At 56.2% G+C, this 57353-nt stretch carries 46 protein-coding genes, 1 other RNA gene and 4 pseudogenes; 23 read left to right on the top strand and 28 right to left on the bottom strand.

Translation table 11 applies throughout. The annotated features are described in order from the left end of the window. Window positions 1-195: 195 nt before the first annotated feature. The 6 genes from ACIQVE_RS16725 to ACIQVE_RS16700 all read left to right on the top strand — a co-directional run bounded on the left by ACIQVE_RS16725 (window position 196) and on the right by ACIQVE_RS16700 (window position 6808). Window positions 196-1107: a LysR substrate-binding domain-containing protein gene (locus tag ACIQVE_RS16725; RefSeq protein ID WP_402810272.1), complete on the top strand. Its 912-nt coding sequence runs from the start codon at window positions 196-198 to the stop codon at window positions 1105-1107. 103 nt (window positions 1108-1210) lie between these two features. After that, window positions 1211-2104 (top strand): NAD-dependent epimerase/dehydratase family protein, encoded by an 894-nt coding sequence (locus ACIQVE_RS16720; protein WP_402810271.1) that lies wholly within the window; start codon window positions 1211-1213, stop codon window positions 2102-2104. A 532-nt stretch (window positions 2105-2636) separates the two neighbouring features. Beyond that, a complete protein-coding gene (locus tag ACIQVE_RS16715) occupies window positions 2637-3986 on the top strand; it encodes a GntP family permease (RefSeq protein WP_402810269.1) in 1350 nt (449 codons plus the stop codon). 15 nt (window positions 3987-4001) lie between these two features. Continuing rightward, complete coding sequence (locus ACIQVE_RS16710) at window positions 4002-4862, top strand: MurR/RpiR family transcriptional regulator (RefSeq protein ID WP_402810267.1); 861 nt, start codon at window positions 4002-4004, stop codon at window positions 4860-4862. A gap of 1 nt (window position 4863) precedes the next feature. After that, a complete protein-coding gene (locus tag ACIQVE_RS16705; protein ID WP_402810265.1) occupies window positions 4864-6321 on the top strand; it encodes an amidohydrolase family protein in 1458 nt (485 codons plus the stop codon). A 118-nt stretch (window positions 6322-6439) separates the two neighbouring features. Then, entirely contained in the window at window positions 6440-6808 is a 369-nt protein-coding gene (locus ACIQVE_RS16700) for a glyoxalase superfamily protein (RefSeq protein WP_095191407.1), read from the top strand. A 196-nt stretch (window positions 6809-7004) separates the two neighbouring features. On the opposite strand, the gene ACIQVE_RS16695 is transcribed toward ACIQVE_RS16700, so the two are convergent. After that, window positions 7005-8021 carry an AraC family transcriptional regulator gene (locus ACIQVE_RS16695; protein ID WP_402810262.1) on the bottom strand — a complete coding sequence of 339 codons (1017 nt, stop codon included), beginning with the start codon at window positions 8019-8021 and terminating at the stop codon, window positions 7005-7007. A gap of 210 nt (window positions 8022-8231) precedes the next feature. Here ACIQVE_RS16695 and ACIQVE_RS16690 point away from each other — a divergent pair, with 210 nt between their 5' ends. The 5 genes from ACIQVE_RS16690 to ACIQVE_RS16670 all read left to right on the top strand — a co-directional run bounded on the left by ACIQVE_RS16690 (window position 8232) and on the right by ACIQVE_RS16670 (window position 14087). Next, window positions 8232-9827, top strand: coding sequence for an FAD-binding oxidoreductase (locus tag ACIQVE_RS16690; protein WP_402810260.1), 1596 nt, complete (start codon window positions 8232-8234; stop codon window positions 9825-9827). Window positions 9828-9832: 5 nt separating this feature from the next. Continuing rightward, entirely contained in the window at window positions 9833-11425 is a 1593-nt protein-coding gene (locus ACIQVE_RS16685) for a glycerol-3-phosphate dehydrogenase/oxidase (RefSeq protein ID WP_402810259.1), read from the top strand. 20 nt (window positions 11426-11445) lie between these two features. Continuing rightward, entirely contained in the window at window positions 11446-13014 is a 1569-nt protein-coding gene (locus ACIQVE_RS16680) for an FGGY-family carbohydrate kinase (RefSeq protein ID WP_402810257.1), read from the top strand. A gap of 199 nt (window positions 13015-13213) precedes the next feature. Beyond that, window positions 13214-13561: a type II toxin-antitoxin system HigB family toxin gene (locus ACIQVE_RS16675; protein ID WP_402810255.1), complete on the top strand. Its 348-nt coding sequence runs from the start codon at window positions 13214-13216 to the stop codon at window positions 13559-13561. 52 nt (window positions 13562-13613) lie between these two features. Further along, window positions 13614-14087 carry a type II toxin-antitoxin system HigA family antitoxin gene (locus tag ACIQVE_RS16670; protein ID WP_402810253.1) on the top strand — a complete coding sequence of 158 codons (474 nt, stop codon included), beginning with the start codon at window positions 13614-13616 and terminating at the stop codon, window positions 14085-14087. Between the two features lie 145 nt (window positions 14088-14232). On the opposite strand, the pseudogene ACIQVE_RS16665 reads toward ACIQVE_RS16670, so the two are convergent. The 3 pseudogenes from ACIQVE_RS16665 to ACIQVE_RS16655 all read right to left on the bottom strand — a co-directional run. Next, window positions 14233-14829: pseudogene (locus ACIQVE_RS16665) on the bottom strand (methyl-accepting chemotaxis protein); the annotation flags it as partial. Window positions 14830-15090: 261 nt separating this feature from the next. After that, window positions 15091-15237 (bottom strand): annotated as a pseudogene (locus ACIQVE_RS16660) (HAMP domain-containing protein); the annotation flags it as partial. A 117-nt stretch (window positions 15238-15354) separates the two neighbouring features. Beyond that, window positions 15355-16119: pseudogene (locus tag ACIQVE_RS16655) on the bottom strand (methyl-accepting chemotaxis protein); the annotation flags it as partial. A gap of 286 nt (window positions 16120-16405) precedes the next feature. Here ACIQVE_RS16655 and ACIQVE_RS16650 point away from each other — a divergent pair. After that, window positions 16406-17077 (top strand): histidine phosphatase family protein, encoded by a 672-nt coding sequence (locus ACIQVE_RS16650; RefSeq protein ID WP_402810252.1) that lies wholly within the window; start codon window positions 16406-16408, stop codon window positions 17075-17077. Continuing rightward, window positions 17074-17895 carry a phosphatase PAP2 family protein gene (locus ACIQVE_RS16645; protein ID WP_402810250.1) on the top strand — a complete coding sequence of 274 codons (822 nt, stop codon included), beginning with the start codon at window positions 17074-17076 and terminating at the stop codon, window positions 17893-17895. Before ACIQVE_RS16650 ends, ACIQVE_RS16645 begins: the two co-directional genes overlap by 4 nt. Here the strand turns inward: ACIQVE_RS16645 and ACIQVE_RS16640 are convergent. From ACIQVE_RS16640 to ACIQVE_RS16630, 3 genes are all read right to left on the bottom strand, one after another. Then, entirely contained in the window at window positions 17874-19721 is a 1848-nt protein-coding gene (locus ACIQVE_RS16640; RefSeq protein ID WP_402810297.1) for a CocE/NonD family hydrolase, read from the bottom strand. The genes ACIQVE_RS16645 and ACIQVE_RS16640 overlap by 22 nt on opposite strands. A gap of 88 nt (window positions 19722-19809) precedes the next feature. After that, window positions 19810-21252: a YfcC family protein gene (locus ACIQVE_RS16635; RefSeq protein ID WP_402810248.1), complete on the bottom strand. Its 1443-nt coding sequence runs from the start codon at window positions 21250-21252 to the stop codon at window positions 19810-19812. A gap of 107 nt (window positions 21253-21359) precedes the next feature. Further along, the gene (locus ACIQVE_RS16630; protein ID WP_402810247.1) at window positions 21360-22283 is read right to left on the bottom strand and encodes a LysR family transcriptional regulator; all 924 of its coding nucleotides are present in this window, start codon (window positions 22281-22283) and stop codon (window positions 21360-21362) included. A gap of 229 nt (window positions 22284-22512) precedes the next feature. Here ACIQVE_RS16630 and ACIQVE_RS16625 point away from each other — a divergent pair, with 229 nt between their 5' ends. Beyond that, complete coding sequence (locus ACIQVE_RS16625) at window positions 22513-23736, top strand: OprD family porin (RefSeq protein ID WP_402810246.1); 1224 nt, start codon at window positions 22513-22515, stop codon at window positions 23734-23736. 1 nt (window position 23737) lies between these two features. On the opposite strand, the gene ACIQVE_RS16620 is transcribed toward ACIQVE_RS16625, so the two are convergent. The 6 genes from ACIQVE_RS16620 to ACIQVE_RS16595 form a co-directional block, all read right to left on the bottom strand. Then, window positions 23738-25177, bottom strand: coding sequence for an ArnT family glycosyltransferase (locus ACIQVE_RS16620; protein WP_402810245.1), 1440 nt, complete (start codon window positions 25175-25177; stop codon window positions 23738-23740). 70 nt (window positions 25178-25247) lie between these two features. Then, complete coding sequence (gene rimJ, locus ACIQVE_RS16615) at window positions 25248-25835, bottom strand: ribosomal protein S5-alanine N-acetyltransferase (RefSeq protein ID WP_402810244.1); 588 nt, start codon at window positions 25833-25835, stop codon at window positions 25248-25250. Window positions 25836-26118: 283 nt separating this feature from the next. Beyond that, window positions 26119-26490, bottom strand: a complete 372-nt coding sequence (locus ACIQVE_RS16610; RefSeq protein WP_402810242.1) for a DUF6124 family protein — start codon at window positions 26488-26490, stop codon at window positions 26119-26121. A 233-nt stretch (window positions 26491-26723) separates the two neighbouring features. After that, entirely contained in the window at window positions 26724-28130 is a 1407-nt protein-coding gene (locus ACIQVE_RS16605) for a DUF2252 domain-containing protein (RefSeq protein ID WP_402810240.1), read from the bottom strand. Window positions 28131-28236: 106 nt separating this feature from the next. Continuing rightward, a complete protein-coding gene (locus ACIQVE_RS16600) occupies window positions 28237-29163 on the bottom strand; it encodes a PliI family lysozyme inhibitor of I-type lysozyme (RefSeq protein ID WP_402810238.1) in 927 nt (308 codons plus the stop codon). A gap of 305 nt (window positions 29164-29468) precedes the next feature. Next, window positions 29469-30377 (bottom strand): hypothetical protein, encoded by a 909-nt coding sequence (locus ACIQVE_RS16595; protein WP_402810237.1) that lies wholly within the window; start codon window positions 30375-30377, stop codon window positions 29469-29471. A 163-nt stretch (window positions 30378-30540) separates the two neighbouring features. Here ACIQVE_RS16595 and ACIQVE_RS16590 point away from each other — a divergent pair, with 163 nt between their 5' ends. The 3 genes from ACIQVE_RS16590 to ACIQVE_RS16580 all read left to right on the top strand — a co-directional run bounded on the left by ACIQVE_RS16590 (window position 30541) and on the right by ACIQVE_RS16580 (window position 33566). Further along, window positions 30541-31902: a hypothetical protein gene (locus ACIQVE_RS16590; protein ID WP_402810235.1), complete on the top strand. Its 1362-nt coding sequence runs from the start codon at window positions 30541-30543 to the stop codon at window positions 31900-31902. Window positions 31903-31969: 67 nt separating this feature from the next. Next, on the top strand, window positions 31970-32164 hold the full coding sequence (locus ACIQVE_RS16585) for a helix-turn-helix transcriptional regulator (protein WP_402810233.1): 195 nt from the start codon (window positions 31970-31972) through the stop codon (window positions 32162-32164). A gap of 391 nt (window positions 32165-32555) precedes the next feature. Continuing rightward, the gene (locus ACIQVE_RS16580) at window positions 32556-33566 is read left to right on the top strand and encodes an inovirus-type Gp2 protein (RefSeq protein ID WP_402810232.1); all 1011 of its coding nucleotides are present in this window, start codon (window positions 32556-32558) and stop codon (window positions 33564-33566) included. A 5-nt stretch (window positions 33567-33571) separates the two neighbouring features. Here the strand turns inward: ACIQVE_RS16580 and ACIQVE_RS16575 are convergent. Next, window positions 33572-33661: pseudogene (locus ACIQVE_RS16575) on the bottom strand (WYL domain-containing protein); the annotation flags it as partial. 143 nt (window positions 33662-33804) lie between these two features. On the opposite strand from ACIQVE_RS16575, the gene ACIQVE_RS16570 reads away from it, so the two are divergent. Both ACIQVE_RS16570 and ACIQVE_RS16565 read left to right on the top strand, forming a co-directional pair. Then, the gene (locus tag ACIQVE_RS16570) at window positions 33805-38712 is read left to right on the top strand and encodes a DEAD/DEAH box helicase (protein WP_402810231.1); all 4908 of its coding nucleotides are present in this window, start codon (window positions 33805-33807) and stop codon (window positions 38710-38712) included. A gap of 129 nt (window positions 38713-38841) precedes the next feature. Continuing rightward, window positions 38842-39537: a hypothetical protein gene (locus ACIQVE_RS16565; RefSeq protein ID WP_402810230.1), complete on the top strand. Its 696-nt coding sequence runs from the start codon at window positions 38842-38844 to the stop codon at window positions 39535-39537. A gap of 77 nt (window positions 39538-39614) precedes the next feature. On the opposite strand, the gene ACIQVE_RS16560 is transcribed toward ACIQVE_RS16565, so the two are convergent. Both ACIQVE_RS16560 and ACIQVE_RS16555 read right to left on the bottom strand, forming a co-directional pair. Next, window positions 39615-40310 (bottom strand): hypothetical protein, encoded by a 696-nt coding sequence (locus ACIQVE_RS16560; protein WP_402810228.1) that lies wholly within the window; start codon window positions 40308-40310, stop codon window positions 39615-39617. A 174-nt stretch (window positions 40311-40484) separates the two neighbouring features. After that, window positions 40485-40844: a hypothetical protein gene (locus tag ACIQVE_RS16555; protein ID WP_402810226.1), complete on the bottom strand. Its 360-nt coding sequence runs from the start codon at window positions 40842-40844 to the stop codon at window positions 40485-40487. A 127-nt stretch (window positions 40845-40971) separates the two neighbouring features. Between ACIQVE_RS16555 and ACIQVE_RS16550 the strand changes: the two genes are divergently transcribed. Further along, complete coding sequence (locus ACIQVE_RS16550; protein ID WP_402810224.1) at window positions 40972-41217, top strand: helix-turn-helix domain-containing protein; 246 nt, start codon at window positions 40972-40974, stop codon at window positions 41215-41217. A 42-nt stretch (window positions 41218-41259) separates the two neighbouring features. Here ACIQVE_RS16550 and ACIQVE_RS16545 read toward each other — a convergent pair whose 3' ends face one another. The 5 genes from ACIQVE_RS16545 to ACIQVE_RS16525 all read right to left on the bottom strand — a co-directional run bounded on the left by ACIQVE_RS16545 (window position 41260) and on the right by ACIQVE_RS16525 (window position 44902). Beyond that, window positions 41260-41442, bottom strand: coding sequence for a hypothetical protein (locus tag ACIQVE_RS16545; protein ID WP_402810223.1), 183 nt, complete (start codon window positions 41440-41442; stop codon window positions 41260-41262). Window positions 41443-41503: 61 nt separating this feature from the next. Beyond that, a complete protein-coding gene (locus tag ACIQVE_RS16540; protein WP_402810221.1) occupies window positions 41504-42415 on the bottom strand; it encodes a hydrolase or metal-binding protein in 912 nt (303 codons plus the stop codon). 72 nt (window positions 42416-42487) lie between these two features. After that, window positions 42488-43492 carry a YqaJ viral recombinase family protein gene (locus ACIQVE_RS16535; RefSeq protein ID WP_402810219.1) on the bottom strand — a complete coding sequence of 335 codons (1005 nt, stop codon included), beginning with the start codon at window positions 43490-43492 and terminating at the stop codon, window positions 42488-42490. Window positions 43493-43569: 77 nt separating this feature from the next. Further along, window positions 43570-44538: a DUF932 domain-containing protein gene (locus tag ACIQVE_RS16530; protein ID WP_402810218.1), complete on the bottom strand. Its 969-nt coding sequence runs from the start codon at window positions 44536-44538 to the stop codon at window positions 43570-43572. A gap of 91 nt (window positions 44539-44629) precedes the next feature. Continuing rightward, a complete protein-coding gene (locus ACIQVE_RS16525) occupies window positions 44630-44902 on the bottom strand; it encodes a hypothetical protein (RefSeq protein WP_316894488.1) in 273 nt (90 codons plus the stop codon). Between the two features lie 461 nt (window positions 44903-45363). On the opposite strand from ACIQVE_RS16525, the gene ACIQVE_RS16520 reads away from it, so the two are divergent. The 3 genes from ACIQVE_RS16520 (at window position 45364) to ACIQVE_RS16510 (ending at window position 50049) form a co-directional block, all read left to right on the top strand. Beyond that, window positions 45364-47436 carry an ATP-dependent nuclease gene (locus ACIQVE_RS16520; protein WP_402810217.1) on the top strand — a complete coding sequence of 691 codons (2073 nt, stop codon included), beginning with the start codon at window positions 45364-45366 and terminating at the stop codon, window positions 47434-47436. Then, window positions 47429-49165 carry a UvrD-helicase domain-containing protein gene (locus ACIQVE_RS16515; RefSeq protein WP_402810215.1) on the top strand — a complete coding sequence of 579 codons (1737 nt, stop codon included), beginning with the start codon at window positions 47429-47431 and terminating at the stop codon, window positions 49163-49165. Before ACIQVE_RS16520 ends, ACIQVE_RS16515 begins: the two co-directional genes overlap by 8 nt. A 146-nt stretch (window positions 49166-49311) precedes the next feature. Next, entirely contained in the window at window positions 49312-50049 is a 738-nt protein-coding gene (locus ACIQVE_RS16510; RefSeq protein ID WP_402810213.1) for an HNH endonuclease, read from the top strand. A 125-nt stretch (window positions 50050-50174) separates the two neighbouring features. Here the strand turns inward: ACIQVE_RS16510 and ACIQVE_RS16505 are convergent, their stop codons facing one another. The 7 genes from ACIQVE_RS16505 to ACIQVE_RS16475 form a co-directional block, all read right to left on the bottom strand. Beyond that, complete coding sequence (locus tag ACIQVE_RS16505; protein ID WP_402810211.1) at window positions 50175-51431, bottom strand: integrase domain-containing protein; 1257 nt, start codon at window positions 51429-51431, stop codon at window positions 50175-50177. 185 nt (window positions 51432-51616) lie between these two features. Continuing rightward, window positions 51617-52009, bottom strand: a transfer-messenger RNA (tmRNA) gene (gene ssrA / locus ACIQVE_RS16500). A 96-nt stretch (window positions 52010-52105) separates the two neighbouring features. Then, a complete protein-coding gene (locus tag ACIQVE_RS16495; protein ID WP_402810210.1) occupies window positions 52106-52387 on the bottom strand; it encodes a hypothetical protein in 282 nt (93 codons plus the stop codon). 206 nt (window positions 52388-52593) lie between these two features. Then, complete coding sequence (locus ACIQVE_RS16490) at window positions 52594-52875, bottom strand: hypothetical protein (protein ID WP_402810208.1); 282 nt, start codon at window positions 52873-52875, stop codon at window positions 52594-52596. A 130-nt stretch (window positions 52876-53005) separates the two neighbouring features. Continuing rightward, window positions 53006-55816: an FAD-binding and (Fe-S)-binding domain-containing protein gene (locus ACIQVE_RS16485; protein ID WP_402810207.1), complete on the bottom strand. Its 2811-nt coding sequence runs from the start codon at window positions 55814-55816 to the stop codon at window positions 53006-53008. Next, window positions 55813-56484 (bottom strand): lactate utilization protein C, encoded by a 672-nt coding sequence (locus tag ACIQVE_RS16480; RefSeq protein WP_402810206.1) that lies wholly within the window; start codon window positions 56482-56484, stop codon window positions 55813-55815. Before ACIQVE_RS16480 ends, ACIQVE_RS16485 begins: the two co-directional genes overlap by 4 nt. Continuing rightward, window positions 56484-57353 (bottom strand): LUD domain-containing protein (locus ACIQVE_RS16475; protein WP_402810204.1); only part of this gene is annotated, 870 nt, incomplete at its 5' end. The genes ACIQVE_RS16475 and ACIQVE_RS16480, both read right to left, overlap by 1 nt.

Genomic DNA, 57353 nt, shown 5'->3' with positions numbered 1-57353 from the left:
GGTAAAGGGATTTACCTCTGGTGGTGGGATTTATCTGTGGCGAGGGGATTTATCTCCGTTGGGGCGCGGAGCGCCCCCCGCTCTTGCTTCAAAAAAGAAGGGGACTGCTACGCAGTCCAACGGGGATAAATCCCCTCGCCACAATTAGATCCCTTCACCACAATACAGTGGTGATGACTATCGTAAGGAACCCCCTTGAAAGCCAGATCCGATGAGTTGCAGATTTTCGTCTGCGTGATCGAATGCGGTACGATTTCCGCCGCTGCCGAGCAGGTCGGGCAGACGCCTTCGGCGGTCAGCCGCACCCTGTCGCGGCTGGAAGCCAAGCTCGATACCACGCTGATCAACCGCACCACGCGGCGCATGGATCTGACTGAGGAGGGCAAGTACTTCTTCGAACAAGCCAAGCTGATTCTCGATCAGATGGAGCAACTCGAAGAACGTCTGTCCTCACGCCAGCAAACCCCGTCCGGACGCCTGCGCATCAACGCCGCGTCGCCGTTCATGCTGCACGCGGTCGTTCCCTACATCGACGAATTCCGCCGGCTATATCCGGACATTCAGCTCGAACTCAACAGCAATGACCTGATCATTGACCTGCTGGAACAAAGCACCGACGTCGCCATCCGCATCGGCACCCTCGCCGATTCCACTTTGCACGCGCGCTCGCTCGGTTGCAGTCCGCTGCTGATCGTCGCCAGCCCCGCGTACCTGGAAAAACACGGTACGCCGCTGCAAGTGGCCGACCTGAGCGAACACACCCTGCTTGGCTTCACGCAGAACGAAGGCCTCAATCAGTGGCCGTTGCGTTACGTGCAAGGTGACCGCTGGCCCATCACCCCGGCCATCAGCGCCTCCAGCGGCGAAACCGTGCGCCATCTGGCGCTGGAAGGGCAGGGCATTGCCTGCCTGTCGCACTTCATGACCATCGACGACATCCGCGCCGGGCGTTTGAGCGTGGTACTGGCCGAGTTCAACAGCGGCTATCGCCAGCCGATCAACGCCGTTTACTACCGTAACTCGCAACTGGCGTTGCGCATTCAATGCTTCCTCGACTTCATCCAGAGCAAACTCGCGGCCTACGCCATCGCCGATTTCAAAGGCTGATTCGTGACCTCTGCGCAACAGTGATTTGGCTGAGGGCGGGTGTTTCCCTCGAACTCATCGGTCGATACTCGTCCCATCACTTATTCACGCAGGGAGTTTCTCCATGAACGTATTCGTCACCGGCGCTGCCGGTTTTATCGGTGGCTCCATCGCTACCGGCCTGGTCCAGGCTGGCCATAACGTCACGGGTTTGGTGCGCAGCGCCGAACAGGCTGATGAACTGAAAGCACTGGGCATCACCCCGGTGATCGGCACTCTCGACGACGCGTCATTGCTCGCCGAACAGGCCCGCGCCGCCGACGCGGTAATCAACGCCGCCAGCAGCGACCATCGCGCAGCGGTCGAAGCCTTGCTCGACGCTTTGCGTGGTTCGAACAAAGTGTTCCTGCACACCAGCGGTTCGAGCATCGTCGGCGATGCATCCGGCGGCAAGTCCAGCGACGTCATCTACTACGAAGACAACCTCCCCGAGCCGACCGTCGACAAAGCCGCACGCGTGGCCATCGACAACCTGATTCTCGCCGCAGCGAAGGACGGCGTGACCTCGGCCGTCATCTGCAACACCTTGATCTACGGCCACAGCCTGGGCGTCAAACGTGACAGCGTGCAATTGCCGCGTCTGCTCAAACAGGCGCGTAAAAGCGGCGTGGTTCGCCATGTCGGTAGCGGCCAGAACATCTGGTCCAACGTGCACATCGAAGACGTCGTCGCCCTGTACCTGCTGGCGCTGACTAAAAACGTACCGGGCACGTTCTACTTTGTTGAAAGCGGTGAAGCCTCCTTCATCGACATGACCACCGCCATGGCCGAAGCCCTGAACCTGGGCCAGCCACAAGACTGGCCACTGCCAGATGCCGAAGCCGAGTGGGGCTACGAAATGGCCAACTACGGCCTCGGCTCCAACAGCCGGGTGCGAGGCAAACACGCCCGCGAACTGCTGGGCTGGACGCCGAAACGCACGTCAGTGGTTGAATGGATTCGTAACGAAATGGTGTGATTCTTTCAACACCACAATACCTGTGGGAGCCAGCCTGCTGGCGATAGCGGCTGATCATCCAACATCAATGTTGAACGTGACGCCGCCATCGCTGGCAAGCCAGCTCTCGCAAGTTGTCCGCTATCTGTCTGAAGAAATTTGATCAAACTGTGGGAGCGAGCTTGCTCGCGAAAGCGGTGGATCAGTCGACAGAGATGTTGAATGTGACACCGCCATCGCCTGCAGGCTGGCTCCTACAGAAACTCGATCAACTTGTGGGAGCTGGCTTGCCAGCGATAGCGGTCGACCAGTCAGCATCTATGTTGAATGTGTAACCGTCATCGCTGGCAAGCCAGCTCACAGGATTTCGTATTGGCTGCGGAATCATGAAAATCTCGCCCCGCAATTTTCATTAATCACGACAAGACATATCCATCCGCGACACGCCTTACCTTTCCACGAAAATTACTTTCATGCGGTTTGAAATCTCGATCTCGAAATGATTTATGAGTTTCACAACCCATACGAACGTGACCCTTTCGAGGAGTACCGCATGACGCCTTCTTTCGGCTATTGGCTGCTGGTATATGCCGCCGTGGCTATCATCGCTCTGATCGTGTTGATCGCCCGTTACCGGCTCAATCCGTTCATTGTCATCACCCTGATTTCCATTGGTCTGGCACTGGTGGCCGGCATGCCGCCGTCGGGGGTGGTGGGCGCGTATGAGGCTGGGGTCGGCAAGACGCTGGGGCACATCGCGCTGGTGGTGGCGCTGGGGACGATGCTTGGCAAGATGATGGCCGAGTCCGGTGGTGCGGACCAGATGGCGCGCACGTTGATCGATAAGTTCGGCGAGAAGAACGCGCACTGGGCAATGGTCTGCATCGCGTTTCTGGTCGGGTTGCCGCTGTTCTTCGAAGTCGGCTTCGTGTTGCTGGTACCGATTGCGTTTACCGTGGCGCGAAGGGTGGGCGTGTCGATTCTGATGGTCGGTTTGCCGATGGTCGCCGGCCTCTCCGTAGTGCATGCGTTGGTGCCGCCGCACCCGGCGGCGATGCTGGCGGTGCAGGTGTATCAGGCGTCGGTCGGGCAGACCTTGCTGTATGCGATTGCTATCGGCATTCCGACGGCGATTATTGCAGGTCCGCTGTACGCCAAATTCATCGTGCCGCGCATTCACTTGCCGGCGGATAACCCGCTGGAAAAACAATTCCTCGACCGCGAACCGCGCGACAAGCTGCCGAGCTTCGGCATCACCATGGCGACCATTCTGTTGCCGGTGGTGCTGATGCTGATCGGCGGTTGGGCCAATCTTATTTCTACGCCGGGCAGCGGTTTCAATCAGTTCCTGCTGTTCATCGGCAACTCGGTGATTGCGCTGCTGTTGGCGACGTTGTTGAGTTTCTGGACGTTGGGTATCGCTCAGGGTTTCAGCCGTGAATCGATCCTCAAATTCACCAATGAATGCCTGGCGCCGACCGCCAGCATCACCTTGCTGGTCGGCGCTGGTGGTGGCTTGAACCGGATTCTGGTCGACGCTGGCGTTACCGATCAGATCGTCGGTCTCGCTCACGAATTTCATCTGTCGCCGCTGCTCATGGGCTGGTTGTTTGCAGCGCTGATGCGTATCGCCACCGGTTCGGCGACTGTGGCGATGACCACCGCGTCCGGCGTCGTCGCCCCCGTGGCCATCGGTCTGGGATATCCACACCCCGAACTGTTGGTGCTGGCGACCGGCGCCGGGTCGGTTATCTTTTCCCACGTCAACGACGGCGGCTTCTGGTTGATCAAGGAATACTTCAACATGACGGTCGCGCAGACGTTCAAGACCTGGACCGTGCTTGAGACGTTGATCTCGCTGGTCGCTTTCGGTCTGACCGTCGGCCTTTCTTACCTGCTGTAACCGGAGCCCGCCGCCATGGACATCCTCTACCAGATCCGCGCCCGCCAGGATTCCTTCAGCGCCGGCGAAGGTCGCATCGCAAGGCTGATGCTCGACGACGTAGGCTTTGCCGCCTCCGCCAGTCTCGAAGAGCTGGCGCAACGGGCCGAGGTCAGCACCGCCACACTGTCGCGATTTGCCCGCACTGTTGGCTGCCGCGACCTGCGTGATCTGCGCCTGCAACTGGCCCAAGCCAGTGGCGTCGGCAGTCGTTTTCTCGACCCGGCCGGCACGCCCGAGCAATCGGCGTTCTACGGGCAGATTGTTGGCGATATCGAAACTACCCTGCGTCAGCATCTGGCCGGTTTCGATGAATCGCGTTTCGCTGATGCGGTGAAATTGCTCAGCCAGGCGCGGATGATTCACGCCTTCGGCATGGGCGGGTGCTCGACGTTGTGCAGCGACGAATTGCAGGTGCGGTTGGTGCGCTTGGGCTATCCGATTGCGGTGTGCCATGACGCGGTGATGATGCGCGTCACCGCCGCCAGCCTGAACGCCGAACAGGTCGTCATCGCCTGCTCGCTGACTGGCATCACCCCGGAACTGCTGGAGACCGTCGAACTGGCGCGCAACTACGGCGCGCGCATCCTCGCCATCACCCGCGCCGATTCGCCGCTGGCGGAACTGGCCGACATCGTCCTGCCGCTGCAAGGCGCAGAAACCTCGTTCATCTACAAACCGACGGCGGCGCGCTACGGCATGTTGCTGGCCATCGACGTGCTCGCGACCGAGCTGGCGCTGGCCAATCCTGAAGACAACCAAGAGCGGCTACGGCGGATCAAACTCGCTCTCGACGAATACCGTGGCGGCGACGATCACCTGCCGCTAGGAGACTGACATGCTCTACGACACCCTGATTCGCAATGCTCTGGTTATCGATGGCAGCAACACGCCGGGCTACCGCGCCGACGTGGCAATCCTCAATGGCCGCATCGAGCGTATCGGCGACTTGCGTGATGCGACAGCGAGCGAAGAAATCGACGCTGCCGGCCGCGTGCTGGCGCCGGGTTTTATCGACGTGCACACCCACGACGACACCGTCGTCATCCGTCAGCCAGAGATGCTGCCCAAGCTCAGCCAAGGCGTGACCACGGTGATTGTCGGCAACTGCGGAATCAGCGTGTCGCCGGTCAGTTTGAAAGGCAATCCGCCGGACCCGATGAACCTACTCGGCACCGCGGCGGCGTTTGTTTATCCACGTTTCAGCGATTACCGCGCGGCGGTCGAAGCGGCCGACACCACGTTGAACGTTGCAGCGTTGGTCGGCCACACGGCGCTGCGCAGCAATCATCTCGACGACCTGTTTCGCACCGCAACCCCTGCCGAAATCGCCGCGATGCGTGAGCAGTTGCGCGAAAGTCTTGAGGCTGGCGCACTTGGATTATCCACAGGTCTGGCTTACGCCAGCGCCTATAACGCCTCCACCGATGAAGTCATGCAACTGACCGAAGAGCTGACGGCGTTCGGCGCGGTTTACACCACTCATTTACGCAGCGAATTTGCTCCAGTGCTGGAGGCGATGGATGAGGCGTTTCAGATCGGTCGCCACGCCAAATCGCCAGTGATCATTTCCCACCTCAAATGTGCCGGTGTCGGTAACTGGGGGCGCAGTCCGCAGTTGCTCGCGTCCTTGGAGGAGGCGGCGAAAACCCATCCGGTCGGTTGCGATTGCTATCCGTATGCGGCGAGTTCTTCGACGCTGGATTTGAAACAAGTCACCGACGCCCACCGCATCACCATCACCTGGTCGACGCCGCACCCGCAATTCAGCGGCCGCGACCTCATCGATATCGCCGCCGAATGGAACGTGCCGCTGCTCGAGGCTGCCAAGCGCCTGCAACCGGCGGGCGCGGTGTATTACGGCATGGACGAGGCGGATGTACGAAGAATCCTCGCGCATCCGCTGTCGATGGTGGGCTCTGACGGACTGCCGGAAGACCCGTTCCCGCATCCACGCCTGTGGGGCGCTTTCCCACGGGTGCTTGGACATTTCAGTCGTGATGTCGGGCTATTTCCGTTGCACACAGCGGTGCACAAGATGACCGGTCTGTCGGCGGCGCGCTTTGGCTTGAAGGAAAGAGGCGAGATTCGCGAAGGAAACTGGGCGGATCTGGTGTTGTTCGATCCGGCGACTGTGCGAGATGTGGCGGATTTCAATGACCCGCAACGGGCGGCGCAGGGTATTGATGGGGTGTGGATCAATGGTGTTTTGAGTTACAGCGATGGTCAGGCGAATGGTCGAAGGGAAGGGCGGTTTCTGGCGCGTCAGGGCGATTTGCGCGACGGCTTTCTTTAATGTTTCGCGCAGTGGGTCACAGTGATGGCACATTGCGACTAAAGAAAACCATCAACAAGCCGAAGTGCTGACATCCAGCCCGGCTACACTCTTGGGCCAACCAGTCAGGGAGCACCCCATGAGCTTCGGCAAAACCACCCCGATCCTGCGGATTTTCGATGAAGCCAAAGCCGTAGAATTCTACGTCGACTTCCTCGGTTTCAAGATCGACTGGCAGCATCGTTTCGAAGCGAACTTCCCGTTGTATCTGCAGGTGTCGCGTGGCGAATGTGTGCTGCATCTGTCCGAACACCACGGTGATGCGACGCCGGGTTCGGCGTTGCGCATCGAGACCGATGAGCTGGAAGCTTTTCAGCAGCAACTGGTGGCCAAGGATTACAAGTTCTCGCATCCACAGATTCAGGCGATGCCATGGGGCAGCCAGGACATGACCATTGCCGATCCGTTTGGTAATCGGTTGGTGTTTACCAACGCGATTAGTGTTTGAGCTGAAGAGCCCCTCACCCTAGCCCTCTCCCGGAGGGAGAGGGGACTGACCGAGGTGTCTTGCGTTGTACATCGACCTGAAAGATTTGCAGCGATTATGGATTCACAGCGGTATTTGCAGGTCGGCCTAACTCGTCAGCATCTCTTGGTCGGCCCCCTCTCCCTCTGGGAGAGGGTTGGGGTGAGGGGAAAGCGAATCACCCCCGATGCGTCTGCCGAAACTCCCCCGGCGGCATCCCGCGCCGGCTCTTGAACGTGCGGTGAAACGACCTCGGTTCGGTAAACCCCAGATACTGCGCGATGTCCTGAATCGGCAACGTGCTGTTGAGCAAATAATGCTCAGCCAACTCCTGACGCAGGTCATCCAGGATCTGCTGATACGACGTCCCCGCCTGATGCAATTGCCGCTGCAACGTTCGCACCGACACGGCGAGATGTTCAGCCACCTGCTCCTTACGCGGCAGCCCCTCCTTTAGCAACTGACGCAAAATACTCTTCACCTGCTGCGCAAGCGACGCATCCTCCAACGTCGCCATCAACCCCATCGCATGCTCTTCCAGCGTGCGCAGCAATTGCGCATCGGCCTGGCGCAACGGCAACTGCAAATACGCCAGCGGCACAATCAACGCCGAATACGGCTGATCGAACAGCACCGGGCAATCGAAAAACTGCTCGTATTGCGCCAGTGTCACCTTGTCTGGGCACGAATGCTCCAACCAGACCGCTGCCGGCGACATCTGCGTATCCGCAATCCAGCGCGCATATTGCAGCCACGAACCCAGCACGTTTTCCACCAGATGCCGACGAATTCGCGGGCGCTGATAGCGGCAGGTCCAGATCAGGTGTACTTGCCCGTCCAGCATCTCGGCGCGACTCACGCCCATGTCGCCCACCAGTTTTTCGAACGGCATGATCCGGCTCATGGCATCGCCCAGTGTCGCGCAGTTCATGGTGATGTAACCGAGCACACTCCAGGAATTGGGCAGTACAAAATTGGCGGCATTGAGCCCGAATAGCGGATCGCCCGAGTATTCGCAGAAATAATCGAGCAACTTCTCATGCGCTTCACCCGGCAAACGCAGGGTGTTGTCGCTCAACTGCTGCGCCTGCAACCCGGCCGCCGCCAACGCAGGCTCGATGGCCATGCCCAATTGCTCGGCATGGCGCAGGTACTTGAGCAGCGGTGGAACGGAGGTGAAGCCGAGCGATTGCATGATCGTATTCCCTTGATCAAGGCGTGCATGAGCGGATGAATGCCCTGAAAGGTAATTTGAAACCGCGACTAAAGTAAATGGCTGACGCTTGCGCGACGTTTGACTCAATTGGCTACACGAACTGGCCGGATGCGACCGTGACACTTTTTCGCCGCCGACTAGTATGGACGCCTGAAATATCGCTGATAAGAACCGAAAAAGGACACACGCATGCGACGCTGGAACGGCTGGGGAGATGCAACCACGGTGGTCGAACTGCCGGCCCAGGGCGCGAGTTTTCTCGCCGAACGGTTGGGCGAAGGTCGAGCGCTGCCCGATGCGACGCTGGAAACAGCGCTGGCCCGCGTGCCTGCTTCGCGGTTGCGCGCACACACCTTGTACAGCGTGGATGGCCATGACCGTTTGTTACACGCTCGCGGCCAGAGCCTGCCGGATTGGCTCGCGTTACGCGAAGGCACGTTGGGCAATTATCCCGATGCGGTGGCGTTCCCCGAGACTGCCGAGCAGATTCGCCAATTGCTGGCGCTCGCCCATGAACAAGACCTGTGCCTGATCCCTTATGGCGGCGGCACTTCGGTGGCCGGGCACATCAACCCGCCAGATTCAGCGCGGCCCGTGGTGACAGTTTCGCTGGCGCGGATGAATCGTCTGATCGACCTTGATGAACAAAGCCTGTTGGCAACCTTCGGCCCCGGTGCCAGTGGCCCGCAGGTGGAAAGTCAGCTGCGGGCGCGGGGTTACACGCTGGGGCATTTCCCGCAGTCGTGGGAGCTGTCGACGTTGGGTGGTTGGGTGGCCAGTCGATCCAGTGGTCAGCAATCGTTGCGCTATGGGCGCATTGAACAATTGTTCGCCGGGGGCACTCTGGAAACCTTCGCCGGCCCTCTGCAAATCCCGACGTTCCCGGCCTCGGCCGCCGGCCCTGATCTGCGCGAAGTGGTGCTGGGCTGCGAGGGCCGTTTCGGGATCATTTCCGAGGTCAAAGTGCGGGTCAGCGCAATGCCCGCCGATGAACGTTTCTACGGCGTGTTTCTGCCCAGTTGGACGAAGGCGCTGCAAGCCATCCGCCAATTGGCTCAGGCGCGCGTGCCGCTGTCGATGCTACGCCTGTCCAACGCGGTGGAAACCGAAACCCAACTCGCGTTGGCCGGCCACCCGCAACAAATTGGCTGGCTGGAAAAGTACCTGAGCCTGCGCGGGGCCAGTGAGGGCAAGTGCCTGCTGACCTTCGGCGTGACCGGCAATCGTCAGCAAAATGCGCTGTCGCTGAGGCAAGCGCGACAACACCTCAAAGCCTTCGGTGGCGTATTCACCGGCACCTTGCTCGGCAAGAAATGGGCGCAGAATCGCTTCCGTTTTCCTTACCTGCGCGAGAACCTGTGGAACGCCGGTTACGTGGTCGACACCCTCGAAACCGCGACCGACTGGAGCAACGTCGACAACCTGCTCAACCTCATCGAAAACAGCCTGCGCGATGCCTTGGCTGCTGAAGGCGAGCGGGTGCATGTGTTCACTCACCTGTCCCACGTCTATGGCGAGGGTTCGAGTATCTACACCACCTACGTGTTTCGCCCCGCAGCGGATTACCCCGCGACGTTGGCGCGTTGGCAGGCGCTCAAGCACGCGGCCAGCCAGACTATCGTCGACAACCACGGCACCATCAGCCACCAGCACGGCGTCGGCAAGGATCACGCACCGTACCTGCTGCGCGAGAAAGGCGCGTTGGCGATGGACACCTTGCAGGCACTGAGCCGGCACTTCGACCCGGCCGGGCGCCTCAATCCCGGCACGCTGCTGCCGGAGTGACGGCCATGACTGCGCACTGGAACGCCGCGTGGCGCCAGCAGGTTCTGCCGACGCTGGCCGATGAAACCTGGGATCTGATCGTCATCGGCGGCGGTATCAGCGGCGCCGGCATCCTGCGTGAAGCCGCGCGCCGTGGCTGGCGCTGCCTGCTGCTGGAACAGCGCGATTTTGCCTGGGGCACGTCCAGCCGATCTTCGAAAATGGTCCATGGCGGTTTGCGTTACATCGCCAAGGGCCAGTGGCGCCTGACCCGCGATTCGGTACGCGAACGTCAACGTCTGCTCGATGAAGCGCCGGGGCTGGTCGAACCGATGAGTTTCATGATGCCGCACTATCGAGGCGGCTTTCCCGGGCCTCGGGTTTTAGGTGGTTTGCTGTCGGTGTATGACGCTTTGGCCGGACGGCGCAGCCATCGTTTTCATGACGCGCAGCAACTGCGATATCTGGCGCCGGGCGTGAAGGAAACCGACCTGCTCGGCGGCACCTGTTTTGTCGATGCGCTGACCGATGACGCGCGGCTGGTGATGCGCGTGTTGAGCGAAGCGCGGGCCGACGGCGCGGTGGTGCTAAACGGCGTGCGCGTGGAGCATTTGCTGCGTGAAGATGGGTGCGTGTGCGGGGTTCAGGTTGAGGACTGCGAGGCTGGCGGGCCCCTGCAATTGCGTTGCGGTGTACTGGCCGTGGCCACCGGCGCCTGGGCTGAGCGATTGCGACCAGCCGAGACGCCACGGCAATTGCGCCCGTTGCGCGGCAGTCATTTACTGCTGCCGGGCTGGCGTCTGCCGGTGGCTCAGGCGTTCACCTTTTTGCATGAGCGTGATCGGCGACCGGTGTTCGTTTTCCCGTGGGAAGGCGCGACAGTGGTCGGCACCACGGATCTGGATCATCACGAAAATCTGGATCAAAGCGCGAGCATCAGCACAGAAGAACTCGACTATTTGCTGGCGGCTTGCGCGCAACAGTTCCCCGGTGCGGAAGTGGTTATCGCCGATGTGCTGTCGACCTGGTCAGGCGTGCGTCCGGTGGTCGGTAGTGCGGGTGCCAATCAGGACAAACCCTCGAACGAAACCCGTGAGCACGTGCTGTGGCAGGAGCCGGGTTGCGTGACTCTGGCCGGCGGCAAACTGACGACGTTTCGCCCACAAGCGATTGAAGTACTCAAGGCCTGCGCGGCGATGCTAGGTCGGCCGTTTGATGATGACGCCGCGCCGGTGTTCGCCGCTGTACCACCGCTGACGATCCCGGGGCTCAGCGCGCAGCAGTGGCGGCGTCTGGCTGGGCGGCATGGGCGAGGCTTGCCGAGGCTGGCGCAACTGCTCACGGAACTGGGCCACGACACGGTCGGCAACACCGACACTTTGTGGGCGGAATTGGCCTTTGCCTGCGAAGCAGAAATGGTCTTGCACCTCGATGATCTGCTGCTGCGCCGCACCCGATTGGGTCTGTTGTTGCCACGCGGTGGCGAAGATTACTTTGCAGCCATTCGCCAACTCTGCCAGCCGCGACTGGGTTGGGACTACGAATATTGGCAGCATGAATTACAGCGTTATCAGGCGTTGTGGCAACGCCATCACGGTTTGCCGGATGCCACGCCTTGATGCCCCTTGAAGAGAGCTCCATGGATAACCACCCGAACAAGCGCTACCTGCTGGCCATCGACAACGGCACCCAAAGCGTACGCGCGCTGCTCTTCGATTTGCAGGGTAATTTGCTCGGTAAAGGCAAGGTTGAGTTGCAGGCTTATTACTCGGCGCAACCGGGTTGGGCCGAGCAGGACCCGGAATATTACTGGGCGAAACTCGGCGAGGCGTGTCAGCAAGTCTGGCAGCAGACCGGGATTGATCGCTCAGAGATTGCTGGCGTTTCCCTGACCACGCAGCGCGGCACGGTGATCAACGTCGATGCCGAGGGCAAGCCGTTGCGCCCGGCGATTCTGTGGCTCGATCAACGCCAGAGTGAGGTTGAAGGCGGGATAAAAGGGCCGTGGGGCTGGCTGTTCAAACTGGTCGGCGCGCAAGCCACCGTCGACTATTTTCGCGCCCAGGCCGAGGCCAACTGGATCGCCCGCCATCAGCCTGATATCTGGGCGGCGACCGACAAGTTTTTGCTGCTTTCGGGGTTTCTCACGCATCGCCTGTGCGGGCGTTTTGTCGATTCGGTGGGGTGTTGCGTCGGCTATCTGCCGTTCGACTTCAAGCGCTTGAAATGGGCCGCGCCGAGTGACTGGAAATGGCAAGCGCTGGCCGTGCGGCCCGAGCAGCTACCGACCCTGCACAAACCCGGTGAAACCCTCGGCTACATCACCGCCGAGGCCAGTCGTCACACCGGGATTCCCGAAGGGCTGCCGCTGATTGCCGCGGGGGCCGACAAGGCTTGCGAGGTGGTCGGTTCCGGAGTGGTCGAGGCGAGCACGGTGTGCCTGTCCTACGGCACCACGGCGACGATCACCAGCACCCGCTCGCGCTATCTTGAAATCGTCCCATTGATTCCGCCGTATCCGTCGGCGGTGCCGGATCAATTCAACTGCGAGGTGATGATTTATCGCGGTTACTGGATGGTCAGCTGGTTCAAGAACGAGTTCGGTTTGCGCGAAATGCAGCAGGCCAAGGAGCAGGGCATCGAGCCAGAGCAATTGTTCGATGCATTGGTGGATGCGGTGCCACCGGGATCGATGGGTTTGATGCTGCAACCGTACTGGTCGCCGGGCATTCGCGAGCCGGGCGTGGAAGCCAAAGGCGCGATGATCGGCTTCGGCGATGTGCACACCCGCGCGCACATTTACCGGGCGATTCTTGAGGGGTTGGCGTATGCGTTGCGCCAGGGCATGGAGAACATCGAGAGGCGTTCGAAGGTTTCGGTCAAACGTCTGCGTGTTGCCGGTGGCGGTTCGCAAAGTGATGCGGCGATGCAACTGACGGCAAACATTTTCGGGCTGCCCGCTGAGCGTCCGCACGTATACGAAGCGTCCGGCCTGGGTGCGGCGATTTGCTGTGCGGTGGGGTTGGGACTGTATGCGGATTTCCCCACGGCCATCGCGGCGATGACCCGTGTGGGCGCGGTGTTCATGCCACAACCCGAGGCGCAAAAAATCTACGAGCAACTGTACAAGGAGGTCTACCTGCGCATGTATCGCCAGCTCAAACCGCTGTACCAAAGCATCCGCAAAATCACCGGCTACCCCGCCTGAAAGCCCCCCAAAAATCCCCCCAAAGGAGCTGCCGAAGGCTGCGATCTTTTGATCTTTTAAAAAGCCACATCAAAAGATCGCAGCTTGGTGCGGTTTGTCCTGCACTGCGATACTCGCCGAAAATATCTGCTTTACAGATATATGAATACGAGATAAATTTTGCCGCATGTAGGGACGCCATAACCAAAAAAATATGAGAGTGATTACAAAAGCGGCAATTGCGCGGGCCATCGAAACTCATGGTCAATGGAGAGATCCTCTCACTTTATGGCTAACCATCTTCGACAGGGCATCGCTGCGCTTCGAGTCATTCGAGAAGCTTCGCAAGGACTGGTCAACCGCATCAGGCTGGAACGTAGATCGAATACCTCACTCCAAGCTGAGGACGACAAGCAAAAAAGGGCCGCTTGATATTTACGTTTTTGACATCAAGAAAAATGAGTGCCGAATCATTACTTGGATCAATACCCAAATCGGCACCATTTATGTAAAAGAAATCCTCCCCCATGCTGGATATGACAAGTGGTGGAAGCGTGATGTTAAGTAGTTGGTCTGAAGGATCAACACTGTTTATGTTTAACGAATTTTAAGGTGACAACATGAAGCGTAATAAGGTCGAAGCCTCTGGACTGGATTCCTTCATAGCCAATATTGCACCCATGCTTGATGGTCTGGGAGATCAGTTAGCGACGTTGTCCAGATTATTGTCTGCCTGTCATGATCCGATAGAAAACGATGAGGACTTGCAAGGACGGATGGCATTGATCGACGAGCTCTACGCTCATGCCGACAGCGAAGATCACGCAGCGGCGCGTTTTGCGGAGTTGGTGGCGGATCGGGTGTATGAGTACGAAGCTGAGACGGTTTTGATTCCCTACTCGACTCAATCGGAAGCGCTGGCGTTTTTGATTTCCGAGAGAGGAGTCAAGCAGAAGGATTTATCGGGGATTGCAACCCAGAGTGCTGTTTCCGAGATATTGAATAACAAGCGAAAAATGACTGTTGCTCAGATTAAGGGCTTTGCGGGGTTTTTCAGGGTTCCGGTCGAGTTCTTTATGCATGGCGTGGTTTGAAGCAGCGTGTAGTCAGCCATAACGCAATCGCGGGCAAGCCCGCTCCCACAGTGTTCTGGGTCGTGCACAAATTTTGTGTCCGACTCGTTACCTGTGGGAGCGGGCTTGCCCGCGATTGGTTTTTAGCTTCAGCGCGAAATCAACATCAAACGCGGAAGTGGCTCACCATCTGCTGCAACTGCCCACCCAACCGCGCCAGTTCAACGCTGGACTTGGCGGTTTCGTCGCTGGCGGCGGCAGTCTGCTCAGACACGTCGCGCACGTTGATGATGCTGCGGCTGATCTCTTCGGCCACGGCGCTTTGCTGTTCGGCAGCGGCGGCGATCTGCTGGTTCATCGACTGGATGTTCGACACCGTGCGGGTGATGTTTTCCAACGATGCACCGGCCTTGCGGGTCAGGGCGACGCTGCTGTCGGTCAAGGCGCGGCTGTTGTTCATCACGGCCGAGACTTGCTGGGTGCCGTTCTGCAGACCGGCGACCAGGCCTTCGATTTCCTCGGTGGATTTCTGTGTGCGCTGAGCCAGGCCACGAACTTCGTCGGCAACCACGGCGAAACCACGACCGGCTTCACCGGCACGTGCCGCTTCAATGGCTGCGTTGAGCGCCAGCAGGTTGGTCTGTTCGGCGACGGCTTTGATCACGTCCATGACGCTGCCAATCTTGTCGCTTTCCTGTTGCAGCACGCTCATGGCTTCGGTGGAGCGCGCCACTTCGCTGGCCAGACGCTCGATCTGCGTGATGGCTTCGTTCACTACCTTGTCGCCTTCACGGGCCTGGCCGTCGGCAGCGGCTGCCGCTTGCGAAGCCTCTTCGGCGTTGCGCGCAACTTCCTGCACGGTGGCAGTCATCTCGTGCATGGCGGTGGCGACCTGATCGGTTTCGATCTTCTGGCTGTTCACACCAGCGCTGGTCTGCTCGGTGACGGCCGACAGCTCTTCGGCAGCGCTGGCGATCTGGGTAACGCCGTCGCGGATGCCGCTGATCAAGTCGCGCAGGGTGACGCCCATGCGCGCGATGCCTTGTTGCAGCACACCGAGTTCGTCGCGGCGGGTGACGGTGACGTTCTGGGTCAGGTCGCCGCTGGCGATGCGCTCGACCACGGCCAGGGTTTCTCGCAGTGGGCGAGTGATCTGACGGGTGATGATCACCGCGGCAATCACGCCAACCAGCAGGGCCAGCAGGGTGCTGATCAACTGGAAGGTGCGTGCCTGAGCGCTTTCGATGTCGCGACGTTCAAGCTGAATCTGATACAGCTGCTCGCTCAGGGCCACGATGGTGGCGCCCTGATCGGTCATTTCCTTGCGCGCCTGCACGGCTTCGCTGTTGGCGTTTTTATAGGCCATCAACGCGCTGCGATAGTTGGTCAACGCAGTTTCCAGCTGACGCAGGGCATCTTGCTGAGTATCAGCGAAATGTACGTTCAGCGGTTTGAGACTGGCGATCGCCACGTCGATTTGGCCGACGGCTTTCTGCTCGTTTTCGGCGTTGGTGGTGGCGGTGTAGCCGCGCACTTCATAGCGCGCGAGGATGAACGCTTCTTTGGCGGCACTGATGGCCTGGAACTGCTCGAAACGCTGCTCGCTCATATCCATTTGCTGAACGCGCTTGCTGATCGACTCGATCAGGTTGTAAGCGGTCTCGGCGTTGACACTCATGGTGTCGCGCGCGGAGTTGCCGGTGCGATAGGCGTTACGCATTTTGTTCAGGGAGGTCTGGTATTCGGCGACGGTCGCCGCCTGCTCCTTGAGCAGTTTGACGTTCTCCGGGCTCTTGAAGCTGCTGATGAGCTTCTGCTGTTGCGCGGCGAAACCGTCGAGGGTGGTCTGCACATTCTGTGCGGCGGTTTCGTCGCCGTTGGTCAGCATGTATTGCAGGCGCACCACGCGTAGCTTGGTCAGGCCGGAATTGAGCTGGGTGATGTCGCTCATCCAGTTGCTGCGGTCAATCAGGCCGCCCAGGCTGGTCCAGCCGGTCAGGGCCAGGACGCAGGTCAGTGCCAGGACAAGGCCGAAGCCCAGGCCCAATTTCATGTTCACGCTGATGTTGCCGAACCAGCTATTCATCACAATATCCTCCAGAAACTTGGTATTTCTTGATCGTCGGTAGGCTGGAAGATTGTTGTTTTTTGAGCCAGCAAGGGTGTTAGCAGGTGTTTATCGGCCGCAAACCCGAGAGCTGAAAGGTTTTTGTCGGACAGAATTTGTAACAAGCCATCCCAAGACTTTTTTCACATGGGTTTCACTGGCTGCCCACACGGGTATCTGTAGCTTCGTCGCATCAAATGACCAGTGATGCATGCCGGCGAGGCGGCTTTTTGTGGAATTGAGACTGAATCTGTTCGGCGTCAATCGCTCGATCGATCTGAGTGGTCTGACGCGGTTTCGAAACACCTGGGTGGTGCTGGCGGCCTCTGTGCTGGTGATTCCATTGACGCTGTGGCTGCTCGCGCCTGCGGCGGTGCCGGACCTTGCCCACGGTAACGTCACCGGCGCGCAGGCGTTGGCGCAGGGATGGGCCAAGGGCGACATGATCGTGTTGGTGCGCCACGTCGAGCGCTGCGATCACTCTCGAGCCCCTTGTCTGATCGGCCATGATGGCATCACCGATCGCTCACGCAGTGCGGCCGTTAGCGTCGGCGCGCAGTTCGAGCAACTGGGCCTCAATAACGCCGACATCTACAACAGCCCGACAATGCGCACCGTGCAGACTGCCGGTTACATGTTCAACCGTGCCGCCAGTGGCGAAGACTGGCTGATCAACTGCAAGGGCCGCATGTTGCGCGACGCGCTGGCCCACAAGATCGCCGGTCGAAACCTGATTCTGGTGACGCACAGCGAGTGCATGGAGCAACTGGAAAAAGATCTGAAAGCAGCGGGCTCCGACCTGGGTTACGGCGCTTCGTTGTTTGTCTCCGCAGCCAACCCGGCGGCTCCACAGATGCTCGGCTTTATTGAAGCCTCCGACTGGCGCACGGTGACCACCCGATGAACGCTCGTTTTTACGCTTATAACTTCGGCATCCCGCTGGCCTACGCGGTGCTGGTGTTTTTACTGTTCGACATGACCAGAATCGACATCGTCTTCAGCAACCTTCTGTTCGATCCGCTGACCCAGACCTTCCCGCTCGACAAGATTCACTTGTTCGAAAAGATCACCCACAAATGGGCGCGAATCATTCCTGACTGGACCGCCGAAATTGCCCTGATCGGCGCCATGCTGTCGGTGGTCTGGCCGCTGGTCAATCCGCAGAAGCGTCCGCGACTTGGCGCGTTTCTGGAGCGCAATAAAGTCGCTCCCGTGCTGCGATTTACCGCTGATCACCGTAGGGATTTTCTGTTTGTGGTAGTCGCTTTCGCCGTCTGCACGGGCGTAATCCATTTTCTCAAGTCCCACACCAGCGTTTACTGCCCGATCGAGACGACCTTGTACGGCGGCAAAATGGCCCACATTGAGTGGTACAGCAATTTCCAGTTGTTTCATGAAGCCGGCAGTGGCCGCTGCTGGCCGGGCGGGCATGCCTCCGGTGGCTTCACCATGTTGGCGCTGTACTTTGTGGCGCGCCGTTATCAGTGGCGTTTCTCCAGCGCTTTATTGTGGGGATCGTTGTTGCTTGGTTTCGTCTACGGCACGACGCGAGTCCTGCAGGGCTGGCATTACATGTCCCACACGTTTTGGGCCGCAATCTTTGTCTGGCTGGCGTGTTTGCTGACGGCGCTGGCGTTTTATGGGCGGGCACGGTTGGCGTTGCCGGTGCGGCGAAAATCCGCAACACCGGCCGCGTTGTGTCAGTCCGAATCGCTGGCCTGACGATCCAGCGGCGCCAGCGCTGCGGCTGAAACGGTGGTCAGCACCAGACGCGAGGCGAAGCCCGAGCACATGTGCACTGTGTTAGTCGCGATGCGTTTGTGTCGGGCTTGGCCTTCGGCCTCGCCACTGTTGGGGTTGACGTCGAAGTGCGGGAAATTGCTGCTGGCGATGTCCAGGCGCACACGGTGACCGCGTTGGAACAGGTTGCAGGTAGCAAACGGCTCGATCACGACTTTTACCCGTTGTCCCGGCGTCAGTATTTGCGGTGCCTCCCACGAGTCGCGATAACGGCAACGCACGATCCCATCGGTGATGTTCATCGCATAGCCATCCGGATACACGTCCACCAGTTTGGCGGTGAAGTCGGTATCGAGGCCGTCACTTTCTACCCACAGTTCAATGCTTAGCGGTCCGGCGACGATCATGTCTTCGGTCAGTGGCGGGGTCTGGAAACTCAGGACATCGGCACGTTCGGCCAATGGCTGGTCATCACCTTGGGTGCCGAAGAAATCCGCTCGCTCACGTTGATCGAAAGCGCCACCGACGAACACGGGAGCACCAGACGTCAGTGCGCCTCCGATGGTCGGCACCGGATGATCGGGGTCGGCGCGATAACTCAGACTCGACTCGTGTACTGAAGGCTGATTCCTGCTCAACTGGCGCTGATCGTTCAAGTACAGGCTCAGCGGCTGGCTGCCCGGAAGCGGCCACTGCGAGCTATGCACCCAGCGCCCGCCATGTTGCAGTCGACCGTGCTGGTCCTTCGCGCCATCGCCACCGCCCATCAGAAATACCTGCACCGGCGCCGAGGTCGCCGCCGCATCGGTCTGATCTTTAAGGGAGCGCTCGAACCAGTCCAGTCGACAATCCAGCCAGGTGCGCGCGACGTTGCCATCGAAGTTGGCCGCAGCACCGAACTCGGCATCGCCGCTGTAACTGATATTGCGATCGCCGTGCAGCCACGGTCCCATGATCAAATGCTGGGCACTGCGGTTGAGGCGGCTGAAGGCACGGTAGTTGGCCAACGTGGAGCTGACATACGCGTCGTACCAACTGGACATGAACAGCACCGGAATGTCCGGCAGGTTGTCGTAATGTCCTTCGGCATAGATGCCAGGTTTGCGCCAATAATCACTGAAAGTACCTTGGGCCCATTGTTCCAGTAGATAGGCTTCGTACTCCGGCACATGGCGGATCGGCGAGTGCCCGGCCTGCCATGGCATGCGGGCGAACCACTGATGAATATCCTCTTGCTCGAGCGCTTCGCGAATCTTCGGATTGGCGAGCGCGACGGGGCTCTCCTTGGCCTGCCGCCAGGCCCACGTCGCCTGTTTCAATTCGAATGCGCCACCCTGACGAATGCCACACTGGAACGCGTTCGCAAATCCACCGGAGTCGAGCACCATGCTCTGCAGTCCCGGCGGGTGCAGACAGGCCATCGCCAATTGCGTATGGGCGGCGTAGGACAAACCCATGCTACCGATTCGCCCGTTGCACCAGGGTTGCTTGACGATCCAGGCGAGGGTGTCAAAACCGTCGGCGCCCTCCGATGTGTATTTAGTGAATACCCCTTCGGAGGCGTAGCGCCCGCGGCAATCCTGGAAGATCGCCACGAAACCCTGCGCGGTGAAACGCGCGGCCATGGTCCCGCGGGAGATATGCTCGGCGTCGAGTTGTTTTTCCGAGCGCGACGGGCTGCTCTTGTTATAGGGCGTGCGCTCGATCACTACCGGCCACGGCCCCGCGCCATCGGTTGGCAGGTAGATGTCGGTAGCGAGGTGGATGCCATCACGCAGACGGATCATCTGGTCACGCAGCAAGCGCATGGCGGGCAATGCCCGTTCGTTCAGCGAAGTCATATCAGAACCTTGTGAAAACCGGCGTCCTTCCCATTGCGGGTGGACGCCCTGGAACTCAGTAACCGATGGTCACTGCAACCGCCAGCAACACCATTGCCAGCACGGTATAGATCAGGAACAACGGCAAGATGTAGCGCGCCCACTGCCCCCAACCGACTTGCGCCGTGGCGAGTAGCACCAGCAGACCGCTGGAGGTCGGGGTGATCATGTTGGTCAGGCCATTGCCGAGCAAAAACGCATACACCGTGGTTTGCGGGCTGACGCCGGAGAGTTGGCCGAGCGGGCCGAAGATCGGCATGGTCACAGCTGCCTGGCCTGAGGTGGACGGGATCAGCACATCCAGGCCCAGTTGCGAGAAGAACATCGCGAAGGACGACACAACCGGGCCGTGATCGCTGACCACGCTGGCCAAACCGTTGACGATGGTGTCGAGCACCTGGCCGGTGCTGAGGATGATTTCTACCGCAGTCGCCAGGCCGATCAACACACCGGCAATCAGCACTGTTTTCATGCCGTCGACAAAAGCACTGGCGGTGGTGCTGGCGCCCATGCCGTGGATTGCTGCGAAGCTCACGCTCAGTAGCAGGTAGAACGCCGACAGTTCATGGTACTTCCAGCCCCAGCGATTCGACGCAAACACCATAAAGCCCACGCCGAAGGCCAATAACAGCAGGTTGAGCAGATGGCGCAATGGCAGCGGTTGGCTTTCGAAGGTTATGACCGCGCTGGCGTCATAGCCGTGACGTCGAATACTCCACAATACGAAAACAATGCCAACGACGAGGAACACTGCGTAAGCGGCAATGCGCATGCTCATGCCGCTGAAAATCGGCAGCCCGACCATCGGTTGCGCTACGGACAGCGCAACCGGATTGGTGATCGACGCCAGATAACCGATCTTCACTGAGATACAGACGATGGCCAGACCGATCAGGTTCGACAGCCCCAGCCGATTGGCCATCGCGACCATCAGCGGCACGATCAGGATGAATTCCTTGGCCAGCCCCATGAAGGTGCTGCCGGCGGAGAACACCAGCATCAGCATCGGTACCAGCACATAGATGTTGCCGCGAGTCATGCCGAGCAAGCGTTCCAACCCGGCGTCGATGACCCCGGCCTTGTTCAATACGCCGAACATGCCGCCGATGAACAGCACCATGAAAATCAGTCCGGCGCGTTTCTCGATACCCTGCGGGATCGCCATGAAACCTTCAATCAGCGACACCGGGCGGGCCACCGCTTCCTTGGTTACGCGAGGTTCGACAGCAAACAGATGAGTGAAGGAATGACTCTTTTCCAGGACCTGATAAGAGCCCGGTACGACTAACCCGTTCTGGCGCTGAAAAGTGCCGGAGTTGATCGCATAGGTGAACCCCACGGCGAGCAGGACGATGCTCAGCAAAATGATGGCCGGGTTGATGGTTTTGCGCGCAATCGGCTTGTCGGGTTGCGTCTGACTTTCGGCAACGCCCGGCTGTGTGAGGCTGATCTGAGACATGGCGGTGAGCCCTTTGATGTTTTTGTTTTTGAGTGTCGGCACTTCGATGGGGCAGACACTAGGGCAAACATCAAGGGGCTACAACGTTATGCGTGGAGCGGGTCGGGCTATGCGTTTTTTGCTGTGTGGACGGTATTCATCGACTCGTTCAGACGCTGTTTGAGATGGGCGGCAAAGGCACTCACCATCGGTGGACGCTGTTCGTCCCGACGAAACGCCAGCCCGAATTCGTAGCGCAATACCGGGCGAAAAGGTCGGGTAACGATCGGCAAATGAGTGAAATGGCTGGCCAGCAATCCATTGACGATCGACACCCCCAGGCCCTCGGCGACAAAGCTGCAGGCGGCGCCGACCGAATGCACTTCGATGCGCACTTGCGGTGTCAGGTTGACGGCGCGAAACACCTGATTGAGTTCCGCACGCAAGGCTCGTTGCCGCCCCAGCAACACCAGAGGCACGTTGTGCAGATGCTGCACTTCAATCACCGGATGGCGGGTCAGTGGATGATCCGCAGGCATGACACAAACGCCTTCGGTTTCCAGTACCGGTTCAATGTCGAACTCAGACAGTTCCGTAGGCAAACGCACGAAACCGAGATCGGCAGAGCGGTCGAGAATGGCGCGCTCGATGGTGTCGTAGGAGCCGGTGAGCAGCTCGACGACGATGTCATCATGACTCTTGAGAAATTCAGCAACGATTTTTGGCAACAGCTCTTGGGTCATGCTCGTCGGCACGCCCACCTTGAGCAGGCTTTTGTGCGAGCGGCCGATGCGCAGCTCATCGGCCATGCGTTGAATGCGCTGCATGCCGTCCACCAGGCCGGTGACCTCGGCGAGCAGTTCTTCGGCCTCCGGAGTTGCCATCAAACGGCCCTTTTTGCGCAGGAACAAAGCGAAGCCCAATGCTTCTTCCAGCTGCGTCAGCAAGCGGCTGACTGCCGATTGGGATAGCCCCATGCGGCGAGTAGCGGCGCCGATGGTTGAACCGGTGGCCATGATGGCTTTGAAAGCCTCGAGTTGCTTTAGATTCACGCTGCCGATTCCCCTGGTTTTGCAACGGTGCACGCCTGCGAAAAACCAGCTTTCGCATAGCCTGATGCGCTTTTCGCATAACGTTGTAGACGCGCTGTCGAGCCGTTAGTGTCCGCCGCAATGCGCCGCTGAGTCCAGCTTCGCCGACCGACAAAATCGAGCCCCATCCCGATTGCGGGACCTTTGCGACTGCCCATAAAACCGATAATGCGGGGCTGAGGAAAACACCATGCGTGGACTGTTCACGAGAGGCGGTATTGCGTCCGCAGGATTGCTGGCGGGTTTGTCGCCAGAGCTGATGGCTCAAGGATTTTTCGAGGATTCCCAAGGCAAACTGACCTTGCGCAATTACTACTTCAACGACGGTTATCGCGACGGTGGCGAGGACCGCAAAGAATGGGCGCAAGGCTTCCTGCTGAATCTGCAGTCGGGTTATACCGAGGGCTCGGTGGGGTTCGGTCTGGACGCGTTGGGCCTGGCCGGCCTGAAGCTCGATTCCAGCCCGACCCATGCGGGTACCGGTTTGCTGCCGGTGCACGACGACGGCCATGCGGCGGATGGCTTCTCCAGTTTGGGCGTCACTGCAAAAATGCGTATCGGCGAGGCCGTGATCAAGACCGGCAACCTGATGCCGAAGATTCCAGTGCTGGTCTACAACGATGGTCGACTGCTGCCGCAAACTTTTCGCGGCACTCAGATCGAGTACAGCGGCATTCGCGATCTGTACTTGCACAGCGGTCATCTGAACAAGTTCAAGCAGCGTAACTCCACCGACAGCGTCGATATCTATCCTCAGGGCTACACCGGCGGTAAAGGCACTGACTTTGATTTCGCCGGCGCTACCTACAAGTTCACACCAAACCTAAGCGGCACCTGGTATTACGGGGAGATGCGCGAGTTCTACCGGCAGCAGTTTTTCGGTCTGGTGCATAAACTACCGGTGGGCAGCGGCAATCTGACCAGCGATTTGCGCTACTTCGTCAGCGACGATGTCGGGGAGGCACGCAATGGTGCGGTGGATGCCGATATGTTCAGCGGCCTGTTCACCTATCGTCTCGGCGGCCATGCCCTTGGTCTCGGTTATCAGAAGGTCAGCGGCGCTACCGCGTTGCCCTACACCAGCGTATCGACGGTTTATTCGTTTTCCAATGCCGGCGTCGGAAAATTCATCCAGGCGGGTGAGCAGACCTGGATGCTGCGTTACGACTATGACTTCGCGGCGTTTGTGCCAGGCCTGAGCCTGATGACCCGTTACTACAAGGGCGAGAATGGGGATTACAAAGGACGCGAAGCCCGAGAGTGGGAGTCCGACACCAATCTGCGATATGTCATACAGAGCAGCACGCTCAAAGGTATAGGCATCGAAGTGCGCAAAGCCACGTATCGTTCGACCTTTGCCAGCGATCGAGATAACTATCGTCTGTACCTGACGTATGACATCGCGTTGTGGTGATTCAATACCCGACGAAGTAGTAAGCCTGCCGCCCAACCATCACAGTCTTGAGCACTTTCAACGGTGCGGCGGGTTCACTGTCGCCCGCCATCACCGCGATGTGGGATGAAGAGGCTGCGAGAAAGTCCCTTAGTTGCGCATCGGTATCCAGCCCCTTGAGCACTTGCCGGGTATAGAAAACGCTGGCACCGCCGACCCGTTCATTGGCTTGGAACAGCGCGACTTGATGCCCCTGCGCCTGCAGTGTCTGAATGTGTTCGGTCAGTGGCAGGAACGAGAGTTTTTTATCCGCATGCGGCAGCGCCCATTGTGCGGCGCCCAGGTAGCTGACGATCACCAGCGTGAGGATGCTCATTGCCAGCGTCTGACGATGACGGGCGATTTTTCCGACGAATCCTTCGGTGGTTTCGTACCCTTTCAATCGCTCGAACAGCACGCCTGCGTACTCGGCAGCGATCACCGCCGCCGCCGGCGTCATCGACATCAGGTACACCGTGCGCTTGCTCGAAGCCAGGGTCAGCATGATGAATTGCGCGATTATCCACAGGCTGAAAAACAGCAGGTAACGATTGGTCTTCAGAGTTTTACGGAAATGCCACAACCCCAGGTACACCAGAATGTTCCACGGTAAAAAAGCTTCTGGCAGTTTGGCGAGGTAGTAATAGAACGGTTCATAGTGCCCGGCCTCGACAAACGAGCCGCTGAAGCGCCCGACACTGTTGGTCAGCAACACTTCTCTGACCGCCTGCACGCCGCCGTGCTGATAAAGCACCACCAGCCAGATCAGCAGCGGAATCAACCCGACCGCCGTTAACAAACCCGGACGCAACCAATCGCCGATCTTCAAGCGCTTATCGATCAGGTTGTCGGCCAGCAGATAAGCAAAAATCACCACGCCCGGCATTGCCAGTCCCAGCACACCCTTACTTAACGTGGCGATGGCGATCCCGAGAATAAACAGCAGCGAATTGGCCGCAGTCGATGCACGTTGCGCCTGGAAAAACGCCAGCAACGCTGTCGTTACGCCGAGCGCGAGCAGCGCATCCTCGCCGACCCCACGGACATTGCTCCAGTAACTGGCCATGGTGGCGAGCACAATCCCCGCGGTCCACGCGATTGCCTTCGGCCGTTCGAAGCGGCGCAGCATGCCGTACAGCAATATCACGCTGAGCAGCCCGGCCACCGCTGACGCCAGCCGCACGGCCCAGGGTGAAACGCCGAACACGCGCATGGCGCCGGCATCCAGCCACAGACTCAGGGGTGGTTTTTCCAGAAACGGTTCGCCGAACAAACGTGGGGTCACCCAGTCGTTGTCCAGGTGCATCTCCATGGCGATCCCGGCGACGCGGGCTTCGGTGGAACCTTGCAATTGATGGCCGCCCAGCGCGAAGAAAAACAACAGGGCAGCAAGCAGAAACAGTGAAGTGGCGGCACGCGACATGGCTTTCAGGCAACCGAACAGGGCGGGAGGGCCTGAGCATAATTCGCCAATGCTGAACAAATTGTGAATCTCACGCCAGGCGTCGCGACCAACGCTGATCAGGTGCTTCGAAGCCAGGATTGACCAGTGCTGTCAGCACGTGATCCTGCCAGCGTCCGGCAATGTTCAGATACGCCTTGGCGTAACCTTCCTGCTCGAAGCCCAGTCGCTCCAACAACCGCGCACTGCGCTCGTTGCCGGGGATGTAATTGGCCATGATCCGGTGCAGGTTTTGGGTCTCGAACATGTAACCGATGCCGGCCTCCAGCGCTTCTTGCATCAGGCCCTGACCTTGCTGAACCGCGTCGATGTGGTAACCCAGATAACACGCCTGAAACGCCCCGCGAATGATGCCGCTGAAATTACACGCACCGATCATCTGCTGGCCGTCCGCGCTCAGCAAAGCGAAATGCATCGCTAACCCTGCGTCGAAAGCGCTGGCCTGGATTTCGAGGCGGCGGCGAATCTGTGCAGTGGAAAAGTAGTCGGTCGTACGGATTGGCGACCACGGCGCGAGGTGGCGCTGATTGCGTTGATAGAAATCGCTTTCCAGTTCTGCCTGATCCGGGGCAAGGATGGCGAGCGTCAGGCGCTGGCAGGGCAGGGTCAACAACGGCATCGGGTGCTCCGGTGAGTGGTATCAAAGAACAGAATTGCCCGGGGCGGGAAAAAATACAAACCGGTTGTGTGTTGTTGAAGCCTGTTTCGCTTCGAAGCCAAACTGCAGGCAAAAAAAAGCCCGCGGGAGAGCCGCGGGCGAACCGTAGTTTCTTGAATGAGCGAGCGGACTTTACAACGTTGATCAAGTCGCAGCAGTGAAGAAAAATTCATCTCGATGAACTGCCCTGACTCGGTCTGATCAGCTACTCAAGAACAGGCCCGGTCGGTGCCAACCTCAGCGATCAATGGCGAACTTCGGGGTTGGGAGAGGCGGGCGATCCCTGTTGCACAACTTGATCCCGAGCCCGACAAACCACGATCTCGGCCAATGCACTCAATTGCTTGATTGCCACCGCAATATGGCGCTGCGAGCCGTTGTACTCATCCGCAAAGTTTGCGCTGATCAGCGCGAGAGATTCTAGAAGGTCACTGGCGTGTGCAAGCAGAGTTGCGGTGTCGACATCCTCGCGCACGCTGAACATCTGCTTGAGCGGCACGGTACGGCGAGGTTTGCGTTGGCTTGAGCCGCTGGCGATGGACTGCGTTTTCTGGTCGGGCGCTTGCGCATCGGCAGGGACCGGACCGACAAGCGTAAGTCGGGTGATTTTCTTCATGACGTAGCTCCGTGGAGTGAACAATCTCTGCGGATGCGGCCTGACAAACCGCCCGCTGGATGACAGCGAAGCGTGGAGGGTAGCGTCCTGAAAATCGGTTCACCAGTTCATGAAAGTCGACGCGTATTGAGGGAAATTTCCTAAGACGTGAAATGTAGGAAATGAGAGCAGTGGGCAGACGACTACCGGGGTCGCTAGCAACTCCCTCAATCCTGACGCGTCTGCCACCCGTCTCAAGGCGTGTGATCGGCGGCAAAATCTGCCTCCGAACGTGCCTGTAACCGGCCCTTGCGACACGCCGTCTGGAAGCGTTCGAAGTCGCGTTCGTTCTGCGCGGTGTAACTTTGTGCGTATTTCAGCAAGGCATCGGCCAGCGCATCGCTCTTGCCGATGTAACCGCTGATCTGTGCGGCGAGCCCGGACGCTTTGGCGTGCGCGCGGGCCAGCGCGCGTCCGCAAACCCGGCCATAGGCGGCGAAAGTCTCGGCGTCGAAGGTTTCCAGTTCGGCGGAGATCTTCATGTCGCGTAATTGCCGCACAGAGAAGTGCCGACCATTGGGCCCGGTGGTCCAGCCCAGGAACAGATCGCTGGCCGCTTGCATCAAACGTTGACCTTCAACCACGCGTTGACCTTCGTGGCGCACCCGCGATTTGCTTTTGATGTAATCGGCGAGCACCGAACGCCGTGCCTCCTTGAATTGCAGGAACAGCGGAAATTGCTGATCGTCGGTCAACAGCACCACCAGACACCGCGTACCGACACTGCCCACGCCGACCACTTTGAATGCCAGATCCTGCACATGAAAACGCGACAACAGTTCGCGACGGTCGGGTTGCAGCGTACCCCTATAGTCACGCATCAACGTGTCACACAGCGGCCGCCAATCCGACAACCGCAGCCAGTCATCCTCGGCATCCAGCAGCGTGGTGTTTTTGTGTAAATGGAAAATTTCCGGCAAGTCATCGCGAATCATCAGGCGCCCGTGGGCGTCGCGCTCAATGATCTTTGGCAGCAGTTCGGCGTGAGTGTGCCGCTTGGCTTTTTCGATGGCGCGCTCCACATGCTCACGGGTACTTTTACTCGCCTGCGAGAGCAGATCCGTGTGGGTGATCGACTCGTACCAGGTCTCCAGTGAGCTTTGCTCGGCGCACTCAAACAGAGTTGCCTGATAGGCGCCGATCATGTCGCGGCAGACCGACTCCTCGACCGCTTCACCATGGCGCAAGTCGCGCGCGGCGATCACGAAACTCGCAGCCAGCCGTTTCAGATCCCATTCCCACGGACCGGGATGGGCCTGATCGAAATCGTTGAGGCTGAACAGCAGATTGCGTTCTGGCGTGGCGAACCCACCGAAATTCAGCAAGTGAGCATCGCCACAGATCGGCGAAACCAGCCCCATGTTCGCCGTGCCCGACAAATCATGAGCCTGCAACAACGCGTTGCCACGAAAGAATTTGAAGGGCGACTCCAGCATGCGCCCGTAACGTAACTCGACCAGCGACGCGATACGCCCCTGACTCGAGGCCTTGATCAACGGAATCGGGTCGCGACTCATCTTGCCCGTGGTCGCATGAGAATTGCGTGGGCATTTCTTGCGGGCGTCCTTGCCGAGTTGCATGCGGTCTTTCAGAGTGGTCATGGCGGCGTTTTCTGGCGGAGTGGGCGCTGTGAGTGTAGAAGCGCTTTTGGGGTTTATCCGCCACGTTGCAGCGAGCTATGCCTTGTCGACTGGAAAAACAACGTGCTCAATACTCCGTCACCTTGTCTTCACGCAAAATCCAGCCTGCCTCTCCAGCCACCAACTTGTACTGAACCTGCCGCATCTTCCCCGTCCGCCCGGCACCCGCATCGGCGCTGTTGTAAACCGGGAAGCGCTGCACTAGCGTGTTCTCCACTACGGCAAATGAATCCTCACCCTGATATCCGTCGGCGATTTTCGGGTTTTCGCTGATGGGCGGCAGATAGATCTCGCTCAGGGATTTTTTGTTGTTGGCGGAGTAGGCGATCAGTTCGCCCGGCATGCCGCGCCCGGGCGTGCGCGTAAAGACGTAGATCTCAGGTGAACCGTCGCTATTCAGGTCAGCAATTTCGGCGCGGACAATGTTGCCGTTGAGAGGGCGGGTTTGCGCCGTGTTATCGATTTCCAGGCCTTTGGGCTCGATGCACAGTAGGGATTTGCCGTCGACCTGATCCGCTTTTACATGAAAGTGGATGCCCTGCAGTTCCAGGTTTTGGTCGAATACCGGGTTGTTATCCACAGCGTCGCCGTTGGCGAGAGTCAGTGAGATCTCGTAGTTGGCCACTTCATTGCGCCGGGCAGCATTGCGCATGAGATAGACCTGCACTGTGTATTCGCCATCGGCAGGTAGTGAGCCGAGAAAGTGATTGCCCGCCATCGAGCCGTTGAACAACGCGTAATCGGAGTTTTTGGCGGCGATGTTGAAGTAGGCGGACGTATTGGTGGGCTTGAAGTCCACTGTCAGTATCTGCCCAGCCTTGGCGTTGAGTTTGTACTCCGCCGTTTTATAGCCTTTGATCGACTGCTTGAACTGCACGCTGCCGTGGCCGCTTTTGTAGGTGACCTGCTGGATTCTTGGTGGGATGTCCGTGGTGGCAGCGTGGGCAGACAGGGAAACGAGCGTAGCGAATGCGGCGCCTAGCCAGATGTTCATGAGCGTCCTTTGGGTAATTGCCGGGATGCTCCAAAGCATAGAGCCGAGGCGGCGCGCCCGTCCAATCGGGCGGGGGATCAAATCCCGATCTCCAGATGCGACAAAGCCCGCACTGGGCGGGCTTTGTCGTTGAGTTGGTGGGCCGGGGTAATTTGAACTGGTTTTGTAAGTTACTGATATGAAAAGGAAAGCACAGTTTTATTATTTGCTTGGAATACCATTTGGAATACCTGCGTTAGGTATCGACTGTTCTCAGTGTTGACGGCCCGTGTAGGAGATCTATGTCTCGTCCGCACCTCGGACACTCAATCATCATCAGCATGCTGAATATGGAGTTCATGCTGTTCAGGAACAACACCTATTTTACGCAGTGAATTCAGGGTCTGCTCTGAAAGTCTTTTGCGCTTCTGAATGACGTATTTTGGTTTTTCGACGGCATGCTGATCATTTAATGGGTCAGGGTTTACGAATGTATCAGCGGCCTGCACGGCATCACATGGGCGTTTGTGAAACCTTACTAAATCAGTCGCCCTGATTGGAGACATGGCGTCAGATGTTGAATGCCGCTTCAGGTCCCTGCGACGTCTGCGACCAGCGGATGATTGGATTGCTTCAAGGGCATGATTGATCTCCTGCTTGATCAATTCCATCGGCGGCAGGCGCTTTGCCTCGATCGTGAGCTCATTAATATTGCTTGATCCCTTACCTTCCAACGTTGCTTCCCAGTCAGTCAGAAAGATAAAGCATTTTTCTAGGTGGGCCTCAGTGTTGGCTTGCCGAATTTTCCCTTCCTCTAGTTCTCGCTTCAAATCATTAGCGCGTGTCTTTTGCTGCTTCATCCACTCTTTTTGGTCTTTTGCTTCGCTCGCTGCGTTCTCGATCAGAATCTCAAGCAGGGAAGTGGCGGGCATATCGTTAGCTTTGGCTAATTTGGCTAACGTTTTTTTGGTCGAAAGCTGGAGAGTGAAAGTGCAGGGTTTCCTTTCGTTGGTGGGAGCTCGGCCCCGCTTTTGACGCCAAGCGTTTTTCATCAAATCGAGAATTTTACGGTCATCGGCTGACCCCTCTAACTCCAAACCTCGCTCCAGCATGAACTTATGTGTAGCGACAGAGCTGGTGGTCTTCCCTTTGGTTCTGAGGTAGCTCAGAGCCCAGCGCCGTTGTTCTCTGTCGTTTTCGTCCAGCCAATCCAAGCCCAGTGTTCTCTGGCGCATCGCATACCACCACGTCATCAACCGAGCTTATGTTATAGCTTAAGATGCTCCGCTGTTCAATTCGTTATGCGTAACGTTATTAGTTCGGCTAGATTTTATAGATACCAATAAAATAGGGTATATTTATCGAGATAAATTAATTTTATAGCCGAGGGAATTGGTCGTGTATCTGCGTGTTCTGGCAATGGAGCTTGATGACGTCAAACCAGAAGTGAAATTCTTCCTGGCTGCGTTTGTTCGGCGTTTCGGGTGTACAGCTGTTGTAGCGCACACGGTTAAAGACTTGGCCAAGGTGCTCGGGGTACCAGATCAATTAGTGTCGAGAGCGACGGCTGATCTTGTCTGTAGGGGTTGGCTTGAAAGCTTGGCGGTGGCTGAAGGCAGGGGGCGACCGAAAAGTCGGTTTGTTATCCACGCGGCGTTTGCAGACAAGCTGCGGTGCGTGAATGAATCATCTGTAAAGTGTGAGTCAATGATAGGGCATCTAATAAGCGATCCGGATATTCAGGCCCAGCTACCTGATAACGCTCCGGGTGCCGTGAAACAGATTCAGCCTGTCGCCGGCAGCGGTGGAGCGCCGAGGCTTCAGAGCAGAGGCCGGCTTAGCATTCCCGGTCGGCTCTTGCTGATCACTCTGCTGAGTCGGGCGGATGCCTTCGGTGTGGTGCGTGATGTGGGTAACGCTCAGCTGAGGCGGCTAACTGGGCTGGATGATGCAAGCCTGAAACACAGACTTCAACGCTTAACTAGCCTGGGCTTTATTCGCAGCTATGTGGGCGGTGTGTCCAGCTCGATCTTTCCTGCGAAGATCAAAAGCACCTACTTTTTGAACCTGAACCACCCAATGCTCGCGCCGTTAGGTGACGTGCATGCTGTGCTGGTGCATCAGGCTTTGCATTTGGCAGATAGCCATGAGCTGCACATGAATATTTTTATTGAGAATGTGCGGGCTGCTGAGAAGCAACCTGCGGGCTACGCGAGAGCAACACCTCTGCAGGTGGCCACTTTTTTCAAGAGCTGGCGGCATCTCGCGGTGTTCCAAGTGCTGCAGTTAAAACTGAATGCGTACGCATCCTATCTGCTCTCCCATCATTGGCCGGACCTTGGGATACGCGGCAAGCGTATTGAGGTTCCTTACTTGAATGACTGGATTGATCGGGACTTTCGGTTTCCGCAAGAATTGTCCACCTCCGACAAGAGGATGAACGACAAGAGTCTACGGGATGCTGCCGTGGATTATTTCTATGGCCTGGCCTTTGAAATGGCCGATCAGTTTAAAACGCGATTTGCTCAAGTATCCGGGATTCCTTTTGGTGATATGGATTTCACCATCCTGCCGCTGCCCAAGGGCTACTTTCATCTGTCGCTGCTTGCTTTCCCCCGTTCAGTGGGTGGTTGGCGAGGCAGTCGCCTGATTAAAGAAAATGGAAGTCAGATTCCGGATGTATTGAGTTCATCCCGTGAGGCGTGCATGTCGTTGGAGGATCGCTATGACTGCGGGTTGCTGACACGCCCTAAAAGGTAAGCGATTGGGCGGAGTTCATTTTTTACCGACCTTGCCAATCCTCTGAACGTAATACAGGAGCTCGTTCATGAGGATCATTCGCTTAAAAGAAGTTATCGACTCGACCGGACTGGCCCGGTCGACCATTTACAAGTACATCGGGGATGGCAGCTTCCCGAAGCCGGTATCATTAGGTGATCGCTGCGTTGGTTGGGTGGAGGGCGAAGTAACCGATTGGATCTTGGCCAGGATCGAGGAACGTGATCTGGCCGCGAGCGCGTGACCCAGCAAACCATGGCGAGTAAGTCTTTCCATCAAGCATAAACACCATGACCATCTTGCTGTTGGTCATGGTGTTTATGCCGACTGGTGGTCATCAGCTCTCAGCTAACTCCCACAGACGACGGATTGGCAAATTCCCCGGCTGGCTTGGTAATGTTGATCTTCATTACCCTGCCAGGTCGGGAGCGTTCACTTGAGTCGGAGCTGCATCTATTTATATAGCTCCCAGGTAGACATTCACTACCCAATCTACTCGCCATGAAGCACTCATCAACGACCTATGAATAATCTACCTATGGTCCAGTCATTGCTGGCTATCAAGGGAGTAGGTCAACGGTTATAAATTGCACAGTCGGTATCTGGTATGTGAACAACCAACCAGGTACTCAACCATGAGCCATAGCACTCCCTATACCAGCCTCCCCCAATCCGATATCGCCATACAGATCGAGCGGCTCGTTAAGTCCATCGAGCGATCCGACACCCCAGCATTCTGGCTGCCAGGTACGCGTTCAGGTAATGAGCAGATTGAGCGGACCAGACTGTCCAGTTACTTCAAACACATTCGGCAAATGATTGACCTGTTCGATGATCGCTGCGAATACCAATACAGCGAGCACCTGCAAGCGTTCTGGGACGCTTGCCAAGACGTCGGGCTAGAACGTGGCATAGAACGTCCCGTCTGCTTGAACGAGAGCGCTACAGCCTACCTGGACCATCACCGCAGCATGAACGTACTAGTCGACCAGATCCGTCGGTTAACGGGTGAGCAATGGTATCGCCGTAAGAAGGGGGATCGCTTCGATCTGGCCAAGCATCAGGGGGATCGTGTCTGTGATTATTCCGACACGATGCTGGATCGCTACTCGCGGACGCTGATCATTCGGGTCAACCTGTATTACTACCAGACTGTTCAGGTCAGGCTGCGAATCGAGCAAGTATTCGACGATCTCGACCGGTTGATTGCTGAGCGTGAGCGTAACCCGATATTTGACCACCTCATTGGCTATATCTGCGCAGTGGAGCAGGGGGAGGATCGTGGCTACCACATTCATGCCGCTTTCTTCTTCAATGGCAACCAGGTGCGCGGGGACGTCTACAAGGCCCAGCAGATTGGTGAGTTGTGGGAGCGCATTACTCGAGGGCAGGGCTACTGCCACAGCTGTAACCACGACAAGGAAAAGTACAAGGACGAAGACAACGGAATGGACGAAGACAAGGATAAGGACGAGAAAAAGCATGGTCTGGGTATTGGCATGATCTTTAAGAACGACCAGGCAATTCGTCCCCATGTCCACTATGCGATGGTTTACTTGGTCAAGGATGCGCAGCACCTGCGGGTGAAGCCGCTCCGGAGTAAATGTCTGCGACTGGGGTTGGTAGGGCGCCTAGCCCGTCACTGATAGAGCTAGGGCTGCAGTTCATCCAGGTTCGCTACCACGATCTGCTGCGCTGTAGCTTTTGCATGCACCCTGCTCGGATCGATTTGGTAGCGTTTATGAAAACATGCTCCCACTTGCTAGTTTGCCTCCTTGCCGTTGCGCCACTGAGCTGTCATTTCCTTACCAGGCTTCACCGTGCTTGCTAAACTGCCGAAATTTGGCGTGCAAAATGCGCCTGCCGTATTCACAAGGAATTCCCATGTCCGCCCTGGCCAGCCTGCTCGATAGCTACCGCAATGCTTCTGTGACTGAACGTGAGAAAGGTACCTACTTTGAGGAGCTGATCTGCACTTACCTGCGCAACGAAGCCAAATATCGTGATTTGTACGAGCAGATCTGGACATTCTCAGATTGGGCAAAGGAGCATGGTGAGGACGGCCGCGACACTGGTATCGACCTGGTTGCGAGAACTCAGGGCACCAAAGAGTTTCATGCTATCCAGTGCAAGATGTATGCACAGAGCTATCGTGTGCAGAAGGGCGATATAGATAGCTTCCTCGCGGCATCAGGTCAAAAGCCTTTCACACACAGCATTATCGTTACAACCACGAATAACTGGTCTGAGCATGCCGACAATGCTTTGTTAAATCGGCACCAGTCGATCAACAAGATTGACCTGCAAGCCTTGGAGGACAGTCAGATCGACTGGGCCAAATACAAGCCCAATCAGGCAGCTGTTCTTAAGGCCAAGAAATCTCTGCGCGACCATCAGAAGCGCGCTCTGCTGTCCGTTACCAACGGCTTACAAGGAGCTGATCGTGGCAAGCTGATCATGGCGTGCGGCACCGGTAAAACCTTTACCAGTCTCAAGATCGCAGAGCAGTTAGCGGGGGCTGGTAAGCGTGTATTATTTCTGGTGCCTAGCCTGTCATTACTGTCGCAAACCCTGACCGAGTGGACGCAAGAGAGTGAAACCCCACTCCACAGCTTTGCCGTGTGTTCTGACAGCGACGTAGGTAAGAAGCGTAAGAAAGACGATGACATCGTGCAAACCTTTGCTCATGAATTGCGCTATCCCGCCACCACCGATCCGGCGCGGCTGGCGGCAGAGATGCTCAAACGCCACGACGACCAGCACATGAGCGTGGTGTTTAGCACTTACCACTCCATTGGCGTCATCAGTGATGCCCAGCACCAGAATGACCTGGCCGAATTTGACCTCATCGTCTGCGACGAAGCCCACCGCACCACCGGGGCCACCTTCGATGATGACGAGAGCGCATTCGTTAAAGTTCACAATGCCGACTTCATCCGCAGTGCCAAGCGCCTCTACATGACTGCTACGCCGCGTATCTATGGTGAGCTGGCGAAGGCCAGTGCTGAAAAAGATAACGTCGCCTTGTGCTCCATGGACGATGTAAGCCTTTATGGAAAAGAGTTGTTCGTCATCACCTTCAGCGAAGCGGTTAAGGCGGAGCTGTTGGTAGATTACAAAGTGATAGTGTTGGCTATGGACGCAAAACACATCAGCAGCCGCTTGCAAAAACTTTTGGCTGATGATGACAACCAAATTAAGCTGGAAGACGCAGCCAAGATTGTTGGCTGCTGGAAGGCACTGAGCAAACAAGACACCCGCGAAGATCTTGTCGACGATGGCGACCCAATGCGTCGCGCGGTGGCCTTCTGTCAGGTAATCGAGTATCAGAAGTTCGCCAAGACGCACAAAGTCAGCTCCAAAAATATCGCGAACATGTTCACGGAGGTGGTTGAAGAGTACAAAGCCAGCAACCCGGAAAACGCTGACACCGCTGCCACGCTCATCTGCGAAGCCTCACATGTGGATGGGGGCATGACCGCTGGCCAGAAGGAAGACGAACTCAACTGGCTGAAGGCTGATGTGCCCGATAACACCTGTCGCATTCTTAGCAACGTGCGCTGTCTGTCTGAAGGTGTGGATGTTCCCGCCTTGGATGCCGTGCTGTTTTTAACCCCTCGCAACTCCCAAGTGGACGTTGTGCAGTCGGTTGGCCGCGTCATGCGCAAAGCTGAAGGAAAGAAGCGTGGCTATGTGATTCTGCCGGTGGTAATTCCGGATGGCATGGCACCTGATGAGGCGTTAAATGACAACAAGACCTACAAGGTCGTCTGGCAAGTGCTGCAAGCCCTTCGCTCTCACGATGACCGCTTTGACGCCATGGTCAACAAACTCGACCTGATCGGCAGTGACCCTGCCAAAATGGAAGTCATCGCCGTTACCGAAAAGCTCAATAAGAAAGCCGACCGCAGCAACACTGGGAAAGACAACGGCAAGAACACCTATGGCATTGGCGAAGATAGCGGCAAATATAACCACGGGCCGAAACCTGAGCAGTTCGGCTTAGAGTTCGAGATTGGTGAAATCGAGCGCGCTATCTATGCCAAGGTGGTACAGAAGTGTGGCAATCGCAGCCACTGGGAGGACTGGGCCAGCGACATTGCCAAGATTGCCCGCACCCATATCACGCGCATCACCAGCATTATTGAAGACGAAGCCAACATCCGTGAGCGAGAAGCGTTCTTTAGCTTTGCCGGTGAGTTGCGCGACGACTTAAACGACAGCATCGGCGACAGCGAAGTGATCGAGATGCTCGCCCAGCACCTGATCACCAAGCCAGTTTTTGACGCGCTATTTGAGGGTTACAGCTTCGCCAGCAACAACCCTATGTCCTGCGCCATGCAAAACGTTCTGGACGTGCTGCAAGAGCATCGCCTGGACAAAGAAGCCGATACGCTTCAGCGCTTTTACGACAGCGTAAAAATGCGCGCAGACGGCATCGACAACGCCGAAGGCAAACAGAAAATCATCGTTGAGCTGTACGACAATTTTTTCCGTAACGCCTTCCCGCGCATGACCGAGCGCCTGGGCATCGTCTATACCCCGGTGGAAGTGGTGGATTTCATCATCCACAGTGTCAACGAAATCCTGCAAAGTGAGTTCGACCTAACCCTCGGCAGCGATGGTGTGCACATCATTGACCCATTCACCGGTACCGGCACCTTCATCACCCGTCTGCTGCAAAGCGGCCTGATCAGCAAAGAGCAGCTACAGAACAAATACCAGGGACAGATTCACGCCAATGAAATCGTGCTGCTGGCCTACTACATTGCAGCCATCAATATCGAAGCCGTCTATCACGGCATTGTTGGAGGTAAGTACCAGCCCTTTGAAGGTATCTGTCTAACCGACACCTTTCAGCTCTACGAAAAAGACGATCTTGTGAGTGAGCTACTGGTGGACAACAGCGCCCGCCGCACCCGTCAGAAAGCTCTGGATATTCGGGTGATCATTGGTAATCCACCGTATTCAGCTGGACAGACCAGCGCTAACGACAACAATGCCAACGTAACGTATCCACTGCTTGATAGCCGCATTCGAGATACCTATGCAGAGCGCTCTACGGCAACAAACAAAAACGCCCTATATGACAGTTATATTCGTGCTATTCGCTGGGCATCTGATCGAATAGGTGATAGTGGCGTTATTGGCTTTGTAACGAATGCCGGATTTATGGAGGCAAACACTACTGATGGATTACGAAAGTGCTTGTCAGAGGAGTTCAGCAGTATCTACATATTTCATTTGCGAGGTAATCAGCGGACGTCTGGCGAGCTATCTCGGAAGGAGGGTGGAAAAATATTTGGCAGCGGAAGTCGCGCTCCAATTGCCATATCACTACTGGTCAAAAATCCCTCTGCCTCAGAGCGCGGCCAAATCTATTTGCATGACATAGGCGACTATCTGGGGCGCGAAGAGAAGCTTGAAATAATTACTTCATTTCGCAGTATTAGTGGCATCACCCTCAGAAATGCATGGACGGAAATAGCTCCTGATGAGCACGGAGACTGGATCGGCCAGCGCGATAACAGCTTCAATGACTTTATAACTCTTGGGAGTAAAAAGTCAGGATTTGCAATTTTTGCAAAATATTCCATGGGTATTAAAACCAATCGGGATGCCTGGGTATACAATTTTTCAAAGGAAAATCTCGCCATTAATACGGAAAGCATGATCGCTTTCTTTAATAGCGAGTCTGAGAGGTATAAAGAAGCGTGTAGAGTTTCGGTTAAAGGCAAAGAGCCTAGCGTAGAGGCATTTATAAATGCAGATGCAACAAAGATAAGCTGGTCGAGAGCTCTTCGTGCAGATATAGAAAAAAATAAAACTTACAAGCACGACAAGGCGCGAATGATTACAGGTATTTATCGGCCGTTTTGCAAGATGCACGTATATTTTGATAGGAGCCTTGTTAATGATATGGCTCTTAACCCTGCAATATATCCCAATGCCGCTGCTGAAAATAAAGTCATATACATAAGTGGCTCCGGTAACAGCGGAGCTGCGTTTTCGGCTCTAATCATCGATGCTCTACCAGACCTAAATATGCAGCATTCAGGAGGACAGGGATTCCCTCTTTATCTTTACGACAGCCCTTATGAGCAGGCCAAAACTGTTAAGGCCTCACCGGGTCTGTTTGACGCACCGAATCAGTCCAGCATTAGCAATCGCAGCGATGCCATAACCGACGAAGGCCTAGCGCACTTCAGCGCTGCCTACCCTGGCGAAGCCATCAGCAAGGAAGATCTGTTCTATTACGTCTACGGCCTGCTACATTCGTCGGAGTACCGCGAAAAGTACGCCGACAACCTCAGCAAAGAGTTGCCGCGCATTCCCGCGGTGAAAACCGTTGCTGACTTCTGGTCCTACTCCAAGTCTGGTCGAGTTCTGGCTGATTTGCACTTGGGTTATGAAACCGTGCCTATGTACCCCGCCAACGTTCAAAGCAGCGCCAGTACCGACAGTGACTACCGCGTCGAAAAAATGAAGTACGGTAAAAAGGGTAAAGACAAAGACTTAAGCACGCTGCATTACAACGCTAAGATCAGCGTCACTGGTATTCCGCTGCAAGCCTACGAGTACATCGTCAATGGTAAGCCTGCGCTAGATTGGGTCGTGGAGCGCCAGTGCGTCAGCACCCACAAAGACAGCGGCATTATCAACGACGCCAACGAGTGGGCAATTGAGACCATGAACAATCCTAAATACCCATTGGAACTGTTCCTGCGTGTGGTGACGGTTAGCCTGGAAACTATGAAGCTTGTTAAGGCTTTGCCGCCGCTGGATATCTAAGTTTCATTTGTGTCATTAAAGGCTCGCTTCTCTCTTAGGTGGGGCGAGCCGGTTAAAATCGGGCGTTATTTAGCGGGGCACTCACGGTGTAGGATTTTAAGGACGCTAAATAATAATCATGGAGAGTAAATGCCCCCTTCAATTGATAGAACGATCCAGGTACTGGAAGAGCTAAGCCGCTGTGAACCGCGCAAAGTGCGGCGCACCGGCTTGGAAGCGAAGGCGCAAGTTATAGCTAACTGGTGTTTAGGATTTTCTCTGCTTTTTCTTCTTGTTAATGGATGCTTCGTTATTTTCTATGACGCGAGGCCGCCTTCTACTTATGCGAAAGTATTTGTGCTAGCGATGAGCTCGGTCACTATGCTGCTGGCCATATCCGCATTAATTGCGCCGATGGTTGCTTCGTTTCTCCTGGCCTTTCGCTGGAAAAAACTGGCGTTCGATGGACTATGTGCAGATATTCGTCATGAGCAATCCTTGGCTGATCGTCTGGCTAATTACGAGCCGGTAGCTTTGAAAGACGCTCGTTTTTGGCTAGAGCGCAAAGTCAGACGTATCAGTGCACGTACAGGGCGTTTTTTTGGAGAGAAGACCGCAGCCATAGGGCTTTTGGCAACCGCGTATTCATTTGCTGATGAGTTTGGCGGCTTTGAGTGGATTTCCCGAACGCTAACAGCAGGCTTTCGAATAGATAACTTAGGTAACACCGTACTGTTGGGTGCTGGTGCGTTCTTGCTCGGTATTTCTATAGGTTCCATCCTGCTGGAGCATCTTGCTGCACGTTACCGGTATCAAATTGAGCTTCTAGAGTTGGTTGATAGGTAGTAGTTTTTTTAGAAGCGTACTGTATTCGCCAGTTAAAGGAAAAAATAAAGGCACGGAAGTATACCGTGCCTTTATTTTCAGTGAATGCCAACTGGCTTGTCATTTTTGTCGTAGCAAATCGGATGCTCACAATACCCGCCTGCATTTAGTACTTCCAGCTCATAGATCGCTGGAAGGTATTGGTTAAGCTGTTCTTTGGCCACTTTCTTACCGTTGATTGTGCACTCATCGTCGGCGCGAGGATTACACCTGGCTTCCTTTACCTCGACATTTTTTGTGGGTTTTGTCATGGGCAAGTTTTCGGTTTGTGGGGAGTCATCGATTGACTGGTTGCGCCCAGTATTCGCATCTAAATTGTATGAGGCAATAGCATCTTTTACGTTGGTGTCGCTGATGCCGTGGTCAAGTAAAAAATCCTGAAGTGTTGTACGGGCTTGATCGTAGGTAACCCCTTTTCCATTTTTATTTGGTCCGCCATCCATGCGATAGGCAATTGGGTAACCATCTTCACTTTCGTAGATGTAATAGTAAATAGATAGACTAAAACTGAGGTCTTGGCCATACATGCCATAGACGCCTGAACTATTGGATGCACGGCATGTGCCTCGTAGGCATTTGCCGCTGAGTTGATTGCTGAAAGTAATATTGCGCTGCTGTTGTGCATTCCATTGTGTGATATTTCTAGGGAGGGTAAACCAAGTGCAACGGTAAAATGTCGCCCCGTACTGATTTTTGGCTTCCGCACAGGGAATGGCATAAGGTAAATCATTCATGGTTTGTTCGTTGGGCAGCATGGGTGAGTACATATGCCCATAGTCAACCTCTGCTTGAGCATTCAGCGAGAGTAAGAGTGCCAAGCAGCATGCAACTTTTAGTATGGCGGATTTTCTTTTCAATTTATTAAGCTCTGTAATGGTCTGAAAAATTAAGGTTGATTATCTCGTTGGTTATTTTTTATAGATTACTTTTAGTTTTTTATTGACGTAGTCTTTTATGATTTCGTAATCGGGGTTGTAGGTGGCTAGCGTGTGACCCGCACTAGCAACGGTGGCTGCGGCGGCTAAGACAACTCCGGCAGGTAGCGAAGCGGCACCAATGATGGTGCCCAGAATGCCGCCTTGTGCGATAGCACCTTTCATATCGACCTTTACACGGCACTTTAGACCTAGGCTTTCTATCTTTTTTTCGACGCTAACTACGCTCTTAGTGAATTTGCCACGTAAGCCTACAATCTCAAAAGAAGCTTTGGCTTTTAGAAAAGTTTCTATTTGAGACTCATTTAAACCATTTACTGTTGATAGAGACATATTTTCAAATTCTTTGCATGGGGAGTGAGGGAAGGCCTTCTGCTAGGTCTGCTCAATTTCACAGAAATGCTAAAAAGGGTCGTAAATACCGTGGTCGTCAAAGCATCATAGCGCGACGATTTTCGCCATGGCAAGAATCTCTGCAAACCACGATAAAGACGGTGACCTGGTAGCGCTTGGTGCGGTAGTACGTGCGCGGCGACTAGGACATACGCTGTCGCAAGAAGCCTTGGCAGATGCTGCTGGGATTGATCGTTCCCACATGGGGAAAATTGAGCGGGGAGAGAGAAATGTTACTTTTTTGAACATTCTCCGAATTGCTACTGCGTTGCAATGTAAGCCGTCAGATTTGCTATTCGAGGCAGGCCTGTGATTTCGTCATTAGGGTTCAGAGCCTCATGAGTGGACACTCTGTTTAGTGTTTGTTGGAGGAGGCGGTCTTACTGATTAGAACGTTCAGTACCCCACATGCAAGCACTACAGCGACGAGCAAAGGTGGAAAGCGCAGCATCAGCAGGATGCTCAGAACCAGCACGGCGGATGCCGCCAGCGCACCAATGAACATGAACAGCCACAGAAATAGTCGAAGCATTTTCATGGTGAATCTCCAATTGGTGCCCGCCCGTATGGTTTTGCCGTCGAGTCAGGTGCGGTGGTTTTCAATCGGTTTTTGAGTTGATCGATGCGAGTGCTTCGAGCTTTTTGGCGAGCGGTGTCGCTGGCGCCGGTCTCTTGGGCGCGCGTGCATTGGAGGCGTTAGAGTCGCTATCCGCACCGGTAAAAAACTCCTCGATCACTGCACCGCTGTCGTCCTCGTTATCCTCAAAAACTCCGTTGCTAAAGCCCTTCTGAGCGGCTGTATCTAGAGCGGACTGGAGGAAGCCTGCTGTTTGGCGTGTTTCATCCAATTCTTTCCCTTCGAGCAGTGCTTCTTCCAGGCTCATCCCGTTACGCACGGTGATGTCGGCGTAGAAGATTGGCGTGCCATGACTCTGCCGAGTAGATTTTCCACGCAGGCGCAGCTCCAGTGGTAAGCAAGCCAGGCGGTTGCCGGAAACTGCTTGGAAGTACTGCAAGCGTGCTGCCAACGTACGAATGCTGTTGAAGCCTGTGGTACGGAACACGAAGCTGCCGAGCGTGTCATCGTTGCCGATCACCACATTGAGCCGTCCGTAAGGCTTGCAGGCATTGCCCTTGGCCAGCGAGCAGGCATCTGGTGAGGGACAGGGCAGCGACTTGATTCCGTCCTCGCATTGGCGCTTGCAGGTCTCGCCGTTGCCGACACACAGCGGGCGTCCAGTGTTGCGGTCGAACAAGGTGTACTCGGCCCTGAAATTGAGTTCCGGTTCGTTGAACAGCACGCGAATTGGGATGCTCCGTAACTTGGTATCGGGCGTCTCGCGTAATTCGTCATTCAATGGATGCAGCAACCAGCCGTCCTTGCTTTGTACCTGTGAGGTGATCGTGAATTGGTCGTCTTTTTCCGGCAGGCGCTTGCCGTTTTTCTCGACGATTTTTCCAATGGAAATCCGCCCGAGTACAGGCGGGGTAATGGCTAGACCTTTCAGCATGATGGTTCTCCTTAGACGTAAAAGTGGCCACCCGAACCGTGTAGCGCCGGGATGGTCAGAGAGGAACAGAGATCATTTGATAAGGAAGCGACGGCTGCCTTCCTTGAGCTTGGTGAAGCGGATTTGTAGATAGGGCTTTTCCTTCAGCAGGCGCTCGACATCGAGCGCGGTGCTGTCTTTGGATCGTTTCCAGCTGATGAAGCCGTTGCTGAACTCCGCACGAGTGGCTTCGCCCATGGCTTGCAGTAAGATCTGTTTCAGCTGGGACTCGCGACTTTCCTTCTCAGCAATGGATTGGCGAACTACCTTGAGTTCCAGGTATGTCGCTGCCAATCCAGCATCGCCGCTGAAATCCACTGATTGACCATTGTCCTGAGGGTAGAGGCAGCGCAGTGCCGCTTCAGACGAGGCACTACCATCAACCGGGGGCGGGGTGTCGGTTTGCACGCAATGCCAGAACTTGCGCTCCAGCTCGATCAGGCGAGCAATCATCTGCTCATCCCGTTCGATACGGTGGATCTCCAGGTGCTGGCCGCCCAGTAGAACCGCAACATCAGCAGCCTGCTTGCCGGTGACCGCCAGCTGGTGCATGACCTGTAATTGCACATACTCGGGCACGCCCTCTCTCCAGAGGCGTGCTCCATTTATGCCGGCTGTCTTGCATTCGAGGATTTGTACATCGTCTGCACCGTTCACTTCGCGGTCGATATTGGCGAGCATCCAGGGCAGTTCTGGATCAGGGTGCTGCAGCACGGCGTTGACCCGTCGCACTTTCTTACCAGTGCGTTTGCTGTAATGCCAGGCCACGATGGGCTCGAGAACATTGCCCCAGTAGGCAGGGCTTTCCTCATCCTGAGGATCTATTTTCGGTAGCGTGGCATCCCGGCCAGTTTTTTCCAGCCACAACTCCAGCTGCGATTTGTACGGGTTGAGGCCAACCGCCGCGCCTGCGTCAGAGCTACCAATGCCTTGTTTACGCACGGCGAGCCAATCTTCTCGGGGGAGTTCCTTGGTTCCGATCAGGCGCAGGGCCGGACGGCTCTTGTAAGTGCTTTCATCTAGCGCAATCGCTTTCATATGGGGTTCCTGCAGACACAAAAAAGCCCGTTGAGCGCAGAGCTGAACGGGCGTTAGGGTTAAGGGGCGGGGGCATGTCAGGCGACGAGTTGCAGGGCAGCATCCAACGCGCGCTGCTTGATTTGCGCCCCCTGACCGAACCAGGCGGAGTCCATGCGGTATTCGTTGCTGCGGGCTCTGCGCTCGTGGTCGACATATTCGGTCACGGCGTTGAGCAGCCCCCAGGCCGTGCCTTGCGCCGATTCAAACGTTGCGCCACGACCGCGCCCCTCGTACAGGTTTTGGACCTTACGTAGGGCGCGTTCGTTGGGCAGGACTTCCGGTAGTTTGCTATTGGGTGTGACCTCACACAGCACGGACATGAAGAACCCAATGGCCTCATGCCACTGGACTTTACGTTCGGCCAGCACGCGCATGCGATACATGAATTCGTCCCATTGCGAGACGGCCACACCCAATTGCTTTTTGACGATCTGTGGGTCGAACCGGGTGCTGTGTGGCACCTTGATCGCGCGAGTGGTGCCATCCAGTGCGATGGTTAGGGTGTTGTTGCAGACCACGCGAACGGTGGTCGGCGTGGCAGTGGTGGCGAGCGTTCCGTCGCAAGAGGTCGCCAGCAACAAATAGCCGTTGACCTGATCGTTGCCCTTCAACGCGGTGTTTTGACCAGTACGCGCCAGCGCCCAGAACTTACGACCGCCCTTGAGCACACCAGCGGTTTCCAGCTCGAAGCCGGAGACCTCGGTAAGATCTCGGTAAAACTCCATCACCTCACGCGGCTGAACAATTTGATAACGGTTGGACACCACGGACAGCGGTGCTTTGGTGTCGGAGCGGTACAGCACCTTTTGCTCCGGGAATGAGTGAATACTGCCCATGTGGCCGATAGCATCGGCTTTGAAGTGAACCGGGCTTTCCTGGATCTTCCAGTCCATGCCGGCCTCACGCTGCCAGATTTCAATAGGCTGTTTTTGCGTCAGTTGGCTGCCGAGGCCATGCCATGGGGTCGCACCAACGTAAGCCATTTGTTCGATTTGATGAGCCATGATTACGATTCCTTAGGGTGCAAGCCGGCATAAGTGCCACGCATCGCGTGGCACTGTCCGGGCGTACTAAAAGAGTGGGATAGAAGGCGGTTTAAGCAGGGAGGTTGAAGCGATGCCCGCAGATCAGGCAGAGATTGTGGGCGAGTACATGGCGGTCAAGTTTGTCGCCGAGTTGAGCGCCCAATGCACAGCCACCAGCTCCACCGACAAGTCCGCCGAGGATCGCGCCAGAGACGGCTCCGAGAGTGACACCGAGCGGGCCGGCAATGGCGCCGACGGTGGCACCAGCCTGGCCGCCTGCAAGTGCTGCACTGACGCCGCGTGCTGCACCGCCAACCGTACCGATGGCAGCCGCAATTTTCATTGCCTGGTGGAGAGAGGCGATTTTGGGGGAGTTACAGCGAGGGCATTGCAGTGACATGGTTTGAAGCTCCATGGTGGGGATGTCATAGCAGTGATGTATGGCTGAGATTATTTCGGATTGAGACTAAGTCCGTTAGTTGCGTAACGAAGCTGGTCGTAGCGCCTCGACCCGCAGCAGTTGCCAGCTAATTCTGCGCGGAGGCCATAGCAATGACCTACGATCAGCATGCGGATTATCAGTTGGGGTTCAATCGGTACCGCAGTCGGTACGGTAAGGCGTTCGCAGAGGTGATATAGGTTTGAAGTGATCTTGAATGAGGTTTTGAGTCGCGATACGTAGTAATTGGGGGAGAAAGTCGTTTCTTCCAGTATCGAGAAATCGCTTTCATTGCTTTTAAAGCTTGAGAGTATTTGACCGGCAGTCTACAAAACTAACTCAAGCCATCTATCAGGGAGAATCTGATGCGAATTCATCAGGTGCAGATCAAGAGCTTTCGCCTACTGGCCGACGTTGAGATGGCTTTGGAAGACGAGACAACAGTCGTTGTAGGGCGAAACAACAGCGGGAAAACGTCGCTATCTGAAGTGATACGCCGTCTTCTAGCGGAAGGTACTGCAAAATTTCAGCTCGAAGATTTTTCCAGCACATGCTACGACAATTTTTGCGATGCTCTGCAGGCTCACAAGGACGATGTCCCTGACGATAAAGTTCGCGTCCTGATTCCCGTCATCGAGCTGCGCTTGACGTTTCAGTATGATCCTGTTCAGCCTGGGTTTGGACCACTCTCCCCGTTTGTAATTGATCTTGACCCTGCTTGCACCGAGGCTCTTGTCGTCATTCGGTATGAGCTGGACGATGGCAAAGTAGCGGAGTTGTTCGAGGGGCAAGCTGTTCCGCCCCTAAACGAAGAAACTCGAACCGCCTTCTTTCGCTCGTTGCGTGAGCGCATTCCAATGCATTTCAGCACCAGGATCTGGGCAGAAGACCCCAACGATCCAGATAACCGTCGCCAGTTGAAGCCGGCCGCATTGCATGGGCTTGTCAAAACGGGGTTCATCAACGCCCAGCGTGGCCTGGACGATGTGACCTCGCGCGAATCTGATGTGCTGGCAAAGACCGTGGAAGGATTATTCGCGACCGCCTCCTCATCCTCGGCAGACTCAGCCGATAGGCTCATCGCCGACGCCCTGAAAGGCACAGTGCAAGACATTCAGAGCCAAGTAGACGATCAATTCAGCCGCCAACTCCAGAGTCTGGTTCCAGCACTTCATATCTTTGGTTACCCAGGAATCGGCCAGCAAGAATTGCATACCGAAACTACATTGGATGTCGGGAAGCTGCTATCGAACTTCACCAAGGTTCGTTACCCAGGCTATGGCGGAGTCACGTTACCCGAGTCGTACAACGGCCTAGGATCGCGTAACCTCATCTTCATCCTGCTGCAGCTAGCCGGTTTTTATAAGGCCTTCCGTGCAGAGGCCAAGCAGCCTGGCGTTCACCTGATCTTCATAGAGGAGCCCGAGGCTCACCTACATCCTCAAATGCAGGAAGTCTTTATTCGGCAGCTGGGTAAAATCGCTCAACAGCTTGTTGCCAGCACCGACGACAAGACGCCGTGGCCGGTACAGTTCATTGTCTCCACCCATTCATCGCACATCGCCAACGCAGCCGGTTTCGAGAGCATCCGATACTTCCTTGGTACGAGCAGCTCGGAAGCTCCAACGGGCGCTCGACAAACCAAGATCAAGGATCTGCGTAAAGGTTTGGGCGCAACTTCTGAACCAGATAAAAAGTTCCTGCACCAGTACATGACCCTGACCCGCTGTGATCTGTTCTTTGCAGACAAAGCTGTCTTAGTCGAAGGCCTCAGTGAGCGGTTACTACTTCCTGTCATAATCGATAAGCTGGAGGCATCCGAACCCGACAGCCCAAAACTTTCTAGCCAGTATGTAACAGTGATGGAGGTAGGCGGTGCTTACGCCCACCTATTCTTCGACTTACTCCAGTTTCTAGAGCTGCGCTCTCTCGTTATCACTGACCTTGATTCTGTAGAGAAGCCTGGCGGAGAGGCATGTGCAGTCCACAAAGGAACACATTCCAGCAACGCATGCTTGAAAGCATGGTTCTCAGAGGACGACCCCTTCACGTTGACCGGGCTTCTTTCCAAGAACGAGGCGCAGAAAATCAACAAAGGGAATCGCATCGCGTTTCAGTGTGCAGAGGAAATAGGCGGACCGTGCGGTCGCACCTTCGAAGATGCATTCATCCTCACCAATCCAACGCTGTTTGGACTTGCGGAAGCGCCCGCAAACGAACGTGAGTTGGCAGCTCGAGCCACCGCGAACAAGCAGAAGAAGTCAGAATTTGCACTGAAATACGCGATCACCGACCAAGAGTGGAAGGCGCCAAAGTACATTCTTGAGGGTGTGCGCTGGCTGGCAAATGGTGCCATCGATCTGCCAGACCCTGCTTTAGCACTTGCCATTGAGGTGGCTGCATCGGTCGAGCCTGCCGAGGAGAAATTGGATGTCTGATATCCAATCACCCGCTGAAGCAGCCAGCCAACGAGCTCTAGAGGCTATGTACGCATGCCTTAAAGAAGGAAAGAGTTTTCGACTTGAAGCCGGTGCAGGCGCCGGGAAAACCTACTCCTTAATCAAGGCACTTCAGCTACTTATAGAACGTGACAAGGTAGACCTACCCAAGCGCAGCCAGCAGATCGCCTGCATTACCTTTACTAACGTGGCCAAAGACGAAATTGCTTCTCGCACAGATCGAAGCCCGCTTATCTTCTGCGAGACAAATCATGCCTTCTGCTGGTCACTGATCAACGGGTTTCAGAAGCCGCTTCGAACCTTGGTCGAAGGACTGCCTGCGTGGAAAGAGAAGATCGACGAAGCAGGAGGCTCTCTGGGCAGCCGATCAATCGAGTATAGCCTTGGACATCGCTCGCTTCGGGAGGATCGCGCCCTGCTCCACCACGATGACGTGCTCCCCCTCACGATCGCACTGATGGAGCACGCAAAGTTTCGTCAGATGGTTACGGACCGTTTTCCGATCATTCTGGTTGACGAGTACCAGGACACTGACAGGGATTGGGTCGAGGCGATCAAATCCAGATTTCTTGGCAAACCAGGATCACCACAATTTGGATTCTTTGGCGACCATTGGCAAAAAATCTATGACGGTGGTTGTGGCAAACTTGAACATCCTGAACTAGTGGAAATCGGGGTAGAAGCCAACTTCAGATCGGTCAAAAACGTGGTCGACTGCCTCAACCGCATGCGCCCTGAACTCCGCCAGTTTGTGAAAGATCCAGATGCCTTTGGCCAAGTGCGTGTCTTTCATACGAATAGCTGGGCAGGGGACCGTCAAAAAGGTGCCCACTGGGGAGGGGATCTTCCGACAGATATCGGCAAGGTCGCCATGGAAAAGGTGAAAGCTGAACTGGCGGCAGACGGCTGGGATCTTTCAGCCGACCATACCAAGATCCTTATGCTGACTCACCGGTTGCTAGCTTCTGAGCAAGGCTATTCACGCGTTGCAGCTACGTTTCGCTACAACGAAGCGTTCACCAAAAAAGAACATCCGCATATTGCCTTTTTTGTTGATGCGCTTGAGCCAGCATGCGACGCGTTCGCGACCCGAAAATTCGGCTTGATGTTCGAAGCATTAGGAGGCGAAGCACCACAGATTCTAAGTCATGGTGACAAGATGGCTTGGGACGCTGCCATGAACCAGCTTTCAGTCTTGCGTGAAGCAGGCACGATCGGCCAAGTCGTAGATCACCTGCGAGATCTGAAGAGACCACGACTGCCTGATGCGGTGGAAAAGCGTGAGCGCGAACTCCGTACTTTCGATAAGGAAGGAGAAGTGGAGTTTCCGAGAGCACTGGATGAACTCGAAAAACTGCGCGATATTCCGTATTCGGAAATTGTGGCTTTGCGTCGATACTTGGTCGGTCATTCACCGTTCGAGACGAAACACGGTGTCAAGGGTGCTCAGTTTGAGAATGTTCTAGTAGTGATCGGTCGAGGTTGGAGCAAGTACAACTTCGGCGAGATGTTGACTCTCTCTAGTGCTGACGTAATCCCTCCTGCCAAAGCCGATATGTTCGAGCGAAATCGAAATTTGTTCTATGTGTCCTGCTCAAGACCCAAGACACGCCTTGCCTTACTTTTCACCCAGCAGCTCTCTCCGCAAGCCCTGACCACATTGGAGAAATGGTTTGGCGCGGAAACACTCAGCGCAATCACACCATAGCAGGGATGCCGAAACGGGAACTTCTCTTCACACCGAAGGGCGTGGTGAAAACACCAGCCCTTTTGCTACGCGAAATTATGGAGTTGGCAGCTTGCTTCGATTACTAATGTGATCAGAAAATTTAACTCCTATGCTGGGAATACCACATGCGACAAATCGTTACTGAACAACAGGTCCGTGTGGCGTTGGCCCTCGCAGCGCGTGTCGAGAGCGGTGCTATAAGGTCAACAGCGGCAATTGATGAGCTCATGAATCAACATGGTTTTACAAGTCGTACTGCGAATGCCTATCTGTACGCATATCTAAACCTGCGAGCGGGAAAGACGTTAAAGGCCACAGTCAATGTGGCAGCGATGCAGTTGATGCTTGAAAATGTTGCGGCGCTGGGGAATGACGCACTTTTTACCGCACTTCAGGCGTTATGGCGCCACATTTCCTATCTGGAAACGCTTCCAAATTCTAGATCAAAGGAGCGGGGGCTACGGAATTTGCACCAGGTCTTCACCGAACGCTTGGCCGCTAGCGCGGAATTAGAGCCCCCTCCCTCCGTATTCGTTGAAGAGGTCAGCAGGTCAATCGCTGACAGCGATGAGGCCCGTTTGCATAGGCTCCGAAGCGCACCGAAAAAATCAAAGGCTGTTATAAGGCTAGTGCGCCAATATGAGCGCAATCCAGATGTTGTTGCCCAAACGCTTATTCGCGCCAATGGAAATTGTGAGCTGTGCGAGGCGCCAGCGCCATTCAAGAGGCGTTCAAATGGAACGCCTTACCTCGAAGTGCATCACATCGTACAGTTGGCACACGGCGGTGATGACACGGTAGAAAACGCTCAGGCTCTGTGTCCGAACTGCCATCGCAACCGACATTTTGGGGAAGAACTGTAGTCGGTTAGCTTGGCTGTCGGATGGAAGGACTGGTGAACTCGGACGCCACTCTGATCGTAGAGACTCTGGTGGCGTGCGATGCTGCTTTGTAGTGGCGTTGCTGCTACGTTGCTTTGTGTTGGGCATTAGCACATTGATACTAATTTCAGCCCCCTCGTTCCATGGACGGCTGAAACCGACAAGCTACCGGTAGCCGCATGCTGAATGTGCTCGCTCCACCAGATCATCATAGGGCGCCTGCGTTCTATGTAACCCGCTCGGTTGTAGGCGCTGCGAACCTCATCCTTGTCGACATGCGCAAGTGCTACCTCAATCAACTCAGAATCCCACCCCTGTTCGTTCAGAATGGTACTCGCCATGGAGCGCATGCCGTGACTTACCAATCGACCTTCAAAGCCCATACGTTTCAAGGCCATGTTTGCCGTCTGGCTGTTGCAGTGAGTTCGTGGGTCTCTGTCAGCAGGGAACACGAACTCTCTGTGGCCGCTGTAGGGTTTGATCGTCTCTAACAGAGCAAGTGCGTGCTCGGTCAGCGGTATGACGTGGGCGCGTCGCTTTTTCATTCGCTCTGCTGGGATCGTCCAGGTCTTCTTTTCGAGGTCGATGTCAGCCCAGGAAGTTGTAGCGGCTTCCGCAGGGCGCGTCATGGTGTGGAGTTGCCATTCGATCAAGCAGCGTGTTGTCCTTTTGATGCTGGCGTTAGCGATTGCAATCATTAACTCCGGCAGTTCTTCTGGTCGAAGGGCGGCCATGTTCTGCTTTTTCGGTTTCTTAAAAACGGCCCGGATGCCGCTGAGTGGATTGGCGAAGATCATTCCCGAGTTCACGCCATGGATCATGATCTCATTGAGCCGTTGAGCCAGTCGTTTCACTGTCTCCAAGCTGCCTTTCGTTTCCAGGGGGCGCAGCAACTCGATGACCATCGGCGCAGTGATTTGCGAGAGTGGTGTAGTTCCGAGTTTTGGGAATACGTGCAGGGTTAGGGAACGCCATATGTCTTCGGCATAGGCCGGTGTGACGACATCCTGCTTCAGCTCAAACCAAGTAGCAGCAACGTTCTCGAACGTGTGCTCAGTTGCTGCTTTTTTTGTTTGCTCCAACGCATTGCGTTGCTCTTTCGGGTCGATGGCCTGTGCAAGCAGTTCTCTAGCTTCGACCGTTTTCTTTCTGGCTTGCGCGAGAGAGAGCTCTGGGTAGGTGCCGAGTCCCATATTGATACGATTCTTCGTTACCGGATGGCGGTAGTTGAAGTTCCATAGCGTAGAGCCATTGATTCTCACTCGTAATTGAAGGCCGTCGCCATCGCTAAGGACGTAATCCTTATCTTTCGGCTTGATAGCTTTGAGCTGACGATCAGAGAGGCGGGTGGCTTGGGCGCACATGAGGTATTCCACGACATCGTTCGGTATTCCAAAAATTACCACTGAAGGGCTTGGAATACCACGTGGAATACCAATGATCGTAGATTCTATCGGACGTCTTGGGACGCTACTGGCGCTGAAGTCCTTGTATTTACTGGATTTCAGGCACAAAAAAAGACGTCCGTGGACGTCTTTAGATGTTGAAGTGGTGGAGCCGGGGGGATTTGAACCCCCGTCCGCCAGTACTCCGCTGTCGGTACTACATGCGTAGCCGTTTCTATTAAGTTAACCCTCAGCGACCCGAAGGGCAGGGTGCTTTGGGCGAGTTGTGTAAGTTTTAGCCGCTTCGTCCACAACGTACTGCACGGCGATTCTGTTCTATATGACAATCATTTTGGGTTTACAGACATCCCCTGATGATTGCTGGACCCGAAGGTACCAGAAGGGAAGGCTAAGGCTGCTTACGCAGCGAGAGCGTATTCCCCGTAGGTTTCGTCATTGGCAACTATAAGAAGTTGCAACAGTGGATTTACGAGTTCTGTTACCAACTCGGCATGCACCTAAAGTTTCGCAACCGGCGTCGAATCCTAAACGGCCCCGAACTCATTGCTCTGTACATCTTGGTGAGCAACAAGCCTGCGCAGTGTACGCCAATCGGCGTGTAAGGCCAACCCGAAGGTTGGCCTTGAGGTATGTCAGTTACGCGTCGGGTTACGGATCTGCATTTTAGTCATCAGGCCCGAGGTGATCTCCACGCAATCCTTGTCGTTGCCAGCGGCTTGAGCCGCCAGGGCTTTTTCCTGATCCGCCTTGATGTTGTTCATGGAGGATTCAGGAAGGGATGGCTGACTGGTGACGAAGTCTTTGATAGCTTGAAGATTCCCGGCACAGAGAGTTTTGTCGTTGTCTGCCGCGAACACCGGCGACGTCAGCAGGGCACCAGCGATGAACAATCCAGCAATTGCAGAATGCTTCATGGGTATCTCCTTGAGCAGTAGGTCTCGGTGCTGCCGGACGATCTGGCGGCGATGCCGAGGTCGTAACAGGCCGCGTTCGTTTCGGGGCCTGTACAATCGACCGCGACGTCACGCAGGAATTCGGTTTTTTTTACATCTGGTATGAAAAGCCTGGGTCACCAAAACCAAGCCAAAAAGGCCGATCCAAAGGTTGGTCGGGCCTTAGGTCATTTTTTGGTGTCACTGGTAGTTTTCTGAATTTCCAGAAGGATTTGCTGGGTTTCAACAAGACATTCGTCGGTTTTGCCCTGGTCCTTGAGTGCCTTGGCTTTACTGACACTGGCCGAGACGCGCGCATTCAGGTCCGGCGACGTCTGGTATTGGGACTTGGAGTTGTCAATTGTCTGCAAATTCGCATCGCACAGGCTCGACGGCTTGCTATCGGCGAACGAACTGGACGCCATCATCGAGGCAGTAACGAACAGACCGAACAGTACAGAACGCTTCATGGGAATCTCCTTGCACTGAGGTATCCGGAATTCGCTGACCGTGAGTGCGGGCCACCGAAAGAAGGACAAACCCCGAATGTTCGAGGCTTGTTCAATGGACTACCGTCTCGCTAAAGGGTTCTGATTTTCTTCAGCAGGCCTTCGCCCGAGTGACCCGGTCCACCAGATAAACCAAACCGTGATAGTCGATCCCGCCATGCTGCGTCAGGCCGATTTCACACGTTCGGCTGGTCGAAATCCCTTCGCTGCAATGCTGCACCGCGTCCTTGAGCGTGCGCAGCGAGTGGCTGTTCAGTTCCGGCGTGGTAAAGCCCTTGTCCCCCGCGAAACCGCAACAATGAATGCCTTCCGGAATCACTACGTTGTTACTGCACTTGCGCGCCAGATCAATCAACGCCTGGCTCTCGCCCAAATGCTGAGTGCTGCACGTCACGTGGACGGCAATCGGTGCTTCCTGAGGAGTGAAATCCAGCCGGTCGAGCAGATGCGTGCGGATGAAACGCACCGGGTCGTACAGGTCCAGGCGAACATCTCCCACGTCCTGCACCAGCCGCAGCGTGCACGGACTGGTGTCGCAATAGATCGGATCAAGCCCGCCGCGACTGGCGTGGAGTAGCGCGCTGATCAGCTCTTGACGTTTATGCTCAGCCTGTTCGGCATAGCCTTTAGAGGCGAATGGTTGACCACAGCAAAGGTTGTCCTGATTGTCGGGAAAGACCACTTGATAACCGGCCTTTTCCAACAATCCACGGGTCTTGTCGTACAGCGACATCTGCTCCTTGTCACCCGCCGCCGGGCCCATTACCCGCGAGACGCACGCCGCCAGATAGACAACACGCGGGCGTTCGTCCGACATGCTAGAACTGAAGCGAATGGCTCTCTCCGGTTGCGGCATCGCGCTCGTCCACAACGGCACTTGGCCCTTGGACAAGCGAGTCAGGGTCGCCGAAAGTTTCGCCAGACGCGGCGCCCCCAGCATCATCCGCGCACCGTTGGCCACATGCAGGGTGAAGCGCGCACCTTGCAGCGTCTTGGCGAAATTACCTTCAATCCAGTCGGCGGTTTTCTGGTGCGTTGCGTGTCGGCCGCGAAGCTTTTTCACCAGTTCACCGGTATTGATGCCTACTGGACAGCGTTGCGCACACAGACCCGTGGCGGCGCAGGTTTCGATGCCTTGGTACTCGTAGGCTTTTTCCAGTTCAGTGGTGTCGATTCCTGCGCGTTTTTTCGCCTGAATATCGCGCCAGATCACAATGCGCTGGCGCGGGCTCAGAGTCAGGCCTTTCGACGGGCAGACCGGTTCGCAGAAGCCGCACTCGATGCACTTGTCGATGATTTCGTCGGCCGCCGGCAGCGGTTTCAGGTGTTTGAGGTGGATCTGCGGATCTTCGCTGAGCACCACGTCCGGGTTGAGAATACCGTTCGGGTCGAGCAGGCGTTTGAGCTGCCACATCAGTTGATAGGCGTCGCTGCCCCATTCCAGTTCCACGAACGGCGCCATGTTGCGCCCGGTGCCGTGTTCGGCTTTGAGCGAACCGCCGAACTCCACCGCCACCAGTTGCGCGATGTCGTCCATGAACGCCTGATAGCGTGCGACTTCTTCCGGGTTGTTGAAGCCTTGGGTGAAGACGAAATGCAGATTGCCTTCCAGCGCATGTCCGAAAAGGATCGCTTCGTCGTAGGAATGTTTGTCGAACAGTTCGATCAAGCGATTCACGCCGATCGCCAGTTGTTCGACCGGGAAGGTCACGTCCTCGATGATCACCGTGGTGCCGGTTTTACGCACTGCGCCGACGGCGGGGAAGGTGTCCTTGCGGATCGCCCAGAGTTTTGCGTTTTCAATCGGGTCTTCAGTGAAGTCGACTTGTTTTTCCACAGGGAAACCGACGAGCGACGCCATGATCTGCGCCAGTTGCTCCTGCAGCAAAGTGGAAGAGGCGGCGCGGGATTCGATCAGTAGGGCGCAGGCATTGTTCGACAGCTGCTGTACGAAAGCGGGCATGCCCGGTTTGTCCTGCACAGAGCGCAGACTGCGTCGATCCAGAAGTTCTACCGCTGACACTGGTTGGCTTTTCAGCACAGTAACCGCGTTGCAGCAGGTTTCCACATCCGGGAACACGATCAGCGCTGAAGCCTTGTACGGATGATCGATCACCGTGTCGTAAGTCACCGCACTGATGAAGCCGAGCGTGCCTTCGGAGCCGACCAGCAAATGGCTCAAGATATCCACAGGCTCGTCGAAATCCACCAAAGCGTTGAGCGACAGACCAGTGGTATTTTTCAGACGATATTTGTGGCGGATTCTGGCAGCCAATTCGGCATTGGCGCGGGTCTCGCGGCTCAAAGTCGCCAAGCGTTCCAGCAGATCGCCGTGGCTTACGCGAAATGCCGCGACGCTGGCGGCATCTTCGGTATCCAGGCGAGTGCCGTCGGCCAGTACCAGACGTATCCCGGCCAGCGTGTGATAAGTATTTTGCGCGGTGCCGCAGCACATGCCGCTGGCGTTATTGGCGACGATGCCGCCGATTTTGCAGGCGTTGATCGACGCCGGGTCCGGGCCGATCTTGCGTCCGAACGGCGCCAGCCAGGCATTGGCCTGCGCGCCGATCACCCCCGGTTGCAAACGGATTTGCGTGCCCTGGCCACGTATCTCGCGAGCGTTCCAGTTATCCCCAAGCACGATCAGCACCGAATCGCTGATCGCCTGTCCGGACAAACTGGTGCCGGCTGCGCGAAAGGTCACCGGGACGTGGTCGCGCTGGGCCAGTTTCAGCAGCGCCACGACTTCGTCTTCCGACTCAACGCGGATTACCAGTTGCGGAATCAGTCGGTAGAAACTGGCGTCGGTACCGAAGGCCAATGTCGACAGCGGATCGTCGAAGCGGCGATCCGCTGGAATCAGTTGTTGCGCATCACGCAGAAAAGTCGCCGGAAGCGTCATTGGTCCTCCAGGATCAGCACCACGAGGTCTTTCGGGCCGTGGGCGCCGTACGCCAGCACTTGCTCGATGTCAGCGGTTTTCGACGGGCCAGACACCAGCAGCGCGTTGGTCGGCATACCTTGGGCCCATTGGAATTCCTGTTGCACCTGATAGAAGTTGTCGCGAATTTCGCTGGCCTTGAGCAGGGCGAAATGTACGGGCGGCACCAGACTCATCAGGCGTGGTTCTTCGCGGCTCGGCCAGAGAATCAGGCTGCCGGTGGCGGCGATAGCACCGAAAGTACCGGTGAGGCTGGCCGGCGTGTCGTTGAACAGCTCGGCTTTCCATTCTTCCATCGGCCGGTCGTAGGATTTCAGCGCCGGCAGATCAGGATTGTTCGCCCAGTGTTGGGTGATTTTTGCACCGTGTGGCGTAGTCGGTGCGATCAACAGGCTCGGTAACTGACGGTCGTGCAGCAATTGTGCGAGCAGCGCTGGCCATTCCTCATCGCAAGTCAGATGGATCTCGGTATGGACCGCTTCCATCAATTTGCGCAATTGCGGAATGCGCTGTTCGGCGCTGTAGGTGTAAGGCTGGGTTACCAGATCGACATCGAAGTCGTCGGCAATCGGTGTGGCGCCTGTCAGACTTTTCCGTAGTTTGCCGAGGATATTTTGCTTGGCACTCATCAGCGGTCTCCCTGTTTAGCCAAATGCTCGCGGGCCATGTCGTGCAGTGAGCGAGCAGCGGGTTTTGGTGCGCTGTGATTCTGCGTCCATGGGCCAACATTTTTTGGCGTGAGGGCGCGTAAGCGCGTGGCGAAAAAGCCGAACAGCCGATACAGCGTTGGCGAACTGTTGAGCTTCGCCCAGGCGTTCCAGATAAAGCGTTCCTTGCGCGAATACTTGCTGCCCTGACCGCGCATCACTTGATGAGGGCTGTCCGGGGCTTTGACGTTTTCTTCGCGTAGGCGACGTAGCAATGCGGGGATAGGAATTTTTACCGGACACACTTCACCGCAGGCACCGCAGAGCGAAGACGCACTCGGGTGATCCGGGACCTTGGCCAGGCCGACCATGTGCGGGGTGATGATTTTTCCTATAGGGCCGGGGTATACCTCCCCATAGGCGTGGCCGCCGATTCGCGTGTAGACCGGGCAATGATTCATGCACGCGCCGCAGCGAATGCAGTTCAGGGTCTGGCGCAATTCGCTGTCGGCAAAGGCCTGGCTGCGACCGTTGTCGAGCAGCACCAGATGCACTTCTTGCGGTCCGTCGAGTTCATGCTCCTTGCGCGGGCCGGAGATCATGTTGACGTACGTGGTGATCGGAATGCCCAGCGCCGAGCGGGTCAGCAGGGATAACAGCGGCACCACGTCGCGCAGGTTTTCGACGACTTTTTCGATGCCGGTGACGGCGATGTGCACCGGCGGCACGGTGGTGGTCATCCGGCCGTTGCCTTCGTTTTCCACCAGCAGCAGGGTGCCGGTTTCGGCCACGGCGAAGTTGACGCCGGAAACGCCAATGTCCGCTTCGAAGAATTTCTGCCGCAGGACTCT

Source organism: Pseudomonas sp. NPDC098747, from assembly GCF_044760045.1.
In the GTDB taxonomy this organism is placed as follows: Bacteria; Pseudomonadota; Gammaproteobacteria; order Pseudomonadales; family Pseudomonadaceae; genus Aquipseudomonas.
Note: the sequence above shows the minus strand (reverse complement) of the source record. Positions and strands in the feature narration are given on the sequence as shown.

What these genes read in the sequence shown, in the direction of transcription:
- ACIQVE_RS16720 (WP_402810271.1), top strand. Translation starts at nt 1,211, where the DNA reads ATGAACGTATTCGTCACCGGCGCTGCCGGTTTTATCGGTGGCTCCATC.
- ACIQVE_RS16715 (WP_402810269.1), top strand. Translation starts at nt 2,637, where the DNA reads ATGACGCCTTCTTTCGGCTATTGGCTGCTGGTATATGCCGCCGTGGCT.
- ACIQVE_RS16710 (WP_402810267.1), top strand. Translation starts at nt 4,002, where the DNA reads ATGGACATCCTCTACCAGATCCGCGCCCGCCAGGATTCCTTCAGCGCC.
- ACIQVE_RS16705 (WP_402810265.1), top strand. Translation starts at nt 4,864, where the DNA reads ATGCTCTACGACACCCTGATTCGCAATGCTCTGGTTATCGATGGCAGC.
- ACIQVE_RS16700 (WP_095191407.1), top strand. Translation starts at nt 6,440, where the DNA reads ATGAGCTTCGGCAAAACCACCCCGATCCTGCGGATTTTCGATGAAGCC.
- ACIQVE_RS16695 (WP_402810262.1), bottom strand. Translation starts at nt 8,021, where the DNA reads ATGCAATCGCTCGGCTTCACCTCCGTTCCACCGCTGCTCAAGTACCTG.
- ACIQVE_RS16690 (WP_402810260.1), top strand. Translation starts at nt 8,232, where the DNA reads ATGCGACGCTGGAACGGCTGGGGAGATGCAACCACGGTGGTCGAACTG.
- ACIQVE_RS16685 (WP_402810259.1), top strand. Translation starts at nt 9,833, where the DNA reads ATGACTGCGCACTGGAACGCCGCGTGGCGCCAGCAGGTTCTGCCGACG.
- ACIQVE_RS16680 (WP_402810257.1), top strand. Translation starts at nt 11,446, where the DNA reads ATGGATAACCACCCGAACAAGCGCTACCTGCTGGCCATCGACAACGGC.
- ACIQVE_RS16670 (WP_402810253.1), top strand. Translation starts at nt 13,614, where the DNA reads ATGAAGCGTAATAAGGTCGAAGCCTCTGGACTGGATTCCTTCATAGCC.
- ACIQVE_RS16645 (WP_402810250.1), top strand. Translation starts at nt 17,074, where the DNA reads ATGAACGCTCGTTTTTACGCTTATAACTTCGGCATCCCGCTGGCCTAC.
- ACIQVE_RS16640 (WP_402810297.1), bottom strand. Translation starts at nt 19,721, where the DNA reads ATGCGCTTGCTGCGTGACCAGATGATCCGTCTGCGTGATGGCATCCAC.
- ACIQVE_RS16635 (WP_402810248.1), bottom strand. Translation starts at nt 21,252, where the DNA reads ATGTCTCAGATCAGCCTCACACAGCCGGGCGTTGCCGAAAGTCAGACG.
- ACIQVE_RS16625 (WP_402810246.1), top strand. Translation starts at nt 22,513, where the DNA reads ATGCGTGGACTGTTCACGAGAGGCGGTATTGCGTCCGCAGGATTGCTG.
- ACIQVE_RS16620 (WP_402810245.1), bottom strand. Translation starts at nt 25,177, where the DNA reads ATGTCGCGTGCCGCCACTTCACTGTTTCTGCTTGCTGCCCTGTTGTTT.
- rimJ (WP_402810244.1), bottom strand. Translation starts at nt 25,835, where the DNA reads ATGCCGTTGTTGACCCTGCCCTGCCAGCGCCTGACGCTCGCCATCCTT.
- ACIQVE_RS16610 (WP_402810242.1), bottom strand. Translation starts at nt 26,490, where the DNA reads ATGAAGAAAATCACCCGACTTACGCTTGTCGGTCCGGTCCCTGCCGAT.
- ACIQVE_RS16605 (WP_402810240.1), bottom strand. Translation starts at nt 28,130, where the DNA reads ATGACCACTCTGAAAGACCGCATGCAACTCGGCAAGGACGCCCGCAAG.
- ACIQVE_RS16600 (WP_402810238.1), bottom strand. Translation starts at nt 29,163, where the DNA reads ATGAACATCTGGCTAGGCGCCGCATTCGCTACGCTCGTTTCCCTGTCT.
- ACIQVE_RS16595 (WP_402810237.1), bottom strand. Translation starts at nt 30,377, where the DNA reads ATGCGCCAGAGAACACTGGGCTTGGATTGGCTGGACGAAAACGACAGA.
- ACIQVE_RS16585 (WP_402810233.1), top strand. Translation starts at nt 31,970, where the DNA reads ATGAGGATCATTCGCTTAAAAGAAGTTATCGACTCGACCGGACTGGCC.
- ACIQVE_RS16580 (WP_402810232.1), top strand. Translation starts at nt 32,556, where the DNA reads ATGAGCCATAGCACTCCCTATACCAGCCTCCCCCAATCCGATATCGCC.
- ACIQVE_RS16570 (WP_402810231.1), top strand. Translation starts at nt 33,805, where the DNA reads ATGTCCGCCCTGGCCAGCCTGCTCGATAGCTACCGCAATGCTTCTGTG.
- ACIQVE_RS16565 (WP_402810230.1), top strand. Translation starts at nt 38,842, where the DNA reads ATGCCCCCTTCAATTGATAGAACGATCCAGGTACTGGAAGAGCTAAGC.
- ACIQVE_RS16560 (WP_402810228.1), bottom strand. Translation starts at nt 40,310, where the DNA reads ATGAATGATTTACCTTATGCCATTCCCTGTGCGGAAGCCAAAAATCAG.
- ACIQVE_RS16555 (WP_402810226.1), bottom strand. Translation starts at nt 40,844, where the DNA reads ATGTCTCTATCAACAGTAAATGGTTTAAATGAGTCTCAAATAGAAACT.
- ACIQVE_RS16550 (WP_402810224.1), top strand. Translation starts at nt 40,972, where the DNA reads ATGGCAAGAATCTCTGCAAACCACGATAAAGACGGTGACCTGGTAGCG.
- ACIQVE_RS16545 (WP_402810223.1), bottom strand. Translation starts at nt 41,442, where the DNA reads ATGAAAATGCTTCGACTATTTCTGTGGCTGTTCATGTTCATTGGTGCG.
- ACIQVE_RS16540 (WP_402810221.1), bottom strand. Translation starts at nt 42,415, where the DNA reads ATGCTGAAAGGTCTAGCCATTACCCCGCCTGTACTCGGGCGGATTTCC.
- ACIQVE_RS16535 (WP_402810219.1), bottom strand. Translation starts at nt 43,492, where the DNA reads ATGAAAGCGATTGCGCTAGATGAAAGCACTTACAAGAGCCGTCCGGCC.
- ACIQVE_RS16530 (WP_402810218.1), bottom strand. Translation starts at nt 44,538, where the DNA reads ATGGCTCATCAAATCGAACAAATGGCTTACGTTGGTGCGACCCCATGG.
- ACIQVE_RS16525 (WP_316894488.1), bottom strand. Translation starts at nt 44,902, where the DNA reads ATGAAAATTGCGGCTGCCATCGGTACGGTTGGCGGTGCAGCACGCGGC.
- ACIQVE_RS16520 (WP_402810217.1), top strand. Translation starts at nt 45,364, where the DNA reads ATGCGAATTCATCAGGTGCAGATCAAGAGCTTTCGCCTACTGGCCGAC.
- ACIQVE_RS16515 (WP_402810215.1), top strand. Translation starts at nt 47,429, where the DNA reads ATGTCTGATATCCAATCACCCGCTGAAGCAGCCAGCCAACGAGCTCTA.
- ACIQVE_RS16510 (WP_402810213.1), top strand. Translation starts at nt 49,312, where the DNA reads ATGCGACAAATCGTTACTGAACAACAGGTCCGTGTGGCGTTGGCCCTC.
- ACIQVE_RS16505 (WP_402810211.1), bottom strand. Translation starts at nt 51,431, where the DNA reads ATGTGCGCCCAAGCCACCCGCCTCTCTGATCGTCAGCTCAAAGCTATC.
- ACIQVE_RS16495 (WP_402810210.1), bottom strand. Translation starts at nt 52,387, where the DNA reads ATGAAGCATTCTGCAATTGCTGGATTGTTCATCGCTGGTGCCCTGCTG.
- ACIQVE_RS16490 (WP_402810208.1), bottom strand. Translation starts at nt 52,875, where the DNA reads ATGAAGCGTTCTGTACTGTTCGGTCTGTTCGTTACTGCCTCGATGATG.
- ACIQVE_RS16485 (WP_402810207.1), bottom strand. Translation starts at nt 55,816, where the DNA reads ATGACGCTTCCGGCGACTTTTCTGCGTGATGCGCAACAACTGATTCCA.
- ACIQVE_RS16480 (WP_402810206.1), bottom strand. Translation starts at nt 56,484, where the DNA reads ATGAGTGCCAAGCAAAATATCCTCGGCAAACTACGGAAAAGTCTGACA.